We start from the raw sequence: 46,030 nt of genomic DNA, 5'->3' as shown, positions 1-46,030 counted from the left end.
GGTAGTTCGTAGAACATTTCGCCATTATCTCTAAGTGATGTCAGTTAAATATATTGAAATAACTGTTATTGCGAAAGAGGGCATGGCGTTTGATGCCCTTACGTTAAAAAAGATTAAGAATATAAAATAAAAAACTATTATTAATAAAAATAATCTAAAGTAAAAAAATAAAAAAAGGATTGGTTTATTGAGGGGAATTTTAGGAGAGAGGAACATTGAAAAGAATGAAAGACAACAAGATAAAAATTATTGGAGCAAGGGAACATAATTTGAAGAATATTGATATTGAGATTCCTAAGAATGAACTTGTGGTAATTACAGGAGTTTCAGGGAGTGGGAAATCTTCGCTTGCATTTGATACGATTTATTCAGAAGGGCAAAGAAGGTATGTGGAGAGTTTGTCGGCTTATGCGAGAATGTTTATTGGGCAAATGCAGAAGCCTGAATTGGATAGTATTGAGGGGCTTTCGCCTGCGATTTCGATTGAGCAGAAAAGTGTTTCTAAGAATCCACGTTCGACTGTTGGGACAACTACGGAAATTTATGATTATATGAGGCTTTTATGGGCACATATTGGAGAGGCACATTGTCCAATTTGTCATCAGAAGGTGGAAAAACAGTCGATTCAGGAAATTGTGGATAATCTTGTGAATGGTCGAAATGAAAAGGACAAATTGATAGTGTTATCGCCTGTTGTTATTGATAAAAAAGGGACTCATAAAAATTTATTTTTAAATTTGCAGAAAAAAGGATTTCAGAGAGTTCGGGTAAATGGAGATATTTTGGATTTAAATGACACAATTGACTTAGATAAGAATAAAAGACATAATATTGAAGTTGTTGTAGATAGACTTGTTGTAAAAAAAGATGACAAGGAATTTTTAAGTAGAATTACAGAAGCCATTGAAACAGCGAGTGAGCTTTCTAATGGAAAAATTATTGCAAATGTGAATGGAGAAGATAATAAATATAGTGAAAATTTTTCTTGTCCAAATCATCCTGATGTGATTTTTCCAGATGTTGTGCCAAGACTGTTTTCGTTTAATGCACCTTATGGGGCTTGTGAAGTTTGTAATGGGCTTGGTTCAAGATTGGAAGTGGATGAAAATAAATTAATTGTAGATGAAAATTTATCAATTAATGAAGGTGGAATTGTTTTTCCAGGAGCAACTACGAAAAAGGGTTGGAACTGGGATTTATTCACGGCAATGGCAAAAGCTCATAAAATCGACTTGGATAAAAAGGTGTCTGAATTGACTCGGAAAGAGAAAGATATAATTTTTTATGGAAGTAATAAGAAGTTTAAGTTTTCTTGGAGCGGGGATAGTTTTAGTTATAATGGAAATAGAGAATTTGAAGGAATTGTGAATAGTATTGAACGTCGATATAGAGAAACTGCTTCGGAATCGGCAAAGGAAGAAATGGAAGCAAAATATATGACGGAGAAAACTTGTAAAACTTGTAAAGGGAAAAGATTGAAAGATGTTGTTCTAGCGATAACTATAAATGATAAGAGCATTATTGATCTGACAGAAGTAAGTGTTGTTGATGCACTGAAATTTTATGAAAATATTACACTTACTGAAAAGCAGATGCAAATTGCAGCTGAAATATTGAAAGAAATAAAAGAGCGGCTAAAATTTATGATAAATGTAGGACTTGACTATTTGAGTCTTTCCAGAATGACAAAAACTCTATCTGGTGGGGAATCACAGAGAATAAGGCTGGCAACTCAGATTGGAAGTAGGCTTACAGGCGTAATTTATGTACTGGATGAGCCAAGCATTGGACTTCACCAGAGAGATAACGACAAATTGCTTGCAACTTTGAAGGATTTACGTGATATTGGAAATAGCCTGATTGTCGTTGAGCATGATGAGGATACAATGAGAGAAGCTGATTATCTGATTGATATAGGACCAGGAGCTGGAATTAATGGTGGAGAAGTCGTTGCAGAAGGGACTCCGAAGCAAGTTATGAAAAATAAAAAATCATTGACTGCACAATATTTGAATGGAAAAATAAAAATAGAAGTACCTGAAAATAGAAGAAAAGCCACTAAAGAAATTGTTTTGAAAAATGCGAAGGGAAATAATCTGAAAAATGTTACAGTACACATTCCACTAGAAGTATTTACAGTAGTTACAGGAGTTTCTGGAAGTGGAAAATCTACATTGATAAATCAGACACTTTATCCAGAACTTCACAATAGACTTAATAAAGGAAAATTATACCCGCTGGAAAATGGTGGAATAGAAGGACTTGAGCATTTAGAAAAGGTAATTGATATAAATCAATCGCCGATTGGAAGAACTCCTCGTTCAAATACTGCAACTTATACGAAAATATTCGATGATATAAGAGATTTATTCGCTCAGACAAATGATGCGAAAGTAAGAGGATACAGTAAAGGAAGATTTTCATTCAATGTAAAAGGTGGACGATGTGAAGCCTGTGGTGGTGCTGGAATTAATAAAATCGAGATGAATTTCTTGCCTGATGTTTATGTGGAATGCGAAGTTTGCAAAGGAAAACGTTATAATAGAGAAACATTGGAAGTACATTATAAAGGAAAAAGTATTTCGGATGTTTTAGATATGACGGTTGAGGAAGCATACGAATTTTTTAAGAATATTCCAACTCTTGAGAGAAAATTGCAGACATTAATTGATGTAGGAATGAATTATATTCAACTTGGACAGCCTGCAACTACCCTTTCTGGAGGAGAAGCTCAAAGAATAAAACTTGCCACAGAACTTTCTAAAATTTCACGTGGTAACACAATTTATGTACTTGATGAGCCTACAACAGGACTTCATTTTGAAGATATCAGAAAATTGCTGGAAGTATTAAATCGACTTGTAGAAAAGGGGAATACAGTACTTGTAATAGAGCATAACCTTGATGTTATAAAATATGCTGACTATATAATAGATATAGGTCCTGAAGGAGGGCATAAAGGCGGACAAATTATTGCACAAGGGACTCCAGAGGAAATAATAAAATCTCGAAAATCACATACAGCAAAATTTTTGAAAAAATATTTGAAGTAAAATTTTGTAATAAAAGATAAAACTAATTTTAAAAATATGAAATAATAAATAATATTTTGTATTATTAGGTCAAGCAAATACTTGAAAATTATTTTAAAATATACTCGAACCATTTAAAATTGAACTGCTGGAAATTATATAATTTAAGGTTTGAATAAAATAGTTGTAACTTTTGAGTTCTGTTTTAAACTAGTTTTACTATAAGTTCAAGTAAATTGTAACAAAGAAAAGGAGAAAAATATTGGTTATGAAAAGTAAAAATTCATTTTTAAAAACGGCGTTATTAATGCTAATAATGATGTTTGGAGTAATTTCCTGCGATTTTTTGGCAAATAAAACCATTCGCGTGCCAAATTCTGTAATTGAGTCAAAGGCTAAGGAAAAATTTCCAATTACAAAAAATTTTCTGGTAGGGAAAATTACTGTAAAAAATCCTAAGATTTCGTTTAAGGATAATAGAGTGTATGTTGTGACAGATTATGATGCTTCACTTTTGGCGGACAGGTCAGAAGGAGTCATTGAAGTAAATAGTGAAATTAAGTTTGACGAAAATACTAATCAGCTTTATCTGGTAGACATGCAAGTCGAAAAAATTCTGGATAAAAATGGTAAAGATATGGTCTCAACACCTGTTGCAAGATCAATGAAGGCATTAATAGCAAATTACTTGGAAACAAATCCAGTTTATAAATATGAGCCAGATGGCAAGAAAAAAGTTAAAGTAAAAAATATGTTTATAAAAAATGGAAAATTGTTTGTACAAACTTAATAAAAATAAGTTAAAATTACAGTGGAATTTAGATTTCGCTGTATTTTTTTTGAAATAAAGTTGTAATTTTAAAATTTCTTTGGTAAGATTAAATGAGGATACTTATTAGGAAGGAAAATACAAAATTGGAAAAATTATTTAAGAAATTAAGTAAATTCACAAGTTCATCTATCGTGGATAGAGGAATTAGATATTTTAATAAGAAAAAAGTAGAGTTGACTACACTTATAAAAACAGGAGATAAGATAACTGTTGAATCAAGAGTTGCAGGAAGTTATAGGAACAGTTATTATGTGGATATAATTTATTTTGCAAGTAATAGAAAACAGGATGAAAGCATAGTGTATGAATGTGACTGTCCAAATTTTTCTGATACTGGAAAACCGTGTAAACATATTATTGCGAGTGGAATAGCGGCTGACAAGGAAATTGAGGCTGGAAATATTTATTTTAAGGAAAATAGGGAATTTAAAAGGGAAGAAGAGGAAGAAAATATTGATAGCTATATAGCAATTTCAGAAGATGAAGAGTATGATGAAATTTTTAAAAAGGATAAAAAATCTTTTTGGAAAAAAGAAAAAAATATCTACAAGCAAATTGAAAAAGAAGAAATTAACGAGTTCAGGGAAAAGCTGATGGAATTAAAGGATAGGCTTGATAAGAATGAAATTCCAGATTCAGAAAAAAATGAATACAGGCTGGAACTGGAAATAAGCCAAATAGTACCGACATTATCATCCTTGAGGGTAAAGGCAGGAGAAAAAAGCTTGCATTATGTAAAGGATTTGGAATCTTTTATCAGTTCAATAGGAAAAAAAGAATCTTATGAAGTTACACCAAAAAATATTTACAATCCAGATTTGCATTATTTTAATGAAACAGATAAAAAAATAATAAAGAATCTGGATGACTATTTTAAGAATAAGCAGGGATTTGGAATGCATTTTAACAGTTATTATGGAAAAATGCAGGGTGAGCCGATGAATCCGTTGCTGGCAGAACAGGTATTTTCAGCTGTAGAAAATAGAAAAACAATAAGATCTGAAGGCAAGACACTTTATGTTACAGGAGAATATGAGCCGATATTTGCATTTCAGAAGGATAAACGTGGAAGAGAAAAAATAATTCTAAGGGATTTTATAGTCTTATCATCTACAAGCCGTTATTTTAGCTTGAGAAACGGCATATCAAACATTGAGAAATTTCATAAAATGAGTGATGTGGAATGGGAGATAATGAATACTCTTACAGATGGAACTAGGAGCGGAACAGAATATCTAAATGAAATATCAGGAAAATTAGTCAACGAAATAAAGGAAGTGCTTTCAAAATATGAAATTCCAGTTGCCCAAATTACAGAAGAATATGGAAAAGTAAATATTTTCGTAGAAGAAGGGCATAGTAAAAATAAACTTCAAGTAACGATTTCCTGCCTTGAGAAAAGCATTAAGACCGATGATGGCTATTTTATTCCGAAAAAAAATGAAAAGTTGCAAAAAGAAATTTCTGAAAATTTTCAAAAATATGCAGATGCAAAGCTTGTTGAGAATCACTGGTATTGGGAAAATGGATTTCATAATATGCCAAAACAGCTTAAATCAGCTGACATTGTACTGGAAATTGATAAAAATGAATTTCTTGCGATAGCGGATATTATTGACGAAAAATATGCTGAAAATGTGAATATTAATGTGAGTGACAAGATAAGGAAAATCCGTAGAATTGGCGTGGAAATCAATATAAAATCTGCTGAAAATGAACTTTTTAGTGTAAATTTCAATATTGAGGGAATTGATGAAAAAGATGTGGAAACAGTTTTGGACGCAGTAAGGAATGAAGAAAAATTCATTACGCTGTCAAGCGGGGAACTTGTGAAAATTGCCAACAGGAGCGCTGAAGAGATGATTGGGATTGCTGATGCGATTTCAGATTTGAAAATTGGAGAAAATAGAATTTCCAAGATAAAAGCCCTGCAGCTGGCACAAATTTCTGGAAGTATTAACGAGGAATTAAATGAAATGGAGGAATTTAAGCATCTTTTCCAAAAAATAAAAAATCGTGAAATTAAAGAGCCGTCAAATATAAAGGTAAAACTATTTCCTTATCAGAAAATCGGCTTTAATTGGCTAAAAAATATGTATGATATTGGCTTTGGCGGGATTTTGGCAGATGATATGGGACTTGGGAAAACTTTGCAGGCGATTTCGCTCATTTCGGAAATTCAGCTGGAAAATAAGGATTTATTCGGGATAATTATTGTTCCGACTTCACTTTTGCATAATTGGAAGGAGGAATTTTATAAATTTTCGGATATAAAGCCAATTCTTGTAGAAGGAGCTGCCAATACAAGAAAAGAGCTAATTGAAAAAGCTGAAAAAGGAATTTTGATAACAACTTATCAGACTTTTAGAAATGATGTAAAAAATTATAAAAATAAAAAATTCGATGTGGCAATACTGGATGAGGCACAAAATATAAAAAATGTATCTTCACTTGTAAAAAAAGCAACGGATAAGCTAAACAGCTCTGTAAATTTTGCACTTACAGGGACTCCAATTGAAAACAGCATTATGGAACTCTGGTCAATTTTTGATTTTATCTTGCCTAATTATTTAGACAACTTAACAAAATTCAGAAAAAAATATAAAAATTCATTAGATAAGCCAGATTCTAAAAAAATATTTAATTTGAAAAAAATAGTTTCTCCATTTATTTTGCGAAGAACAAAAAAGGAAGTATTAACAGAATTGCCTGAAAAAGTAGAAAACAATATGATAGTAGAATTAAGCAGTGAACAAAAAAAATTATATATGGCATACGTAAAACAGGCAAAAAAAGAGCTTAGAGAATTTGATAAGGAAGAAAACAATAATCTGAAAGTACTGGCAATTTTAACAAAATTACGCCAAATTTGTAATTCTCCGCAGCTGTTTGATGAAAATTATAAAGGTGAAGTTGCTAAAATTGAACTTTTAAAGGAACTAATGCCAGATATTTTGGGAAATAACCACAGAATGCTCATATTTTCACAATTTTTAGGAACGCTGGAAGAAATAAAGGCAGAACTGGAAAAAGAAAAAGTTAAATATTTTTTCATAGACGGAAGCGTGAAATCAAAAGAACGTATGGAAATTTCCAAAAAATTCAATTCAGGTGAAGGACAGGTTGTTTTAATTTCGTTAAAGGCTGGAGGAACAGGATTAAATCTGGTTGGAGCAGATGTTGTAATTCATTATGATCCGTGGTGGAATTTTGCTGTGGAAAATCAGGCAAGTGACAGGGCTCACAGAATCGGACAGAAAAAAAGTGTTCAAGTTATAAAACTGATAACAGAAGGTACAATTGAGGAAAAAATAATAAAACTTCAGGAAAAGAAACGAACCTTGAGTGAAAATATTTTGGAAAAAAACAATAAAAGTGATAATCAGAAATCAAAAGACATTTTTGAGATGAATGAGAAAGAATTGATGGAACTTTTGAGTTTTGAAAAATAACATATTGGTTTGAAAAATTTCAAAAATTTTAGATTGCAGTGCTTATGAAAAAGAAATTTTATAACATTGACAATATTTAAGAAAAATGATATACTGATTTAGTCATACTAGCCGGGGAGTTAGCGGTGCCCTGTATCTACAACCCGCTTTAGTAGAGGTGATGTCAAATTTGAGGAAAGTTTTAGTGTCAATGCCTTATTTCAAAAGTGTTGATAAAATAGTCCTGTATTGTAGAGAGTTAGCGAAATGTGTCAGGTCGGGAACGAAGCAGCACTAAGTTAGTTTCTCTAGGTTTACAGGGTAGCTGTTTTTGAGCTTTTGGATTAAGAAACGGATGGTAGAATGTTTTCGAGAATTTGATGTATGACTTTTTGTTTTTATTTAAGTAACTAAAATTATTATCTTAAAACTAAATTTTTTTCAAAATTAAATTTATTTAGTTTTGTTTTAAAAAGCTAAGTGTGGTTTAATAATTATTTTTTTTAGTTTAGTTTCTTTTGCTACGAATGGAGGTTTCACGATGAAAGTAGTTGAATGGGATAAAAAGGAGAATATAAGTAAAATTTTAATAGATTTACTGCAGATAGATCCAAAATTTTCTTTTGACAAAGAAAAGGAGGATATATATATTTTATATAATGATGAAGAATTATACGGGTATGCAATCTTAGATTTTAATGATATTGCAGAACTAAAAAAAATATTTATTTTACCAAAATTGAGAAATAATGGATATGGAACCTTTTTTTTAAAATATATAATTAATTGGATTACAAATAAAAATTTTGACTCACTAATCATAACTAATCATAAAAAAATGAATAATTTTCTTGAAAAACAGCGATTTATAAAAACAGAAGATGGATATATATTGAATAATCTGGCAGAAACTAAAAGACAGAAAAAAAATATGTTATCTATTTCCAAGTTTGCTATTTGTATAAATATTGTTTTGGCTTTATTAAAAATTATAGCTGGAAAAATTTTTTACAGTATGTCGTTGCTTTCTGATGGATTAAATTCACTTTCTGACTTGATTACCAATGTATTGGTTATAGTGGGATTAAAGGTTGGGAGCAATCCTGAAGATAAGGAGCATCCATTTGGGCATGGAAAGATAGAGTCTGTTTTTAGTGTAATAATTGGTACATTTATAATGATAACAGCTTTTGAGCTTATAAAAGATAATTTTTCAAAATTAATTTCCTTTAACAGCGAAAATAATGTAAATACCACATTTATTCCAATAATTATAACCGTTCTAGCAATACTGATAAAAATTTTTCAATTGGTTTTTATGCAAAAAAAAGCAAAAAAATATAATAATACTTTGATAAATTCACTTCTTGCTGATTATAAGACAGATATTGTAATATCAACTTCTGTTTTGATTGGGCTTACTCTATCAAAGATTCATCCTGCATTTGATACAATTGTAGGATTTATTGTGTCGATGTATATTATAAAGAGCGGTTATGAACTGATAAAGGAAAATTCTTTGATATTGCTGGATTCACAAGATGATGCTCTGATTGAAAAAATTCGTTCAGAAATATTACAATTTGAAGAAATTGAAAATGCGCACGATTTTCGCATGACTACTTCTGGAAAAGACATTTATATGTTTGTAGATGTACGAATGGATAAAAATAAGACAATTGAAGAAGCACACGATATTACAAATAAAATTTCAAAAAAAATTAAACACAAATATAAAAATATAAAAAGACTTTTGATTCATATTGAGCCTGTTTATTCAGAGTGATTAAAGTTTATTTTATTAAAGAAATATTTTTTTATTAAAAGTGAAATACTAGTAAAATTAATAAAATATAAAAAAATATCATCTTTTTTAGTTTGTATAATAAAATTTAATATAAATTCAAATTTTTTTATAAGTAAAATATTGTATACTAATTTTTTATAAAATATAAATCAGAGAAAGGATAACATAATAATATAATAAAATATATTTTATGTAGGAAGAAAAATTATGAAATCAATTAAAGGAATAACTTTTATTTTTGCTAGCATAGCTATAACATTATATGCTTGGATTAGTGCAGGTGCTATAAGAAATATTACAGCAGGGTTAGCTTTGACTACGTTATCACTAACATTTATGTTGGCAACAAGAGTAAAATTATTAGAAAAATGGTTTAATGGGATAGAAAAAATGTATTTTTATCATAAATTAATGGCAGTATTTTCGGTAATTTTATTAGTAATGCACCATAAGAGTAAGGGATTTGGACTTTGGAGCGAGAGAATTCCAGCAAGATTGGGGAATATAGCAATCTATTTATTTATAAGTGTGGTTATAGTTGCATATATTTCAAAAAAATTAAAATATGAAACATGGAGATGGATACATAGAATAGTATTTATAGCATATATAATTGGTCTTTGGCATGGATTTACGTATTCAAGGAAAGCTTTTACATCAGTTAATTTATTGAGCTTAGTAATAGAGGTATATGCTGTTTTAGGGCTTGTTTCAGGAATTTATATAATATTTTTATATCAAAAAATTGGATTTAAAAATAATGGAAAAATAGTATCAGTTAAGAGATTAAATCATGATACGACAGAATTAGAAATAGAATTAGATAAAAATTTTGATTATAAATATGGTCAATTTGCTTTTATTAAAATTTTTCAGGAAGGATTTGAGAAAGCGCCTCATCCGTTTTCAATTTCTGGTGGGAAAGGAAATAAAATATTTTTTACAATAAAAAATTCAGGAGATTATACTTCTGATATTTACCAAAATCTTAAAGAAGGAACAAAAGTAAAAATTGACAGGGCATATGGTCATATGTTGTTAGAAAAAGGAAAAGAAAAACAAATATGGATAGCTGGTGGAATTGGGGTTACTCCGTTTATTTCATACATCAGAGAGAACGAAAAAATAGATGGAAATATTGATTTTTATTATGCTTATACAGGAGAAGAAAACGCAGTTCATATAGATATGATGAAGCAATTCGCACAGAAAAATCCTAATTTTAAATTAAATCTCGTAGACAGTAAGGTTTCTGGATATTTAAATTTTGATAATTATAAATTAGAAAATGGTACAACTGTCTTTATGTGTGGCTCAGTAAAAATGATGGATAATTTTGCGACTGTATTTAAAAAATTAAACTCTAATGTTGAGTTAGTTTATGAAGGATTTAAATTTAAATAAATATAATTTGAAAAGTATTAATTTAATAAATTTAAGATTTATAATATGTATGGAGGTAAAATGATAGAAAAAATAAAACATGAGAAATACAAGATTTTAAAAAGAAATATTATTGAAGATTCTGATTTTACAAAGGAAACAATGTTTATTCTGATTTGTGCAATGATTATAGCTTCAATAGGATTAAATACAAATTCTGTTGCAGTAATTATTGGAGCAATGTTGATTTCTCCACTAATGTCACCAATTCAGTCGCTAGGATTGGGATTATCAAATGGAAATTTAAAAAGAGTTTATGTATCACTTTTTAGATTGGGAATTTTTATATTAATAAGTGTAGTAAGTTCCACTTTTTATTTTTTAGTAAGCCCTATAAATGATGCAACACCACAGATACTAGCAAGAACTTATCCTACTTTATGGGACGTTTTAATCGCAATTTTTGGTGGAATTGCAGGAGTAATTGGAAAAACTGAAGAAGATGGTGGAAATGTAGTTCCTGGAGTAGCTATTGCAACAGCATTAATGCCTCCTTTGTGTGTAGTAGGATTTGGGATTGCTCATGGGAATCCGAAAATTTTTCTTGGAGCAGGATATTTGTTTATAATAAATGTATTTTTTATAATGATAGCAACATTAGTTGGTTTGATAGTTTATTCTGGAAATATTTTTGAAGCAAGAAATAAAATTTCAATAAAAAAACAAATAATATTTTATATAGTAAGTTTAATCATAATTATTCCAAGTATATATACAGCAACAACTTTAGTTCAAGATACAGCGAGAGAAAATTCATTAAAAAAATTTATTTCAAAGGAATTAAAAACTCATTATGTTTTTGATAATTCTATTAATAAAAAAGATAAAACTGTTACTTTAAAAATTGTAGGAGATGCCTTTAAAAAACAGGATATTGAGAAATTAGAAAAAAAACTGGAAAAATATAAATTGAAAAACTATAAATTAAAAATACAGCAGTTATCCAATGAAAAGTATTTAACAGCACAGGACTTATCAAAATATCTGAACGAAGAAAAAATAAAAGAAAATGCTGAAGATGTTTCATTACCGATTGAAAATAAAAATCAAGAAATTTTGGAGAATGATTTAAAAACTGTTGAAAATATTTTATATAAAAATTTTTCAAATAATATTAGCGAAGTTAAAATTGGAAAATTGATAGATGCAAATAATAATGAGAACTTTGTTGTTTTAGTTGTTGGGAATGAAACAATGACAGATGAAATTTCTGAAAAAATAAAAAATCTTGAATTTGATACTGAGAAAAAATATCAAATTATTATTGAAAAAAATAAGCAAGAAAAAGTTAATACATTATCTGAAGAGAATCAAAAATAAATTTTTGAAAAATTAAAGTAACAGAAATTCAATAAAAGTTAGAAAAAAATAAAAAATCTTGTGAATAAATGGAAAAAACATATTAAAGCCTTGACAAATGGCTTTATATTTATTATAATAGTTTGTATAAATGTGAAAAAATTATGATTTTTTATAATTATTTTTACAATATTGAATAAAGAAATTAATAATATAAAAATTAGAAAGGAGTCGATAAATAATGGCAGTACCTAAGAAAAGAACTTCTAAAGCAAAAAGAAATATGAGAAGATCACATGATTCTATCAAAGCTCCAAACATTGTTGTAGAAGCTGATGGATCAATAAGAAGACCACACAGATTAAACTTAGAAACAGGAGTCTACAGAGGTAGACAAGTGTTAGCAGGTAACGAAGCAGCTGATGCTGAATAGTTTGTTGAAGCAGGATTTATGTCTTGCTTTTTTTTTGATTTTATTATTTTTCAATTTGAATGTTTTTAGTTGTATTTTTAATAGAATTATGATAGACTTTAGTAGATAATTTTTAAACTGAGAATTGGTATAAAATTATAAAGAAATAAAAAAGATAGAGAAAAAATAAAATCTGAGGTGAGATATGAAAGTTGGAATTTTAGGAACAGGATCTTATGTGCCTGAAAAGATAATGACAAATGATGATTTGGCAAAAATTGTGGATACAAATGATGAGTGGATAACAGTTAGAACTGGTATCAAAGAAAGAAGAATTATAGATGAGAATGAAGGAACATCAGATTTGGCGTTTAGGGCTGCACAAAAAGCAATTGAGGATGCAGGAATTGATAAAAATGAAATTGACTTAATTATTGTTGCAACTATGACATCTGATTATGGAACTCCATCAACTGCCGCACTTGTTCAGGATAAATTGGGAATAAATGCAGCAGCATTTGACTTGAGTGCAGCTTGTACTGGGTTTGTTTACGCTTACTCTGCTGGACATAGTTTTGTTAAAGCTGGGATTTATAAGAAAGTGTTAGTTATCGGTGCAGAAGCAATGTCAAGAGTAATTGACTGGACTGACAGGGGAACTTGTATTTTATTTGGAGATGGTGCAGGAGCTGTTGTACTTGGAGAAGTGGAAAATGGAGGATATTTAGCGAGCCATCTTGTAGCTGATGGTTCTGGAGCATGTGAATTATTAGTGCCTGCAGGAGGTACTAAAGAGCCTGTATCTAAAGAAAAAATTGATAATAAAGATATTTATCTGAAAATGAATGGAAGAGAAATATTTAAATTTGCAGTAAGGGTTTTCCCAGAAACTGTAGAAGATGTATTGGCTCAGGTTGGAATAACTGCTGATGATGTTGATTTATTTATTCCACATCAGGCAAATATCAGAATTATTGAGTCAATTGCAAAAAGATTTAATCAGCCACTTGATAAATTTTTTGTAAATTTGGACAAATATGGAAATACTTCGGCTGGATCAATTCCGATAGCACTTGATGAGGCAATAAAGGAAGGAAAACTTAAGAAGGGTGATAAGTTTGTTGCTACTGGATTTGGTGGTGGACTGACTTATGGTTCGATTTTGGTAGAAATTTCAAAATAGTTGTAAAATAATTAGAAATTGAGTTTTTTGTAGAAAAGCTAGAATAATACAAAAAGATAAATTTGAAAAATAGATTGATGTGATTTTATGAATAAAAATAAAAAATTATAGGAGGAAAATTATGAATTCAAAAATATTTTGGGGATTGGTAATAATTGTTTTAAGTTTGTTTAAATTTATACCTGAGGATATTATGAAATATATTGTAAACTATCAGGTTGTAATGATTCTTGTGGGAGGTTATTTTCTTATTAAGAAGAAAAAACATGGTTGGATTTTCTTGATTGTAGGAATATATTTATATGTTACTCAATATGTATGGGAAGACTTGCCATTATTTATAGTTCCATTAATTTTAGGGCTACTTGTCTTTGGACTTGGTGTAAAGGAAATTACTGATAAAAATAAACTAACTAAATTTAGCAGCAAAGACATTAAAGAATCAAAAAATGAAGAAATAGTAGATGCAGAAGAAGTAAAAAAATAAATACAATGAATATTTATTTAAAATCACTTGAATTTTTTCAAAATTAAAATAATAAATTAGTGAATTTTAAGATTTAAGTAAAATTAAAATGAATAATTTTATTATAAAAAATATGAAAATAAGAGGAGAACTTTATGTCAAAAATTGCTTTTGTATTCCCAGGACAAGGGACTCAGTATGCTGGGATGGGAAAAAAGTTGTATGATGAAGTGAATGATGATAATAAAAAATTAATTGATGAGATTTTTAAAAATAATGAAGATATAAAAAGAGTTATTTTTGAGGGAACAGATGAGGAGCTAAAAAATACAAAATATGCACAGCCTGCAATCGCACTATTTTCGGTTGTTTTAACAAAATTATTGAAAGAAAAAGGTATAAACGCTGATTTTGTGGCTGGACATAGTTTGGGAGAGTACAGTTCCTTATATGCGGCTGGAGTTTTAAATGAAATTGATACATTAAAATTGATTTCAAAAAGAGGGGAAATAATGAGCAGTGCCAATATTGACGGTGGAATGGCTGCAATATTGGGGCTTAGTGCAGAAGATGTGGAAAAGATATGTGGTGAAATTGATGGAATTGTGGAGGCAGTAAACTATAATGAGCCAAAACAGACAGTTATTGCTGGAGAGAAAGAAGTAATTGAAAAAAATCTTGAACTGTTTAAGGAAAAAGGAGCAAGAAGAGCATTGCCTTTAGCAGTTTCAGGACCTTTCCATTCATCATTAATGAAACCTGTTGCAGAAATTTTGAAAAAAGAATTTGAAAACTACACTTGGAATAATCCAGCAACTCCGATTATTGCAAATACCACAGCAAATGTTTTAAATTCTGCTGATGAAATCCAAAATGAATTATACAGCCAAACATTTGGACCAGTAAAATGGGTAGACACAATAAATAAACTAGCTGAAAATGGAGTTACAAAAATCTATGAAATCGGACCTGGAAAGGTATTGGCAGGACTAATTAAGAAAATTAATAAAGAAATTGAAGTTATTAATATTGAAAATGTTGAAAATTTATCAGATTTAATAGATTAATAAACATTTTTTCTTTTAGAAAAATTTTGTTTTGAAAATATAAAAAAATTAAAATTTTAAAAATAAGAAAAGGGTGAAAAAGACTGACTTGGAAGTAAATTTCTAGGTACAGTCTTTTTTTATGTAAAAAACTATAATTTATAAAAAATTAATTAATTTTTAAAATAATTTAATTTATATATTGACTTTTATTTAAAAATATAGTATAAATTATTAAATAAAAATTAATAAAAAGAGGTGGGTAATTATGGATAAGGTTTCAAAAAAAGAAAAGAGTAAAATTGAAAAAATGAAAAGAAGGGAAGAAAACAAAGGATTAAAGGAAAGGGAAAAAGGGTTTACACTCGTAGAGGTAATACTGGTAGTAGCGATTATTACGATAATATCGGCAATTGCAGTGCCACAAGTTGGTAAGTATTTGAATAAGGCGAATAGAAGCAAGATAATTGGAGCAGTTGCGGAACTTAATAATACTACAACTTCTTGGAGCATTGATCATGGTGGAGATGCACCTAAGAACTTACAGGATATTTTAACAGAGCATGGAAATCTCAATAAACTTGGAATTGGGCTGGACAGCAACGGAAAATTTAAGATTGGAAACATTGAAGGAAATGTAGTTTATCAGGATGGAGAGGTTTTTGCCAAAGTATCTGCAGGAAGTAAGGCTTTTGCGGGGGAAGAAATTAGGAAATAATGAATATTGTATTTGAAATTGTAAAATATTGTATTTTTTTTAGAATTATCTGGATTGATTTGAAAAAAAGGATTATTCCTGAAGAAAGTTTTGTTATTTTACTTGTATTAGGATTTATATTAGCAATTGAAAATACCAATTTAGAAAGTTATTATCTGGGAATTTGTGTTTATTCAATGCCAATGATAGTACTTTATATTTTAGAAGATTATTTTGGAAAAACGCTGATAGGCTTTGGGGATGTGAAGCTGATGATGGGGATTGGCGGTATTTTGGGATATTTTGGAGTGGAGAAGATTGTAAATTTTTATATGATTTTGTATATTTTTTCTGGAATAGTTGCTTTTTTATTTTTATTTCTAAAAAAGTGGAAAAAGTATGAATATATTCCATTTGCACCGTTTATAATCATAAGTTATGTAATTTTTGAGATTTTTGGAAAATAAAAGTTGGGGAAAATATGAGAAAGAATAGGGGAGAAACTTTAATTGAGAGTTTAATTTCGATGTTTTTTGTAACAGTTATCATTGTACCAGTTGCAAATTTATTTTTACAGACATTTAAAACGGATATCAAAGTCGATAATTTAAATGAAAAGAATGTAAATATTGAAAATATGGCTGAAATATTAAAGGCAAAAAAATATAATGAAATTGTAAATTTTATTGGAAAATATGAGATTTCAAAAGTAGATGATTTTTATAATAGATTTGCAATTGAGAAAAAATATCAATTTTTGAAAAAATTGGAACAAAAACTAGATAAAAAGGGAAAGTTTCAGGAAGATAAAATAAATTTGGAAATAAAAAAGGCGGATGGGTATTTTATGAATGAGTTTGGACAGAAAGAATATATTTTTGAAATAAATATTGATAAAATAAAGGATTATTATTTTCCAAATATTGATGAAAGCAGTTAAAAAATTAGTTTGCAGGAGGAAAATAAATGAAAAAAAGAGAAGGATATTTATTAGTCGAAATATTATTAAGTATGTTTATATTTTCTGTGCTTGTATTCGTAGTTTCTGCGTTCTTAAAACGTGTGGTTATTGTGGAAAAGGCAAAGAAGGATAATCAGAAAATGTATGAGAAAATGTATTTTTCGATGGATAAAATTGTTTTGGATATAAAGAATAGAGATATTCAAGGATTTTCTTATGAAGGAGAGAATAATAACATTTTTGTTAAAGAAAATCAAATAGTTTTTAAATTGAATGAACTATTTTACAAAATTGAATTTGATAAAGGAAAATTGTATATTTCTGATGCGGAAGATTTGAAAAAATTTGGAAGTAGAGCTGAAGTTGGAAAATTTCGTGAGGCAAGGTTTGAGAAAGTGGGGGAATTACTGATTATTAAGTTAAATAGTGATAAAAATGATAGTGTTAGGGCTGTGAGAATTTAAATTGAGGTTTTGGATAATGGGGAATAGATATTTTAGGTTATTGAAAAATATAAAACTTTGGGGGGAAAATAAGAATATAAAAAAAAGAAATGAGGGGGCTAGCCTTGTTTATGTTTTGGTAATTTTGTCAATAATTTCAGCATTTTCAATTAATTTTGCTTACTATGTGCGACAAAAAAAGGAAATGGTATTTTTAAAAAGCCAAAAGGAAAATAAGGTTGAGAAGAAATTTTTGGTACAGAAGGAAAATCAGAATGTAGAACGAATTTTGAATAAAGGGTTTTTATTTGATGGGAATACAGTTTTGTTAGATAGGAAAGAGCGGTATTTTGACAGTATTCTTAAAAAAAATGGGCAGGCTATTGAGATAAAAAATTTGATTTTTTTAGCAAAAGATACTGAAAGTGTTGGGAATTATAAGGTTAAGTCAATAAGAGACAGTAGTGATAATGAATATTACTTACCACTTGAAGAAAATAAGGTTTATAGTGAATTGAAAGTTGTTTTTGCAAGGAAAATTTTGAATGAAGAGATATTGTTTCAGGAAAAGGTAGAATTTAGGAGATTAAGTTCACTAGAAGTGGAAATGAGGGTTTTGGAATCAGGTTTTTTATAGAACTGTTCAAAATGGAATACTTAGAAATAAGATAAAATATTAAAGGGGGAGTGATGGGAGAAAAAATAAAAATATATATAAGAAGTAAAAATAAAATTTATATATATTTTAACGAAGAAATATATTTTTTTGAAAATCAGGAGCTGGAAATGGCTTTAGAATCGTTTTTTGAGGAAAATCAGATTGAAAAAAATACGAAAGTGACTGTAATTTTACATTTTTTATATTTTTTATTTAGTAATTTTGGAGAAAATGCGGAAAAATATGATAAAAAAGAAAATAATGTTGAAAAGTTAGAGAAAAAGTCTGTAAATTTGGAAGATATTTCGGAAATTTTTAAGAAAAAAATTAATTTTGTGAATAGAAAATTGGTTATAAATCATTTGGAAAATCAATTTTTAGATATTTATTTGGATAAAAGGGAGATTAATAAAGTAAAAAATTGTTTGAAAAAATCTTCTGTGGTGATTTCAGAGTTGAAAATAGATTTTGAGGCGGTTTATAATTATTATAAGGACGGAAATTTTGAAATAAATCAGAGTGAAAATTTTGAAAATGAAAATAATTTTTTGAAAAATGAAGAAAATTTTCAGAATGTGATAGGAAATTTTGAAAGTGTCCAGAAAACAGGAATTATTGAAAATTCAGATATTGATAGAAATTTTGGTGAAATAGAGGAAATTGATATAAATGAAGAGAGTAGCGATAATCAAGGGATTTTTAGCAATGGTGTAAAGTCAGGGAATAAAAGCGATAGAATAGAGATTTTGCAGATTGGGGAAGAAAATAGCCTTAGAATTTTAATTGTGGATGAGAAAATTGCTGAAGTGGAAAAAATTGAGCTGAAAACTGAGGATGTGGATGATGTTGAAAACTTTGATTTTGGAGATATGAAAGTTGTTGGAAGTGGAGAAAATGATGTAAAAGTTATATTTGCAGGGGCTGAACTTTCGGATAGTCCTGATTTTGTGAATAAAACGGCAATTTTTGATAAAGAGAGCGTAAAAAATATAAAATTTTCTGATGTTGTTATTGCTGGAATTTGTATCATTGCGTATTTTTGGATTTATAATTCAATTCCACTTCAGAAAAAAACTGTTGAAAATGAAATTATTCAGAAGGAGATAAAATCGCTGGAAAAGGATTATTTAAATAAGAAGGCAGAGGAAATTCCAGATTATTCAAAGGAGCTTGCCACACTTCGTGAAATTGATGAAGGGATAAAAAGGAGAGAATATTATTCGGTTATAAAATTTTTGGTTGAAAATAGTAAAAATGGTATTGGTTATACGAAAATTAATTATGAGAATACAAAGTGGACTGTACAGGGGGAGATGGAGAATTTTAATAATTTTGAGAGATTTGAAAGTAATATTTTGAGAAAATATCCGAGCTCTGAATTGGGGTATTTGAAGGATAATGACACTGCAACGGTTTTTGAGTATGTACTTGAACCATTTTAAATTGATAAGTATTAAATAGTTTAAGCCAAATGGTCAAAAATGTTTAAGTTTTACTGCGTGATTAAACTTTTTAATAGAATAAAGATATATAGGAAGAAATAGGATGATAAAATTAAATTTGAAGATATTGATACTTGTGGCTGGAGTTGTTTTTATGCTGATAAGTATTAACAAAAAGTATGGGAAATATAAAGAGGTTTTGAATAATAGAAAGATTTTGATTGAGAATAAAAGGAATCTGGAAAGTAAGATTGTAGATGTAGTGGAGGAGAAAAAGTCAGAACGTGAAAGAATTATAGGCGAATACAATCAAATATTGGCATTGACTCAAAGATTGTCGTTTTTGTCAATAAAAAATGAATCTGAATTTAAAAAGATGATTTATGTGTTTTCGCATGACAGCGGGCTTAAAATGAAGGAAATCTCAAAGTCGGAAAATGTGTGGGAACGTAATGGATACAGACTTAAATATATTCATTTTACAATGTATGGAAGCCTTAATGATTTTGGGAAGTTTATTTATTTTGTGAATAAAAGCAGAAAATATATTGATACTTCCAAAATGTTTATGGAACTCACAAGCGATGGATTTAAAATTTCGCTTGGTTTTATAGAGAAAGTTACAGAAAAAAAGAAAATTAATGCTGAAAATAAAGGGAAAATTGCATAAATCACATATTTGAAAGTGGGGATTAGAATTTTGAAAAAAAAGAGAAGTTACAGATTGTTAATTGTTTGCTTTTTGGCTTTTTTGTTTGCTTTGAGTAATATTTTTGGAGCGAAAACGGCTGATTATGTGAATAAGAGCGATGTGGAAAATGCTAAAAAAATATTTATTTATGAAGTTCCGAAGAAAGTGCAGGCTGAAAAAAAGGAAAATAGCAATAATAAGGGGAAAAACAGTAATAACCAGGATAATAAAAATAATAATCCTGTAACTAAAAAAGAGGAAAATAAGAATCAGGGACAGAATCAGAATAATGCACAGCAGACTGTAAAGGAAGTTAAAAAGAAAACTGGGGAAGTTGACCTGGAGTACAGAAATGTAAAGGATATTACCGAGGCACTTAATGGATTTTTTGGATTTGAAGTTATTGGAATTGATAATAAAGTAATTTTTAGTGGAGATGAGAATAAAGTTGAGGAGATGAAAAGGATTATAAAGTCGCTGGATAAGGAAAAGGAGCAGATTATAATAAAGGGAACTATAATTGATACAAGTTCAAATCTGTTTGAGCGGCTTGGAATCGACTGGAGCATAAATAGTAATAATTCTAATGCGACTAAGGATAATCTAGTAGCAAAATTTTTGAATGGAGAAGTTTCGATTGCGTCAATTTTTTCAAAAGGAGGACGATTTTTAGGAATAGATTTTAATTTGCTGAAGGAAAATGGAGATATACGGATTGAGGCTATGCCGACACTTATGATTATGGAAAATGAGGAAGGAGAATTAAAGGTTACAGAGGAAGTTCTTGTTGGAGAAAAAAAGACTACAAAGAAAGATACAGAATATGTAGAGCCAATTTTTTCTGAAGCAGGTATAGTCTTTAGGATAAATCCTGAAATTAGAAAAATTAATGGAATAAAGAAAATTCTGCTTAAAATTGATACAGAAATAAGCAACTTTAAGCTAACTTCAAGTTATAATGCGTCTTCTGGAGCTAAACAAAAGAATCAGACAAAAACAACAATTACGTTGAATAACGGCGGCTCAACTTTTATTGGAGGATTAAAGCAGGATGTGAGCAAAGAAACGATAAGAAGAGTGCCAGTATTATCAAAAATTCCTATAATTGGACCGCTATTTAAGTATCGACGTACTAATAGGGAAATGCGGGATATTTACATTGAAATTGAAGCAGTAATTCAAGATAAAACTTAATAAAAAAATAATCATTTTAAATTTTTTTCAGTTCAAATGAAAAACTTTACAAATTATACTGCAAATTTCCAAAATATGTAGTATAATACTAAATAAAGATTTAAAATTAAAAATATAATTGAAAATTTTAAATTAATGAATTTGAATTAAGGAAAGGAAAAAGATGATTTCAATTCAAAGGCTTGAAGAAATAATAAAAAAATTTAACAGTGTTAGGATTGCTGTAATTGGTGATATGATGCTGGATGAGTACCTAATTGGGAAAGTTAACAGGATTTCTCCAGAGGCACCTGTTCCGATTGTGAATATTGAAGAAGAAAGATTTGTATTAGGAGGAGCTTCAAATGTAGCAAATAACTTGACTTCGCTTGAAGCAAAAGTTTTTGTTTACGGAGTAATTGGTAATGATGCAAATGGAGAAAAATTTATAAAGGAACTTGAAGATAAAAACGTTAATCCTGTTGGAATTGTGAAGGATGAAACACGTCCAACAATTATTAAAAGCAGAGTTTTGTCACAAGGTCAACAGTTACTTAGATTGGATTGGGAAAAGGATACTGATATTTCAGAAGATATTCAAAATCAACTTTTGGAAAATTTTGAAAAAAATATTGAAAATATTGATGCGGTACTGATTTCTGACTACAATAAGGGGCTTCTTACAAAATATTTATCAGAAAAAGTAATAGAGATAGCAAAGAAACATAATAAAAAAGTAATGGTTGATCCAAAGCCGCAAAATTTTAAAAATTATGTTGGAGCAACTTCAATGACACCAAATAGAAAAGAAATTTTGGATTATTTTGGAATGAAAAAATTTACGAGTGAGGAAGAAATTGCTGAAAAAATGGCTCAATTAAAGGATGATTTAAAACTAGACAATGTTGTACTTACTCGGAGTGAAGAGGGAGTTTCGTTATTTAGAACAAAACATAAGAGGATACCAACTGTAGCAAGGGAAGTTTATGATGTTACAGGGGCTGGAGACACCTTTATATCGACATTTTTACTTTCAATATGTGCTGGAGCGGATTTATATGAGGCTGGGGTAATTGCGAATATGGCATCTGGAATTGTAGTAGCAAAAATAGGAACGGCTACTGCAACGCAAGATGAAATAATAGAATTTTACAAGGATAATGACAATATATTAAAAAATATATAAAAATGAAATGTTATTTGATTTAAAGATGTTATAAAATAATAAAATAAAAATACAAATAAGAATTTAAAAAGAAAAGGAAGTGAAATTATGGCAATTATTGCAGCAGTTGAAGCTGGGGGAACAAAATTTATATGTGGATTGGGAACTGAAGATGGGAAAATCATTGATAGAATAAATATTCCAACTACAACTCCTGAGGAAACAATGGCACAAGTTATTGAATATTTTAAAGACAAGGAATTTGATGTAATGGGTATTGGGAGCTTTGGACCGATTGATCCTGTAAAAGGTTCTAAAACTTACGGATATATTACAAAAACGCCAAAACCTCACTGGAGTGATTACAATTTAATTGGAGAATTGAAAAAACATTATGATGTTCCAATGGAATTTGATACAGATGTGAACGGAGCAGCACTTGCAGAAAGCTGGTGGGGTGCTGGAAAAAATCTTAAAAATGTTATGTATATTACTGTTGGAACTGGAATTGGGGCTGGAGCAGTTGTTGATGGGAAAATGCTTCAAGGTTTGACTCACCCTGAAATGGGACACATATTCTTGAAAAGACATAAAGATGATAAATTTGAAGGAAGATGCCCTTTTCATAAGGACTGTATGGAAGGAATGGCGGCAGGGCCTGCAATAGAGGACAGATGGGGTAAAAAGGGATTTGAACTTGCTGATAGAGATGAAGTTTGGGACATGGAAGCATATTACTTGGCTCAGGCTGTTGTGAATTACACTTTAATTTTATCGCCACAAAAAATAATTATGGGTGGAGGAGTTATGAAACAGCAGCAATTGTTCCCATTAATTAGAAAATATGTACTGGAATTTTTAAACGGTTATGTTCAAAAAGAGGAAATTTTAGAAAAAATTAAAGATTATGTTGTTTATCCAGGGCTTGGAGATGAAGCTGGATTTATCGGATCGATTGCATTGGGAAAAATTGCATTGGAAAACAGTAAAAAATAATGATTGATTTGTAATTAATCAAGGGGGAGGGATTAATTAAAATGATAAATATTGTAAAGAATAATAAAAGTGGAATTAATGAAAAAGAATTGTTATCATTTACTAAAAGTGTATATTATTTATTAAATGGTAAAATTTCACTAATTGATACGCTTGGAATTGTTGCACAGAATTATAGCGGAGATTTGAAAAGTAAGATAATTGTTACAAAACAGCAAATTGAAAAGGGAGTTCCTCTTCATAGGGCTTTTTCAAAGATTACTATGAATAAGGAATTTATGGAAATGATAAAAATTGGGGAAGAAACTGGAAATTTGGAAATAGTCTTTAAGAATCTGTATGAAAAATACGAGTTTAATCAGAAAATAAAAAAAGATGTGAAAAATTTGAGCATTTATCCAGTAACAGTTATAGTTACAGCATTAGTAATTGTGTTTATATTGTTAAAGTTTGTTGTACCTAAATTTGTCCTAATTTATTCTGACATTGGGCAGGAATTGCCAAAAATTACGCAAATTGTAATAAATATTAGTAAAATAACGGATAAATATGGTGTCTTTATTTTAATTGCCATAATTTTTTTAATTTTTGGATTAAAGAATTGGAAAGAAAAAAATGAAAAGAATTTTGAAAAAATTTTTTTAAAAACAAAAATGATTGGGCAAATGTATAAAAATATTTGCATATTGAATTTTACTAGAAATATGTATTCTTTGACAGATGCCAATGTTCCATTGATTCAATCCCTAAAAATGTGTACAAATTCCAAAAGTTATATTTTAAATGAGGAACTGAAAAAAATTATTTTGAAAATAGAAAAGGGTGAGAGTATTCAAAAATCCTTTAAAAATACGACTTTTTTTGATAATGAATACGTAAGTTTCCTTGCAATTGGAGAAAAGACCGGCGAAATGAAAATATCATTTTTTAATTTGAATGAAATTTATTACGAAAAAGTTAGCGAGAAAATAAAATGGTTTTTGAAAATGTTTGAGCCGCTTTCGATAATTTTTATTGGAATAATTATTGGGCTTATTGTATTTTCAGTTATGCTGCCTATTTTTAAAATGGGAGAAATGCTGTAAATATTAAATGAAAAATATGAAAGATTAAAGTTGGAAATTAGAATTTTAGATTTAACACAAATAATGATATTCTTTGTTAAAATACAGGATTTATTACGAACTATTCTAATAAAGGGGAGACAGGGCTTTTATTATAAGTAAATAAAATAAATATAACATATGTTTTTAAAAATAGGAATAAATTGTTTGGTTTATCTAAAATAATTTGGATTATAATAAAGATAGTTTAAAATAAGTATGCTGTTTAAATTTTACAGATTTAATTTTAAATGGATGTCAATATACAATAAAAGAAAAAAGGGAAATTTATGATAGAAAATTTTATAGAAGCATCGAAATATGCACAGAATTTGTTTAAAATAAAGAATGAAATTATACAGAAGATAAAGAACGAAAGTTTGGAACAAAATGTACCAATTATTACAGATGAAGTGCTAAATTATATGATTTTTACAGCTAGAAATATTAAAGCTGAAAATATTTTGGAAATTGGAACTGCAACAGGATACTCAGGACTATTTTTGGCACAAATCGCTAATGAAAATGGCGGTTTTTTGACAACAATGGAAATTGATGAAATTCGTTATGGAAAAGCTGTGGAAAATTTCAAGAAACTTGGATTATTCGAAAAGAATAAGATGATTTTTGGAGATGCTTTGGAAGAAATTCCGAAACTTGATAAGAATGTGAAATATGATTTTATTTTTATTGATGCATCGAAAGGTCAGTATTTGAAGTTTTTTGAAATGAGTTATAAACTTCTCAATGAAAATGGAATTATTTTTATTGATAATCTAATGTTTCGTGGACTGGTTGCAACAGATAAGGAAGAAATTCCGAAAAGATATAAGACAATTGTAAAAAGGCTTAAAGAATTTATAGAAAAATTGAATGAAGAGTATAATTTTGTATTGCTTCCGTTTGGAGATGGAGTTGGGATAGTAAAAAAATAAATACTTATTATTTGATAAAATTAAAATAAAAATGTGTAAAAAGTAATGGAGTATTTATAGCTACATATAACTTATTGCTTTTATTTTAAACTGGAATTGTTATAAAGTAATTTTAATATAATACAATTTTGTAAATACGGGAAAGAGAAGTGAGAGGAAATGAAATTTCTTTTGTATAATATTCGATATGGAACAGGAAAGTATCTGAATCAGCCGTTTAAACATATACGGGGGTATTTGGGACGCTCTGTAAGGCATATTTATCGGATTGGGAAATTTATTAATAAATATAAGCCTGATATTGTGGGACTTGTAGAAGTTGATCTTGGTTCATTTAGAATGTACAGTAGAAATCAGGCTACACTTCTTGGAAGAATTACTAGAAATAATAATGTCTATCAGTACAAATACGAGGAAGATTCCAACTATATGAAATTTCCGATGGTAAGAAAGCAAGGAAATGCGTTACTTTCTAAAAAACCTGTTTTACGGGAAGAATTTCATTATCTGGATATTGGAATGAAAAAATTGATTATTGAGGTGGAAACAAAAGATGTAGTAGTGTTTCTAGTTCATTTGGCACTTGGTGGAAAAACAAGACAGAAACAGATTGTGCAGCTTTATAATTTTGTGAAAAACTGTAAAAAGCCAGTAATAGTTGCTGGAGATTTTAATGTGTTCTGGGGAGAAGAGGAAATTGAGATGTTTTTACAGGCTTCTAATCTGCAAAATATAAACATAAGGAAAGAGCCAACTTTTCCGAGCTGGAATCCAAAGCGGGAACTTGATTTTATACTTTGTTCAAAGGAAATAAAAGTAAAAAGTTATGAAGTTATACAAACTCAGCTTTCAGATCATTTGCCAATATTAGTTGATTTTGAAATTGTAAAATAAAAAATTATAAAAGCTAAAGAATTAATTTTATTAATGATATTATTTAAAATTTATATATTTAATATATTGATTTTGTATTATTTTTCTGCTATAATAGATTTATCAAAAAACAAATTAAAATGATAGGAGGAAAAGATTATGAAAATGATAAGAAGGATAAGGGATAATAAATTTACACAATTAAATTATAAACCCTTGTCAGATGGTGTATAATCATTTTTATAATGGATTCCTATTTTACATAAAAATTTTACTTTTGCCAATGACTTTTGGGTTGTTGGCTCTTTGTTTTTGTATATAATTTGTATAATTTTATTTAGAGCCTGTAAAAAGGGCTTTTTTTTATAAAAAAATGCAGGGAGATGGTAATTATGATAAAAGTTGGAATTATTGGAGCGACTGGATATGCTGGGCAGCAGCTTGTATGGATATTGAATAATCATAAAGAAGTGGAGATTGAATTTATTTCTTCATATTCAAATACTGGGGAGAATATAGGCGAAGTGTATGCAAATTATAAAAAATATTTTGAGAAGAAATTAATTTCGCAGGAAGAGGCTGAGGAAAATTTTGGAAAAATTGATGTACTGTTTTTGGCATTGCCGCATGGATTGTCGGAAAAGATGGCTAAGAAGGCGCTCGAAAATAATGTAAAAGTTTTTGACTTAGGAGCAGATTTCAGGCTGGATGACTTGGAAACTTATGAAAAATGGTATGATGTTAAGCATGAGTTTCCTGAAATTAATCAGAGTGCAGTTTATGGCTTGCCTGAGCTGAATAGGGGAAGAATAAAGGAAAGTCAAGTTGTTGCCTGTCCTGGGTGTTATCCGACATCGGCGATACTGGGAGCGGCGCCGCTTTTAAAAAATAAAGTTGTAAAAACGGATAAAATAATAATTGATTCAAAATCTGGAGTTTCAGGAGCAGGGAGAAGTGCCAAAATAGATACGATTTTTACAGAAGTAAATGAAAATTTTAAGGCTTATGGAGTTTTAAAGCATAGACATACGCCTGAAATAAAGCAGGAAATGGATAAATTATCAGAAAGCGATATGAATGTAGTGTTTACTCCACATTTATTACCGATAAATAGAGGGCTTCTTTCAACAATTTATTTGGAAGTGAATGAAAAATGGAAGGAAAGCTTGACAGAAGAAAAAATTTATGAAATTTATAATGATTTTTATAAAAATGAGTATTTTATAAGAGTTACTGAAAATTTGCCTGAGATAAAAAATGTGAAAAATAGCAATATTTGTGAAATTGGTGTCCGTTATGACTCAAAAACTGGAAATATTGTTGTAATTTCTGCGATTGACAACCTCATAAAAGGTGCAGGAGGGCAAGCTGTTCAAAGTATGAATATTATGTTTGAGCTTGAAGAAAATATGGGGCTGGAATTTTTATCAATGTATATTTAATTTTTAAAAGGAGTGATTTTTATGAAAATAATAAAAGATGGGACAATTACTAATGTTAAAGGGATAAAGGCGGCAGGAATATCGGCACAGTTGAAAAAAAGCGGGAAAAAAGACTTGGCATTGATTTATAGCGAGAAAAAGGCAGTTTCAGCTGCAGTGTTTACAAAAAATCTTGTAAAAGCGGCTCCGATTATTTTAAATATGGAAAATATAAAAAATGCAAATACACAGGCGATTATTGTAAATAGCGGGAATGCTAACTCATGTACTGGAGAAACTGGACTTGAAAATGCTAAAAAAATGACGGAAATTGCAGCAAATGAGCTGGGACTCAAAAAAGAGGAGATTTTAGTGCAGTCTACTGGAATTATTGGAGTTCAGCTGGATATGAAAAAGATAGAAACTGGAATTAGTAAAATTTGCAAGGAAATATCGGAAAATGGGGGAAATGATGCGGCAACTGCGATTATGACGACGGACACTTTTACAAAACAGATTTGTGCAGAAATTGAAATAGATGGAAAAACAGTAACAGTTGCGGGAATGGCAAAAGGTTCTGGGATGATACATCCAAATATGGCTACAATGCTGGCTTTCACAGTAACAGATGTAAATATTGAAAAATCGTTGCTGCAAAAAATATTTTCCGAAATCACAGACAGCACATTTAATATGATTTCAGTTGACGGAGATACAAGCACAAATGATATGGCTTGTGTTATTGCTAATGGAGCTTCTGAAAATAAAAAAATTGTAGATGAAAATTCTGAAGGATACAGCAAATTTAAAGAGGCACTTTATTTTGTGAATCAGGAGCTAGCAAAGCTGATTGCAAAAGACGGGGAAGGGGCGACAAAATTAATTGAAGTTACTGTAACTGGGGCAAAAAGTAAAAAAGACGCACAAAAAGTTGCAAAATCAGTAATAACTTCAAGCCTTTTCAAAGCGGCTGTATTTGGGGAAGATCCAAACTGGGGAAGAATCCTTTGTGCTGTAGGTTATTCTGAAGCAGAACTTATTGTTGATAAAATAAATATTTTTCTCGGAAATGATATTAATACTTTACAAAAAAGAGTCCAAGTTGCAAAAAATGGTATGGGAATAGAATTTGACAACGAAAAGGCTGTTAAAATTTTGAAAAATGAAAAAGTTGAAATTTTGATTGAACTGAATGATGGAGAGTTTTCTTCGACTGCGTGGGGATGTGACTTGAGTTATGATTATGTGAAAATAAATGCGGAGTACCATACTTAATAATTTTTATAATTTTGAGAATTATTTGTTTGTTAGATTTTTTAAGATAGTTAATTTTTTTTAAAAATTAAAGAAATGAGAAAATTTTGATAAAAAGAAAGGGAAAATATGATTTCAAATTTAGATAAAGCAAAAATTTTGGTAAAAGCGTTGCCATTTATAAAAAAGTATCATAATAAAACGATTGTGATTAAATATGGTGGAAGTGCGATGGTCAATCCTGTTGCACGGGAGCAGTTTATTCAAGATATAGTTCTAATGAAATATGTTGGGATAAATCCTGTGATTGTGCATGGTGGCGGGCCTGAAATTAATGAAATGCTTCAAAAAATTGGAAAAGAGAGCAAATTTATTGATGGAAATCGTGTAACTGATGAAGAAACTGTGGAGATTGTGGAAATGGTGCTTTCTGGAAAAGTAAATAAAGGAATTGTTGCGGATATTAATAAATATGGTGGGAAAGCTATTGGACTTAGTGGAAAAGACGGGAATATGGTGTTTGTTGAGAAGAAGTTTGTTGAAGCTGATGGAGAGAAGATTGATATTGGGTTTGTTGGAGAAATTAAGGAAATTAATACGGAAGTAATAAAATTGTTGGAGTCGAATGATGTGATTCCTGTGATTTCGTCTATTGGAGTTGACAAGAATGGTCAGACATACAATATTAATGCCGATTATGTGGCAGGCGCGATTGCTGGAAAATTACAAGCAGATAGATTGATATTTTTGACAGATGTTGATGGAATTTTACTTGATTATAACAATAAACAGACGCTTATTGATGAAATTGATGTGGAAAAAGTGAATGATTTAATTGAACGAGGAATTATTAGTGGTGGAATGTTGCCTAAAGTGAATACTTGCCTAGATGCGATTGAAAATGGTGTGGAAAATGTAGTTATTTTAAATGGTAAGCTGGAACATTCATTATTATTGGAGTTGTTTACAGAAGAAGGAGCTGGAACTTTAATAAAAAAATAAATTAAATTTTAGAAAGGAAGGAAGAAAAATGTTATTAAATGTGTATAACCGTTATGATAAAATATTTGAAAAAGGAAAAGGAACATATATTTATGATAATGAAGGGAATGAATACTTAGATTTTGTATCAGGAATATCGGTGAACTGTCTGGGGCATGCAAGTCCAGTAATTATAAATGCTTTGACTGAACAAAGTAAAAAATTGATACATATTTCAAATCTTTATTACAGCGAGCCTCAATTAGAGTTGGCAAAAAAACTTACAGAAAATAGTGCGATGGAGAAAGTATTTTTTACGAACAGTGGAACAGAAGCAATTGAACTGGCAATAAAAATTGCTCATAAATATGGAAATAATTTATCGTATGATGAAAATGGAAATAAAATCATTGAGAAAACTGAAACAATTTATATGAAAAATTCATTTCATGGACGTTCAACAGGAGCGTTAGCAATAACAGGGCAGCCTAAGTATCAGAAGCCTTTTGAACCTTTGATTTCCAATGTTACACAATGTAATTTTAATGATGTGAAAGATTTGAAGGCAAAAGTGAGTGAGAAAACAGCAGCCATAATTTTGGAGCCGATTCAAGGGGAAAGTGGGCTGGAAAGTGCAACGCCTGAATTTATGCAGGCGATAAAGGAACTGAGTGAAAAATATAACGCACTTGTGATTTTTGATGAAATTCAATGCGGAATGGGAAGAACTGGGAAATTGTTTGCTTATGAAAATTTTGAGATTATTCCAGATGTTGTTACTGTGGCAAAGTCGCTTGGTGGCGGTGTTCCAATTGGAGCAACTCTTACAAAGGGCAAGGCAAACGATGTTTTAGAGCCTGGGGATCATGGTTCGACTTATGGGGGAAATCCGCTAGTCTGTGCTGTCGCAAATGCTGTTTTGCATGAATTGATTGACAATAAATTGATTGAGAAAGATGTTGTGGAAAAAGGGAAGTATTCTATTAAAAAATTGGAAGAATTGAAGGGGAAATATAATTTTATTGAGGAAATTCGTGGAAAAGGTCTGCTTTTGGGAATAAAATTTGATGAAAGCAGAGTCTTGGGAAAAGATGTTGTTTTAAAAGCATTGGAAAATGGTCTGTTGTTAGTTGGAGCTGGAAATAACGTTGTGAGATTTTTTCCGCCATTTAATGTGAGCAAGAAAGAAATTGACGAGGCAATTTTAATTTTGGACAAAGTTTTAAAAACAATTTAATTTTTTTTAAATTTTTTTTAAATAATATTGTAAATTAGAAGTTATTGAGGTAAAATTATATTGAATAAATGAAAAATTATAATTTAAAGGGGGATTTTATGAAAATTTTTAGAAAAATTGTGATAATAGCTGTTTTAATTAGTTTGTCTAGTTTTAGTGCTTCAAATATTGAAAATAGGGTTGCTCAAATTAGGAAAGATTTTATGAGTACAAATGCTGCAAAAAATTATGCGATTAGAGAAGCTGATGATTCTGACCGAAGTACAGAGGGTGGCATTGTAAAATATTATTCACAAAATGGAATTGTTAAAAAAATTGTAGTTGAACATTATGGAGAAAGCTGGAATGGATTGACTGAGTACTACATAAAAAACGGAAAAGTTTATTTTATTTTTGATAAAACTGAAAAATATAATGTTCCATATTATGTGAACACTGACTGGTATAAAAGAGATAATATGAAAGTTGGAGAAGTTTTTGACAGCAGAAAATCAAAAATATCTGAAAAGAGGTACTATTTTGATGAAAATATGAAATTGATTCGGTATGTTGGCGAGAATAAAAAAATTATTGAAAATGTGCAAAAATTGAAGGAAATTGAAAAAAATGTGTTAGATGAGTATTTTAGAATAAAAAATAAAAATTAAGAAAAGAGGTAAAGGCATGTTAAAAGGACGTTCGTTTTTAAAATTATTAGACTTTACAACAGAAGAATTACAATATTTATTGAAATTAGCGAAAAAATTGAAGGAAGATAAGAAAAATAAGACTGAAGAGAAAAAATTGACTGGGAAAAATATTGCATTAATTTTTGAAAAGACTTCAACACGGACTAGATGTGCATTTGAAGTTGCGGCTTATGATCAGGGGGCAAATGTTACTTATATTGGGCCTTCTACTTCTCAGATGAATGATAAGGAGTCTATTGAGGATACTGCAAAAGTTTTAGGAAGATTTTATGATGGAATTGAGTATCGTGGATATGGACAGAATTTGGTAGAAGCACTGGCAAAACATTCTGGCGTGCCTGTGTGGAATGGGCTTACGACTGAGTTTCATCCGACACAGGTTTTAGCGGATTTTTTGACTATTTTAGAAAAAAAGGGAACTTTGAAGGGAATTAAGTTTGCGTATCTTGGAGATGGAAAAAATAATATGGCAAATTCGCTTATGATTGGCGCAGCAAAATTTGGGATGGATTTTACAATTATTGCTCCGAAAGAATATTTTCCAGATAAGGAACTGGCTGAAACTGCATTGAAACTGGCTGAAGAAAATGGAGGGCGTGTTTCATTTACTGATGATCGAATTGGTGGAGTTAAAGATGTAGATGTGATTTATACGGATGTCTGGATGTCTATGGGAGAATCTTACGATGTGTGGAATGAAAGAATAAATAGACTTTCGTATTATCAGGTAAATAGCGAGCTTGTAAAACACGCAAAGGATGACTATTTATTTATGCATTGCCTTCCTGCATTTCATGATTTGAATACAAAAGTTGCACAAGAAATTGAAAAGAAATACGGAATTAAGGAAATGGAAGTTATTGATGAAGTGTTTAGAAGTAAAAATTCCGTTGTATTTGATGAGGCGGAAAATAGAATGCATACGATTAAGGCAGTTATGGTGGCAACTTTGGGGGAAGAATAAGAAAAATTGAAAAAATGTAAAAAAATAAGAATAATATATTGAAAATTTAGGAAAAATGTACTAAAATGATATTGAAGATTTAATATTCAGAAAGGAGATATTGGTGAAATCAATTATAAAAAAAATATCAGTATTAGCGATTACGGTTTTAATGGCAACTACATTAAATGCCTCTAATATTATTATGGGAAATAATCATAATGCATCAAAAATTGATAATCAAAAAGTAACAAAGAGCAAAGAATTAAGAGGAGTGTGGGTAGCCAGTGTAAGTAATATTGATTGGCCGTCAAAAAAAGGACTTAGTGTTGAGCAGCAAAAAAGAGAATTTTTAACAATTCTTGATAATGTGAAAAAATGGAATATGAATGCAGTATTTGTGCAAATTAAGCCATCAGGAGATGCTTTTTATCCATCTAAATATGCACCTTGGTCTGAGTACTTAACAGGGACTCAAGGGATAAATCCAGGATACGATCCGCTAAAATTCATGGTAGAAGAAGCACATAAGAGAGGAATTGAATTTCATGCGTGGTTTAATCCATACAGACTTTCAGTATCCAGTTCAAGAGACAAATTATCAAAAGATAACATTGGACGTAAAAAACCAGAATGGACAGTAGCTTACGGAGGACAATTGTACTTAAATCCAGGTATTCCTGAAGTTAATGATTATGTTGTGAACAGTATCGTTGAAGTTGTAAAAAATTATGATGTTGATGGTGTTCATATGGATGATTATTTTTATCCATATAAAGTTAAAAATCAAGAATATCCTGATTCTGCACAGTATCAGAAATATGGACATAAATTTTCATCAGTTGGTGACTGGAGAAGAGACAATGTAAATAAATTAGTTGAGAAATTGCATTCTTCTATAAAAAAAGAAAATGAAAATGTAGAATTTGGAATAAGTCCTTTTGGAGTATGGAGAAATGCGTCTACTGATCCATCTAGAGGTTCTGAAACAAAAGCTGGAGTTCAAAACTACGATGATTTATATGCAGATATTTTATTGTGGATGAATAAAGGTTGGATAGATTATGTAGCACCACAAATTTACTGGAATCAGGGTCATAAAGCTGCTGAGTACAATACACTTGTGAAATGGTGGAGTAAGTATGCAGGTCAGACAAAAACAAATCTATATATAGGACAAGCTGCATACAAAGTTAATGATTGGCAAAATGCAAAAGAATTAATAAATCAGGTAAATTTCAACAGAAATTATCCAGAAGTAAAAGGAAGTATATTCTTTAGCTATAAATCATTATTGACAAATCCTAAAAATGCAACAAACAGTTTAGCACAAGGTCCTTATGCTAATAGTGAGAACCAAGAATTTTAATTATGTAATTAAAAAATAAAAAAATCAGTAATACTAAAGTTTTCGTAACTTTAGGAGTGCTGATTTTTTTTGATAATTTATAAAAAATTTGAATAAAATTTGAAAAATATAAAAAATTGGATATAATATAGAGTGTAAATATAAAAATAAATTTGATTCCTTTTAATAGAGAAGACTGTAAAATTAACTAAAAATCGACTTAAAAAATTGAATTAAGTTTAGTTAAATTAATTTTTTTTCAATCTTAAATAGTTTAATATTAAAGAAATTTATATAGATTTTTAAAATATTTGAAATTACTAAAAAATAGGAGGAAACTTTTATGAAAAAGGAATATGATTCTTTTAACAGAATTAAATTGAAAAATAAAATACAGGGGATGTTAGAAGAAACATTATCAAGAGGAACTGTATCCATAATAGCATGGTTAGCAGTAACAATGATTTTAACAGTTGTTATATTTTCATTCGTATTAGTATTGATGAATTTAAGACCTGATAATGAAACTGGCAGTTTAAGTTTAATTGAAGCAATTTGGCAAAATTTTCTGCGTGTAATAGATCCAGGTGGATTGCAGAATGACAGGTTATGGGGATATAGAATAGTATCTGCTGTAGTTACATTACTTGGAGTATTGATTTTTGGTGCATTAGTTGGGGTTCTAACAACTGGACTTGATAATCTGTTTATTGAAATTCGTAAAGGAAAAACAGAAATTGTAAAAAAAGATTTTACTCTTATTTTAGGCTGGAATCCAACAATATTTAAGATAATAAGTGAGCTTGTTATTTCAAATGCAAATCATAAAAATAAAAAAATAGTGATACTTTCTAAAAATGATAAAATAAAAATGGAAGACGAAATAAATTTAAGAATAAATCAAAAAGAACTTTTGAAAAATTTTCATAATTCTCTAGATGGAAAAAGTCATAAAACTTATCAAACTAAAATATATTGCCGTTCAGGAAGTATAATAGATATAGATGACTTAAATATTGTTCATCCTGAGAACGCAGAATCAATAATTATACTTTCCTCAGAAGAAGATAGAGAAGATATAAATACTATAAAATGTATTTTAGCGTTAAGAAAAAAAGCTAAAAAGATAATTACAGAAATAAAAGATGAACATAATAAAGAACTGATGGATTTTTGTTTCCAAAATGAAAAAAATCAGAATATACTTTATATTCCAAGTGAAAAGTGGTTATCACGGATTACAGCGCAAGCAAGTAGACAGCCAGGATTTAGTGTTATTGCAACAGAAATTTTAAATTATGATAATGATGAAATTTATTTTTCTAAAGTTGGTAAGGAGCTAATAGGAAAAACATTTAAGGAAATTTCGTTAAATTGCGTTACAAGTATTGTATTAGGAATATGTAAGAAAAATTTGGATAAAAATAACTTGAAAGAAATTTATCAAAAAGAAATGGCAGAGGGCAAGTTATCAGGAATACAAAAAAATATAATTTTAAATCCTTACGAAAAATTTAATAATAATATAATAGATGGTGAAAATATAGGATGTGTAATAGAGGAAGGAGATGAGCTTATTCTTTTTCAGTCTGACGATGGTTATCCTGAATTCCATTTTGAAGAGTTAAAAATAGAAAAGTTTCAATGGAAAAGTGGTACGGAAGATGTAATTTTGCCTAAAAGCAAGACATTAATTTTAGGATATAATAAAAGAATATATAAAATAATTGATGAACTTTACGAATATGTGAGTGTAGATTCAGAAGTTCATATAATTGCAAAGATGGATAAGGAAGTGGAAAAACATTTAAAGGATGATTTGGGGTACGAAAATGTAAAAAATGAAGATATAACAGATTACAGAATTTCTGAAAAAGAGTATATTGAAGAAAAATTCAATCTTGAAAGTTACGAAAGTATTATAATTTTAGGTTATGACGATCTTGAAACACAAGAAAAGGATGCTAAATCAATGCTTACAATGTTATTAATAAAAAAAATGCTGGAAAAAAATAGTAAATCTTCATTGAAGGAAAAAAGTATTGTTATCGAAATATACGATGAAAAAAATAGAGAAATCGTAGAATTAACAGAAGTATCTGATTATATAATAAGTGACACTATAATAAGTTCAGTAATTAGTCAGCTGTCTGAAGAAAAAAGACTTTATTATGTTTTTGATGAATTATTTAGCGGAGAAGGCTGTGAAATTTATATGTTTTCAGCAGATAACTATATTGAAAATTTTGACAGAGAATATACTTTTAAAGAACTTTCTACAATTGTAGCAAATGAAGGAACTATTTTATTAGGATATAGAGATATGGATGAAAGAGTGGAAAAGAAAAATGATTATGGTGTTCATTTAAATGTAAACAAGAATAAGAAAATCAAATTAAATAAAAATGATAAATTAATTGTACTGTTTGAAGGAGGCAATGAGAAAAACAAAAAGAAAGTGATTTAATTAATTTGCTATTTGATATAGTAAAATACAGAGAAAAGCTCTTAAATAAAGGAATAAATGGAATAAGAATAAAATTTGCAAAATAAATTCAATTGGAGTATAATAATTCTAGGTAACAAAGAATATTGAATCTTTGCTCAAAGTTGGGAGAAAGGAGGGAGATAATGAAAAATAAAATTTTAAAATTTTTGGGATTTTTATTTCTTATGATGATTGTTGTGAATATAATTTTATCAATTATTTCCACATTTTTACCAGTAAAATTTGAATCACCAAGTTCAATTGTTGAAGCACCGCATTATTTTAATTTTGTTTTTTGGAACTTTAAATTTTCGCTTAGCCAGACAGTACTTAATACTTGGGCAGTTATGCTGATAATTATATTTATCGTAAGAGCAGGGACAAAGAATATAAGTGTAGAAAAGCCTAGTAAAATGCAAATTGTTATGGAAGAATACTATCATTTTATTGAAAATACCTTTTTGACTACCTTTGGAAAACATAAAAAAACTTATATACCATTTTTTGCAGCATTGTTTGCATCTATAATGTTTTCAAATTTAAGTACTTTCCTATTTCCATTCATTATGATGTCAGTTAAGGAAAATGGAATTAGAACAGTAAAACCATTTTTTAGAACGCCAACAGCAGATCCAAATACGACAATTGGGCTATCTCTTGTGGTAATTGTTGTTTTCTTGGCAGTTTCTATAAAGCAAAAAGGTCTAAAAGGATATATAAAATCATTGTTTGAGCCAATGTGGTTTATGTTTCCGTTAAATATTGTGGATATTTTTTCAAAAGTACTGAACACTTCAATGCGGTTATTTGGAAATATGCTGGCAGGACTTGTAATTGTAGGACTATTATATAGCCTTGTTGGACGTGGGTTGCTTCAGTCCATGACAAATAATATGCTGAAAGGAAGTTTTTCGTTTTCAGTTGGATGGCCGATGCTTATACAGCTATATTTAGATTTATTTATCGGTATAGTACAGGCTTTTGTATTTACAATACTTTCTTCAGTTTATATAAGTGAAGCATTAGGTGAGGAAGAATAGAATTAAAAATTACAGATTTGTAATTCTTTTATATGTTCAAAGTCTTTAATTTTAGGGATTTTGTATAAATAAGAGCATTATGATATAAAAATTATGTTTAATAAAAAATAAATTAATAAAAATTAGGAGGATTAGAGAATGGAAGGAATAGTTCAAGCAGCAGCTTTATTAGGAGCAGGAATTGCAGCGATAGGAGGAATTGGAGCAGGATTAGGTCAAGGAATTGCAACTGGTTATGCAGTAGAGGCAGTATCAAGACAGCCTGAAGCAAAACAGGATATTATGCAAACATTAATCACAGGGCTTGCAATTACAGAGTCATCAGCAATTTATGCGTTAGTAATAGCTTTCTTGTTAATTTTCTTGAAAGGGTAAGAAAATAATAAATTTTAGAGAAACAAAAATAGGATTAATAATGTAAATTAAGGAGTAAATATGAATGAAGGAGCAAGATTAGTAAACATTGATTTTACGATGGCTATTCAGATAATAAACTTTATAGTATTAGTCTATTTTTTTTCACGAACTTTTGCAAAAAAGATTGATAAAGTGCTAGAAGATAGAAAAAAACTGGCTTTATCTGAAATGGAAATTGTTGAAAACGAAAAGGAAAAATTGGAAGAACAGAAAAAAACAATGGAAAAATTGAAAAAGGAATCCAAAAGACGTGCCAATGATATTCTAATAAAAGCCGAAAGACAGGCAGATGACAGAAAAGATCAGATTATATCACAAGCTATGAGTAATCGTGAAAGAATGATGATGAAAGCGGAAGCTGACATTGAAAAAATGCGGCAAAATGCTAAATTTGAACTTCAGAAGGAAGTTGGGGAAATGGCAGTTGAACTTGCAGAAAAAATCATTAAGGAAAATATTGATGAAAAGCAGGATGAAACTATAAATAAGTTTATTGATGAGATAGGAGATTAAAATGGCTAGGGATGAGATTGCAAAAAGATACGCATCAGCAATTTACAATATAGCAAAATCTTCTGACAGTATAAATGAAGTTAGGGAAGTACTAAATATTTTTATGGAAAATTATGAGGAGGAAGAGGAATTCAGAAAGATTTTAGAAGATCCTCTAAAAGAATTTTCAGAAAAAGAAAAATTTTTAGAAAAATCATTTGACAACTTTACAAAAGAGTCATTAGGGATAGTTAAATATATTGTAAGAAAACAGAGACTTTCGTTAATTGGAGATATAAAGGAATATTTTTTGAAACTCTATTACGAAGAAAATAACAGACTTCCAATAACTGCTATATTTGCAAAGGAGCTATCAGAAAAACAAAGAGAACTGCTAATAGAAAAACTTGAAAAAAAATACGGCAAAAAAATTGTTTTAAATCTTGAAGTTGATAAAGAAATAATCGGTGGAGGGATTTTAAAAATTGGAAATGAAGTTATTAACGGTTCAATAAAAAATCAGATTGAAGAAATAAAGAAAAATTTTTAGAAACGGAGGTGCTTTTCTTTGAGAATCAAGCCAGAAGAAATAAGTAAAATAATCCGAAGCGAAATCGAAAATTACAAAAGTTCACTGGATATTTCCAACACTGGAACGGTCTTGGAAGTGGGAGATGGAATTGCCAGAATCTACGGATTAAGTGACGCTATGGCAGGAGAGCTTTTGGAGTTTGAAAATGGAACTGTCGGAATGGCACTAAACTTGGAAGAAAGTAACATTGGAGCAGTAATTTTTGGAAAGACACAAGGAATAAAAGAAGGAAGTATAGTAAAAGGATTGGGAAAAGTAGCTGAAGTTCCAGCTGGAAATGAGCTGCTCGGAAGAGTAGTCGATGCGCTTGGAAATCCTATTGATGGAAAAGGGACGATAGCAGCTGATAAATATATGCCAATTGAGAGACAGGCGTCAGGAATTATTGCAAGAAAACCTGTTACACAGCCTATGCAGACTGGAATAAAGGCAATAGATGGAATGTTTCCGATTGGAAAAGGGCAAAGGGAATTGATAATTGGAGATAGACAGACTGGAAAAACAGCGATTGCGATTGATTCAATTATAAATCAAAAAAATAATGATGTTATATGTGTTTATGTTGCAATTGGACAAAAAAGGTCTACAGTTGCACAAATTTATAAAAAACTTGAAGAGGCAGGTGCATTGGAATATACGATTATTGTTGCAGCTACTGCTTCAGAATCAGCACCACTTCAATATTTAGCACCATATTCAGGGGTTGCTATGGGTGAATATTTTATGGATCAAGGAAAAGATGTGCTAATAGTTTATGATGATTTGTCAAAACATGCGGTAGCTTACCGTGAAATGTCATTACTGTTGAAAAGACCGCCAGGAAGGGAAGCGTATCCAGGAGACGTTTTCTATCTTCACTCAAGACTTCTTGAAAGAGCAGCAAAATTAAGCGACAAACTGGGTGGAGGTTCAATTACAGCACTTCCAATTGTAGAAACACAGGCTGGAGATATTTCGGCATATATTCCGACAAATGTTATTTCAATAACAGATGGACAAATATTCTTGGAAACAGATTTATTTAATTCAGGATTCAGACCAGCGATAAATGCAGGAGTTTCTGTATCAAGGGTTGGAGGAGCAGCACAAATTAAGGCTATGAAACAAGTTGCTTCAAAAGTGAAACTAGAACTTGCTCAATACAATGAATTATTAGCATTTACACAGTTTGGATCAGATTTGGATAAAGCAACTAGAGATCAACTTAATCGTGGATCTAAAATTATGGAAGTATTAAAGCAGCCACAATATACTCCATTTAAAGTTCAGGAACAAGTAATTTCATTTTATTGTGTTACAAATGGATATTTTGATAATGTTCCAACTGAAAAAGTCAGAACATTTGAAAAAGATCTGATAGAAGCACTTAAAAATAATTCAGAAATTTTAACTGAAATTCGTGAGAAGAAAGAATTAGACGATGAAATGAAAAGCAGACTAGATGAATTTATAACAAACTTTAAAAAAGAATATGTGTGGTAAAGCAGGTGAAATAATATGTCAGCAAATATGAAAGAAATAAAGGAACGTATTGACAGTGTAAAAAATACAAGTCAAATAACAAACGCAATGAATATTGTTTCTTCTACAAAATTTAAAAAATTTCAGGTTTTAACTCTAAAATCTAGAAACTATGCCTATGCTGTAAATGAGGCTTTTGATAATTTAGTTGCAAGTCTTAAGGGAAATAAATTTGTAATTTTTGATGGAAAGCCAGAAGTTAGAAGAGTTGGAATTATAGTGATGACATCAGATCGTGGGTTATGTGGAAGTTTTAACTCAAATACTTTTAGAAGGCTTGAGAGCATGAGGAAGCAGTTTGAGAAAGAAGGAAAAGATGTTTCAGTTGTAACAATTGGAAGAAAAGCAAAAGAATATTGTAAAAATCGGGATATCAATGTGGATAGTGAGTATACGCAGATGATTCCGGAAACAATGTTTGAAACTGGTAAAAAAATCAGTGAAGATGTAGTGCAATTTTATTTAAACGATTTTTATGATGAAGTTTATATGATTTATTCAAAATTTGTATCAGCAGTTGAGTATAATATTCAGGTGGAAAAACTACTTCCAGTAGAAAAAAAGGAAGGATTGCCAACAAAGGAATATGTGTTTGATCCGTCAGAGGAAGAAGTGTTAAACTCATTTGTGCCACAAGTTTTGAATATAAAGCTATATCAGTCGTTACTTGAAAATTCGGCAAGTGAGCATTCAGCTAGAATGTCAGCGATGAAACAGGCTAACGATAATGCTTCTGAAATGATAAGAAATTTGGAAGTACAGTATAACCGTGAAAGACAAGGAAAAATAACACAGGAATTGACAGAAATTATAAGTGGTTCTTTAGGAGTACAGTAATTTTTTTACAAATTAAAAAAATCTGAGTATAAATTAAGAAGGAGGTTAAAGGTAACCGATGAATAAAGGTAAATTAGTGCAAGTTATTGGGCCAGTTATAGATGTAAAATTTGAAAAAAAATTGCCCGATATTTATAATGCACTTGAAGTGTATAAGGAAAATGGAGAAAAATTAGTAGCTGAAGTTCACGCCCACAACGGAAACAATGTTGTAAGAGCAGTTGCAATGTCTGGAACTGAAGGATTAAGACGTGGACTGGAAGTTATCGATACTGGTAAACCAATTCAAGTTCCCGTTGGAAGAGCTACATTGGGAAGAATTTTCAATGTTCTTGGGGAAGCGGTTGATGATGGTGAAAAATTGGATGCAGATGTGTTAAGGGAGTCTATCCATAAGGATGCACCATCATTTGAACAACAAGGAACAGATTCTGAAATACTAGAAACAGGAATAAAAGTAGTAGATTTACTTGCTCCATACTTAAAAGGTGGAAAAATTGGACTGTTTGGAGGAGCAGGAGTTGGAAAGACAGTATTAATTCAGGAATTAATTAACAATATTGCTAAAGGGCATGGAGGACTTTCTGTATTTGCAGGAGTTGGAGAGCGTACACGTGAGGGACGTGATTTATATAACGAAATGACAGAAAGTGGAGTTATTGACAAGACAGCATTAGTGTATGGACAAATGAATGAACCACCTGGTGCAAGACTAAGAGTAGGGCTTACAGCACTTACAATGGCGGAATATTTTAGAGATAAGGAAGGACAAAACGTACTTTTATTTATTGATAACATATTTAGATTTACTCAGGCAGGATCTGAAGTATCAGCTTTACTTGGAAGAATGCCGTCAGCTGTAGGATACCAACCAAACTTGGCAACTGAAATGGGAGCCTTGCAGGAAAGAATAACATCGACAAGCACAGGTTCAATTACATCAGTACAAGCTGTATATGTGCCAGCAGATGACTTGACAGATCCGGCACCAGCGACAACATTTGCCCATTTGGATGCAACAACAGTATTGTCAAGACAAATTGCATCACTTGGAATTTATCCAGCAGTAGATCCGCTTGATTCAACTTCAAGAATACTTGAGCCTGAAATTGTTGGAAATGAGCATTATAAAATTGCAAGGGAAACTCAGAAAGTATTACAAAGATACAAGGAATTACAAGATATTATAGCAATTCTAGGAATGGATGAGCTGGATGAAAATGATAAATTAACAGTAAATCGTGCTAGAAAAATCCAAAGATTCTTTTCACAGCCTTTCTCAGTAGCAGAACAATTTACAGGAATGAAAGGTAAATATGTGCCTTTAAGAGAAACAATACGTGGATTTAAGGAAATCTTAGACGGTCTTCACGATGATTTACCAGAACAAGCATTTTTATATGTTGGAACTATTGACGATGCAGTTGCAAAAGCACGAGAACTGATGAGTGAATAATTTTTAAAATAATATTTAATAGAAACAGGGATAATGCACTCCCTGTTTTCCAATACTTAAAGTTAAAAGTAAGCATACTTTGGAACGGAAGGAGGCTTTATGGCAGCAGAATTTATTTTGGAAGCAGTAACTCCAGAAAGATTAGTTTTTGAAAAGCCTGTTGAATTTGTAAAATTACGTACAGAAAATGGAGATATCGGAATACTTGCAAAGCATATTAATTATATTACACCAATTGGTGCAGGAGAAATGCTTGTTCGTGAAAAAGATAAGGAAGATGTCACATACTATCTGGAAGGTGGATTTTTGGAAGTAAGACAAGATAAAGTTGTCATTCTAGGAGTAAATATTGTTGAGGCAACTAAAGCAGAAGCTGAAAGAATGGCAAGGGAAGTAGCAATTGAAAGAGCAAAAAGACAAAAAATACAGGAAGACCAGGATATTTTGGGAACAAAAAAACGTATTAAGAGCAATTTGAGCAGAAAATAAATTTTGAAATTCTAAAAAATGTGGTATAATAAATATAAAATATAGTTAATTTAGTAATAATTTTAAATAAATAATGTAAAGGTGGTATGGGAATGGAGCAATTGAAAAAAAATAGAACGAGAACATTTTATAGAAATTATGTTAATGAAAAATTAGTTGGGAATAGAAATAAAAAAGAATTGAAAAAATTAGAAAGATTTATTTCAATGGAAGTTATCGAAAGGGAAACTATTGAGAAAATTTTGATAAAATACTTTTTTATTAAAAGAAGCAGAACGTTTTACAGAAACTTTGCTGATAGAAAATTAGTAGGAAATCTAGGTAGAAAATATAGAAGAATTTTTACAGCTTTAGATTTTAATTATGAAAAAATTTCGCCAGAACAAATAAGACGTAGATACGTAGAAACTGAAATTAACCGTTCAAAATTTGCAAAAGGTGTGGAATTTGACGGTAAATCAAATCACGAAGATATTTACTTTGACAAGGCTCCATTACCAGCATCGTATTTTACAGATGAACTTGTCCTAATGCCAAAAAATCCTACAACATTATACATTTATTGGGAAATTCGTGATGATACCTATGAAAGATTAGCTATAAATAACGGAGTTATTGATAATGTAGTTATAAAAATATTTAGAGACGGACACGAATATAGAAAAATTATAAGACACGAAAGAATTGGTTCGCATTATATTACTGAAATTGATGTAAATCAAAATTATGAAGCATCTATCGGATATGAAGATCAATATGGAAACTTTTCTGAAGTAGCACACTCAGTAGAAGCCATCGCACCAAATGATAAAGTTTCTGATAATGTTGACTTAGTATGGGGAACTGTAAAACTTGATAAAAATACAAATCAGCTTATAAAATATATAAATACGCCAGTTTCAACACCAGAAGGAAGACACCTTTTAGGAATACCTGCGGATTACGATGTAGATGAAAATAATGAATTTATAATTGAAGTTATAGAAAGATTGACAAAAGTAGGAGCTTCAGAATCATTAATCGAAAGAAAAGTGATAAAAGGAAAACTTCCAAATCTTAGACTAGATATGGGTGGATCAAGAAGTAGTTAGAATATTTTTGATAATTTTTATATACGAATTAAAATTAAAGGAGATTTAAAATGGCAATGTTAAATATGTTACACGCCTGTTTACGTGTAGAAAATTTAGAAAAATCTATTGAATTTTATGAAAAGGCATTTGGATTTAAGGAAGATCGACGTAAAGATTTTTCAGAACATAAATTTACTATTGTTTACTTGACTCTTCCAGGAGAAAGTTTTGAAATTGAGCTGACTTATAATTACGGTCACGGTCCATATACAATTGGTGACGGTTTTTCACATCTGGCAATTGCTTCGGACGACTTGGAAGGAGATAATGAAAAACATAAGGCAATGGGATACAAGACAACAGATCTTATGGGCTTGCCTGGTAAACCTGGACATTATTATTTCGTAACAGATCCAGATGGTTACCGTATGGAAGTAATTCGTGCAGAATAAAAAATTAATAATAAAAATATATTTAAAACAAATAATAGAAATATAATAAGAAAAGACCGAGATTTTCGGTCTTTTATAGTAAAACTATTTATACAAAATTTTAATAGCTGCAAGGAGAAAATATGAAGATAATAGTATATGGTGCTGGAGTTATGGCACAGTATGTAAAAGAATCAGTAATAAATTCTGGAAATGAATTTGCTGGGCTGGTTGACCCGCTTGGAAATGGGGATTTTGAAAATCTGAAGAAAAAAGATGTGGATTTTGATGCAATTATTGATTTTTCACATTTTAGTTTGCTGGAGGATGTACTTGAAGCGGGAATTGATAAAAAAGTTCCAGTTCTAATTGCTACAACTGGACATTCAGAAGAACAGCTTGCAAAAATCCAGGAAACATCAAAGCAAATACCAATAATTAAAGCGACAAATACTTCAGTTGGAGTAAATATCGTAAATGAAATTGTAGCCTTTGCGACAAAATTATTAAAGGATTTTGATATTGAAATAATTGAAAAGCATCACAACAGAAAAATTGATGCACCAAGCGGTACAGCGAATACTTTACTTGAAGTTGTCAAGGAAAATCTGGATAATGATGGAAAAGATTATAGAACAATTTACGGAAGAGAAGGACACAGTAAACGTGCTGAAAAGGAAATAGGAGTTCACGCTATACGTGGCGGAAATATAGTCGGAGAACATACCGTAATTTATGCAAAAAATGACGAAATTATCGAAATAAAGCACGAAGCACTATCAAGAAAGATGTTTTCAGACGGAGCAGTTAAAGCTGTAGAATTTCTTGCCGGAAAAAAAGCAGGACTGTACACAATGAAAGATGTACTTGGTTTATAAAAAAAAACTCTAGTTTATTAGACTGGAGTTTTTCTTTTTTCAATTATTTTGTATCTTCACAATAAACATTTCCACTAGGGTATTTATAACATTCTCTTCCTCTTTCTTTTCGGCTCTGATTATATTCTTGTGAAGGACTAAAAAGTTCGCAACTAGCCATACTTACCCCAACTAAAATTAAAATTAGAATTTTAAAAATGTTTTTCATAGAATATCACTCCTTATATTATTTTTTATTATTTTGTATCTTTACATTTAATATTATTTCGTATTTTAATAGTAGAAATTATAACGTAAGGGCATCAGTCGCCATGCCCTTATAACCCCGCTTTACGCAAAACTTTCTTATAAAGAA

43 protein-coding genes and 1 other RNA gene are annotated in these 46,030 nt (G+C 29.9%); 43 read left to right on the top strand and 1 reads right to left on the bottom strand.

The genetic code is table 11. The features are described from left to right. Positions 1–224 precede the first annotated feature (224 nt). From uvrA to dapB, 43 genes are all read left to right on the top strand, one after another. Positions 225–3,053, top strand: coding sequence for an excinuclease ABC subunit UvrA (gene uvrA, locus HMPREF1552_RS10300; protein ID WP_021745131.1), 2,829 nt, complete (start codon positions 225–227; stop codon positions 3,051–3,053). A 247-nt stretch (positions 3,054–3,300) separates the two neighbouring features. Then, the gene (locus tag HMPREF1552_RS10295) at positions 3,301–3,822 is read left to right on the top strand and encodes a DUF1439 domain-containing protein (protein ID WP_021745130.1); all 522 of its coding nucleotides are present in this window, start codon (positions 3,301–3,303) and stop codon (positions 3,820–3,822) included. 125 nt (positions 3,823–3,947) lie between these two features. Then, the gene (locus HMPREF1552_RS10290; protein WP_039901615.1) at positions 3,948–7,316 is read left to right on the top strand and encodes a DEAD/DEAH box helicase; all 3,369 of its coding nucleotides are present in this window, start codon (positions 3,948–3,950) and stop codon (positions 7,314–7,316) included. Between the two features lie 102 nt (positions 7,317–7,418). Then, an RNA gene (ffs, locus tag HMPREF1552_RS11915) (signal recognition particle sRNA large type) lies at positions 7,419–7,683 on the top strand. Positions 7,684–7,836: 153 nt separating this feature from the next. Next, positions 7,837–9,081 carry a GNAT family N-acetyltransferase gene (locus HMPREF1552_RS10285; protein WP_021745128.1) on the top strand — a complete coding sequence of 415 codons (1,245 nt, stop codon included), beginning with the start codon at positions 7,837–7,839 and terminating at the stop codon, positions 9,079–9,081. Between the two features lie 228 nt (positions 9,082–9,309). After that, positions 9,310–10,506, top strand: a complete 1,197-nt coding sequence (locus tag HMPREF1552_RS10280; RefSeq protein WP_021745127.1) for a ferric reductase-like transmembrane domain-containing protein — start codon at positions 9,310–9,312, stop codon at positions 10,504–10,506. A gap of 60 nt (positions 10,507–10,566) precedes the next feature. Beyond that, positions 10,567–11,865, top strand: coding sequence for a TIGR00341 family protein (locus tag HMPREF1552_RS10275; protein WP_039901611.1), 1,299 nt, complete (start codon positions 10,567–10,569; stop codon positions 11,863–11,865). Positions 11,866–12,085: 220 nt separating this feature from the next. Beyond that, entirely contained in the window at positions 12,086–12,277 is a 192-nt protein-coding gene (gene rpmF / locus HMPREF1552_RS10270) for a 50S ribosomal protein L32 (protein WP_021745125.1), read from the top strand. 184 nt (positions 12,278–12,461) lie between these two features. Continuing rightward, complete coding sequence (locus HMPREF1552_RS10265; RefSeq protein WP_021745124.1) at positions 12,462–13,439, top strand: beta-ketoacyl-ACP synthase III; 978 nt, start codon at positions 12,462–12,464, stop codon at positions 13,437–13,439. 121 nt (positions 13,440–13,560) lie between these two features. After that, positions 13,561–13,926 carry a hypothetical protein gene (locus HMPREF1552_RS10260; RefSeq protein ID WP_021745123.1) on the top strand — a complete coding sequence of 122 codons (366 nt, stop codon included), beginning with the start codon at positions 13,561–13,563 and terminating at the stop codon, positions 13,924–13,926. A gap of 134 nt (positions 13,927–14,060) precedes the next feature. Then, positions 14,061–14,972 (top strand): ACP S-malonyltransferase, encoded by a 912-nt coding sequence (fabD, locus tag HMPREF1552_RS10255; protein ID WP_021745122.1) that lies wholly within the window; start codon positions 14,061–14,063, stop codon positions 14,970–14,972. 247 nt (positions 14,973–15,219) lie between these two features. Continuing rightward, on the top strand, positions 15,220–15,669 hold the full coding sequence (locus HMPREF1552_RS10250) for a prepilin-type N-terminal cleavage/methylation domain-containing protein (protein WP_021745121.1): 450 nt from the start codon (positions 15,220–15,222) through the stop codon (positions 15,667–15,669). Continuing rightward, the gene (locus HMPREF1552_RS10245; RefSeq protein WP_021745120.1) at positions 15,669–16,115 is read left to right on the top strand and encodes an A24 family peptidase; all 447 of its coding nucleotides are present in this window, start codon (positions 15,669–15,671) and stop codon (positions 16,113–16,115) included. The genes HMPREF1552_RS10250 and HMPREF1552_RS10245 overlap by 1 nt, the downstream gene beginning before the upstream one ends. 14 nt (positions 16,116–16,129) lie before the next feature. Next, a complete protein-coding gene (locus HMPREF1552_RS10240; protein WP_021745119.1) occupies positions 16,130–16,588 on the top strand; it encodes a prepilin-type N-terminal cleavage/methylation domain-containing protein in 459 nt (152 codons plus the stop codon). Between the two features lie 26 nt (positions 16,589–16,614). Continuing rightward, positions 16,615–17,073, top strand: a complete 459-nt coding sequence (locus HMPREF1552_RS10235) for a hypothetical protein (protein ID WP_021745118.1) — start codon at positions 16,615–16,617, stop codon at positions 17,071–17,073. Between the two features lie 16 nt (positions 17,074–17,089). Continuing rightward, positions 17,090–17,689: a hypothetical protein gene (locus HMPREF1552_RS10230; RefSeq protein WP_021745117.1), complete on the top strand. Its 600-nt coding sequence runs from the start codon at positions 17,090–17,092 to the stop codon at positions 17,687–17,689. A gap of 53 nt (positions 17,690–17,742) precedes the next feature. Further along, on the top strand, positions 17,743–19,152 hold the full coding sequence (locus HMPREF1552_RS10225) for a hypothetical protein (protein ID WP_021745116.1): 1,410 nt from the start codon (positions 17,743–17,745) through the stop codon (positions 19,150–19,152). 103 nt (positions 19,153–19,255) lie between these two features. After that, the gene (locus HMPREF1552_RS10220; RefSeq protein WP_021745115.1) at positions 19,256–19,822 is read left to right on the top strand and encodes a hypothetical protein; all 567 of its coding nucleotides are present in this window, start codon (positions 19,256–19,258) and stop codon (positions 19,820–19,822) included. Between the two features lie 30 nt (positions 19,823–19,852). Beyond that, on the top strand, positions 19,853–21,037 hold the full coding sequence (locus HMPREF1552_RS10215) for a type II secretion system protein GspD (protein WP_039901610.1): 1,185 nt from the start codon (positions 19,853–19,855) through the stop codon (positions 21,035–21,037). A 163-nt stretch (positions 21,038–21,200) separates the two neighbouring features. Then, positions 21,201–22,202, top strand: a complete 1,002-nt coding sequence (rfaE1, locus tag HMPREF1552_RS10210) for a D-glycero-beta-D-manno-heptose-7-phosphate kinase (RefSeq protein ID WP_021745113.1) — start codon at positions 21,201–21,203, stop codon at positions 22,200–22,202. An 87-nt stretch (positions 22,203–22,289) separates the two neighbouring features. Then, a complete protein-coding gene (locus tag HMPREF1552_RS10205) occupies positions 22,290–23,177 on the top strand; it encodes an ROK family protein (RefSeq protein WP_021745112.1) in 888 nt (295 codons plus the stop codon). A gap of 41 nt (positions 23,178–23,218) precedes the next feature. Further along, positions 23,219–24,262 (top strand): type II secretion system F family protein, encoded by a 1,044-nt coding sequence (locus HMPREF1552_RS10200; RefSeq protein WP_021745111.1) that lies wholly within the window; start codon positions 23,219–23,221, stop codon positions 24,260–24,262. A 308-nt stretch (positions 24,263–24,570) separates the two neighbouring features. Further along, positions 24,571–25,215, top strand: coding sequence for an O-methyltransferase (locus tag HMPREF1552_RS10195; RefSeq protein WP_021745110.1), 645 nt, complete (start codon positions 24,571–24,573; stop codon positions 25,213–25,215). A gap of 159 nt (positions 25,216–25,374) precedes the next feature. Continuing rightward, positions 25,375–26,109, top strand: coding sequence for an endonuclease/exonuclease/phosphatase family protein (locus HMPREF1552_RS10190; RefSeq protein WP_021745109.1), 735 nt, complete (start codon positions 25,375–25,377; stop codon positions 26,107–26,109). Positions 26,110–26,480: 371 nt separating this feature from the next. Next, positions 26,481–27,530, top strand: coding sequence for an N-acetyl-gamma-glutamyl-phosphate reductase (argC, locus tag HMPREF1552_RS10185; protein WP_039901609.1), 1,050 nt, complete (start codon positions 26,481–26,483; stop codon positions 27,528–27,530). Between the two features lie 21 nt (positions 27,531–27,551). After that, positions 27,552–28,784, top strand: a complete 1,233-nt coding sequence (gene argJ, locus HMPREF1552_RS10180; RefSeq protein WP_021745107.1) for a bifunctional glutamate N-acetyltransferase/amino-acid acetyltransferase ArgJ — start codon at positions 27,552–27,554, stop codon at positions 28,782–28,784. A gap of 108 nt (positions 28,785–28,892) precedes the next feature. Next, positions 28,893–29,765 carry an acetylglutamate kinase gene (gene argB / locus HMPREF1552_RS10175; protein ID WP_021745106.1) on the top strand — a complete coding sequence of 291 codons (873 nt, stop codon included), beginning with the start codon at positions 28,893–28,895 and terminating at the stop codon, positions 29,763–29,765. 28 nt (positions 29,766–29,793) lie between these two features. Further along, positions 29,794–30,981 carry an aspartate aminotransferase family protein gene (locus HMPREF1552_RS10170; protein WP_021745105.1) on the top strand — a complete coding sequence of 396 codons (1,188 nt, stop codon included), beginning with the start codon at positions 29,794–29,796 and terminating at the stop codon, positions 30,979–30,981. A gap of 98 nt (positions 30,982–31,079) precedes the next feature. Further along, positions 31,080–31,628 carry a hypothetical protein gene (locus HMPREF1552_RS10165; protein WP_039901608.1) on the top strand — a complete coding sequence of 183 codons (549 nt, stop codon included), beginning with the start codon at positions 31,080–31,082 and terminating at the stop codon, positions 31,626–31,628. Positions 31,629–31,644: 16 nt separating this feature from the next. Further along, positions 31,645–32,634, top strand: a complete 990-nt coding sequence (gene argF, locus HMPREF1552_RS10160; protein ID WP_021745103.1) for an ornithine carbamoyltransferase — start codon at positions 31,645–31,647, stop codon at positions 32,632–32,634. 103 nt (positions 32,635–32,737) lie between these two features. Further along, entirely contained in the window at positions 32,738–33,982 is a 1,245-nt protein-coding gene (locus tag HMPREF1552_RS10155) for a glycoside hydrolase family 10 protein (protein ID WP_021745102.1), read from the top strand. 322 nt (positions 33,983–34,304) lie between these two features. Then, the gene (locus tag HMPREF1552_RS10150; RefSeq protein ID WP_021745101.1) at positions 34,305–36,428 is read left to right on the top strand and encodes a hypothetical protein; all 2,124 of its coding nucleotides are present in this window, start codon (positions 34,305–34,307) and stop codon (positions 36,426–36,428) included. Positions 36,429–36,592: 164 nt separating this feature from the next. Further along, entirely contained in the window at positions 36,593–37,489 is an 897-nt protein-coding gene (gene atpB / locus HMPREF1552_RS10145) for a F0F1 ATP synthase subunit A (RefSeq protein WP_021745100.1), read from the top strand. 138 nt (positions 37,490–37,627) lie between these two features. Continuing rightward, positions 37,628–37,864, top strand: a complete 237-nt coding sequence (gene atpE / locus HMPREF1552_RS10140; RefSeq protein WP_021745099.1) for an ATP synthase F0 subunit C — start codon at positions 37,628–37,630, stop codon at positions 37,862–37,864. A 60-nt stretch (positions 37,865–37,924) separates the two neighbouring features. Beyond that, a complete protein-coding gene (gene atpF / locus HMPREF1552_RS10135; RefSeq protein ID WP_021745098.1) occupies positions 37,925–38,419 on the top strand; it encodes a F0F1 ATP synthase subunit B in 495 nt (164 codons plus the stop codon). A 1-nt stretch (position 38,420) separates the two neighbouring features. Further along, on the top strand, positions 38,421–38,948 hold the full coding sequence (gene atpH / locus HMPREF1552_RS10130; protein ID WP_021745097.1) for an ATP synthase F1 subunit delta: 528 nt from the start codon (positions 38,421–38,423) through the stop codon (positions 38,946–38,948). 18 nt (positions 38,949–38,966) lie between these two features. Further along, positions 38,967–40,472: a F0F1 ATP synthase subunit alpha gene (gene atpA / locus HMPREF1552_RS10125; RefSeq protein WP_039901607.1), complete on the top strand. Its 1,506-nt coding sequence runs from the start codon at positions 38,967–38,969 to the stop codon at positions 40,470–40,472. Between the two features lie 15 nt (positions 40,473–40,487). Further along, a complete protein-coding gene (atpG, locus tag HMPREF1552_RS10120; protein WP_021745095.1) occupies positions 40,488–41,348 on the top strand; it encodes an ATP synthase F1 subunit gamma in 861 nt (286 codons plus the stop codon). 58 nt (positions 41,349–41,406) lie between these two features. Beyond that, a complete protein-coding gene (gene atpD / locus HMPREF1552_RS10115; protein ID WP_021745094.1) occupies positions 41,407–42,804 on the top strand; it encodes a F0F1 ATP synthase subunit beta in 1,398 nt (465 codons plus the stop codon). Positions 42,805–42,903: 99 nt separating this feature from the next. Further along, entirely contained in the window at positions 42,904–43,293 is a 390-nt protein-coding gene (gene atpC / locus HMPREF1552_RS10110; protein ID WP_021745093.1) for an ATP synthase F1 subunit epsilon, read from the top strand. A gap of 92 nt (positions 43,294–43,385) precedes the next feature. Next, complete coding sequence (locus HMPREF1552_RS10105) at positions 43,386–44,384, top strand: DUF4912 domain-containing protein (RefSeq protein WP_039901606.1); 999 nt, start codon at positions 43,386–43,388, stop codon at positions 44,382–44,384. A gap of 50 nt (positions 44,385–44,434) precedes the next feature. Beyond that, complete coding sequence (locus HMPREF1552_RS10100) at positions 44,435–44,818, top strand: VOC family protein (protein WP_021745091.1); 384 nt, start codon at positions 44,435–44,437, stop codon at positions 44,816–44,818. A gap of 122 nt (positions 44,819–44,940) precedes the next feature. Continuing rightward, entirely contained in the window at positions 44,941–45,675 is a 735-nt protein-coding gene (gene dapB, locus HMPREF1552_RS10095) for a 4-hydroxy-tetrahydrodipicolinate reductase (RefSeq protein ID WP_021745090.1), read from the top strand. A 43-nt stretch (positions 45,676–45,718) separates the two neighbouring features. Here the strand turns inward: dapB and HMPREF1552_RS12625 are convergent, their stop codons facing one another. Beyond that, entirely contained in the window at positions 45,719–45,883 is a 165-nt protein-coding gene (locus tag HMPREF1552_RS12625) for a hypothetical protein (RefSeq protein WP_021745089.1), read from the bottom strand. Positions 45,884–46,030 lie beyond the last annotated feature (147 nt).

Source organism: Leptotrichia sp. oral taxon 879 str. F0557 (assembly GCF_000469385.1).
Taxonomy (GTDB): Bacteria; Fusobacteriota; Fusobacteriia; order Fusobacteriales; family Leptotrichiaceae; genus Leptotrichia; species Leptotrichia mesophila.
Note: the sequence above shows the minus strand (reverse complement) of the source record. Positions and strands in the feature narration are given on the sequence as shown.

Excerpts from the sequence above, each read along its gene's own strand:
- HMPREF1552_RS10105 (WP_039901606.1), top strand. The coding sequence starts at position 43,386 with ATGGAGCAATTGAAAAAAAATAGAACGAGAACATTTTATAGAAATTAT.
- HMPREF1552_RS10195 (WP_021745110.1), top strand. The coding sequence starts at position 24,571 with ATGATAGAAAATTTTATAGAAGCATCGAAATATGCACAGAATTTGTTT.
- atpD (WP_021745094.1), top strand. The coding sequence starts at position 41,407 with ATGAATAAAGGTAAATTAGTGCAAGTTATTGGGCCAGTTATAGATGTA.
- HMPREF1552_RS10190 (WP_021745109.1), top strand. The coding sequence starts at position 25,375 with ATGAAATTTCTTTTGTATAATATTCGATATGGAACAGGAAAGTATCTG.
- HMPREF1552_RS10265 (WP_021745124.1), top strand. The coding sequence starts at position 12,462 with ATGAAAGTTGGAATTTTAGGAACAGGATCTTATGTGCCTGAAAAGATA.
- HMPREF1552_RS10170 (WP_021745105.1), top strand. The coding sequence starts at position 29,794 with ATGTTATTAAATGTGTATAACCGTTATGATAAAATATTTGAAAAAGGA.
- atpG (WP_021745095.1), top strand. The coding sequence starts at position 40,488 with ATGTCAGCAAATATGAAAGAAATAAAGGAACGTATTGACAGTGTAAAA.
- HMPREF1552_RS10275 (WP_039901611.1), top strand. The coding sequence starts at position 10,567 with ATGATAGAAAAAATAAAACATGAGAAATACAAGATTTTAAAAAGAAAT.
- fabD (WP_021745122.1), top strand. The coding sequence starts at position 14,061 with ATGTCAAAAATTGCTTTTGTATTCCCAGGACAAGGGACTCAGTATGCT.
- argC (WP_039901609.1), top strand. The coding sequence starts at position 26,481 with ATGATAAAAGTTGGAATTATTGGAGCGACTGGATATGCTGGGCAGCAG.
- HMPREF1552_RS10150 (WP_021745101.1), top strand. The coding sequence starts at position 34,305 with ATGAAAAAGGAATATGATTCTTTTAACAGAATTAAATTGAAAAATAAA.
- HMPREF1552_RS10205 (WP_021745112.1), top strand. The coding sequence starts at position 22,290 with ATGGCAATTATTGCAGCAGTTGAAGCTGGGGGAACAAAATTTATATGT.
- HMPREF1552_RS10280 (WP_021745127.1), top strand. The coding sequence starts at position 9,310 with ATGAAATCAATTAAAGGAATAACTTTTATTTTTGCTAGCATAGCTATA.
- atpB (WP_021745100.1), top strand. The coding sequence starts at position 36,593 with ATGAAAAATAAAATTTTAAAATTTTTGGGATTTTTATTTCTTATGATG.
- rpmF (WP_021745125.1), top strand. The coding sequence starts at position 12,086 with ATGGCAGTACCTAAGAAAAGAACTTCTAAAGCAAAAAGAAATATGAGA.
- HMPREF1552_RS10245 (WP_021745120.1), top strand. The coding sequence starts at position 15,669 with ATGAATATTGTATTTGAAATTGTAAAATATTGTATTTTTTTTAGAATT.
- HMPREF1552_RS10200 (WP_021745111.1), top strand. The coding sequence starts at position 23,219 with ATGATAAATATTGTAAAGAATAATAAAAGTGGAATTAATGAAAAAGAA.
- argF (WP_021745103.1), top strand. The coding sequence starts at position 31,645 with ATGTTAAAAGGACGTTCGTTTTTAAAATTATTAGACTTTACAACAGAA.
- HMPREF1552_RS10250 (WP_021745121.1), top strand. The coding sequence starts at position 15,220 with ATGGATAAGGTTTCAAAAAAAGAAAAGAGTAAAATTGAAAAAATGAAA.
- HMPREF1552_RS10165 (WP_039901608.1), top strand. The coding sequence starts at position 31,080 with ATGAAAATTTTTAGAAAAATTGTGATAATAGCTGTTTTAATTAGTTTG.
- HMPREF1552_RS10230 (WP_021745117.1), top strand. The coding sequence starts at position 17,090 with ATGGGGAATAGATATTTTAGGTTATTGAAAAATATAAAACTTTGGGGG.
- HMPREF1552_RS12625 (WP_021745089.1), bottom strand. The coding sequence starts at position 45,883 with ATGAAAAACATTTTTAAAATTCTAATTTTAATTTTAGTTGGGGTAAGT.
- uvrA (WP_021745131.1), top strand. The coding sequence starts at position 225 with ATGAAAGACAACAAGATAAAAATTATTGGAGCAAGGGAACATAATTTG.
- HMPREF1552_RS10220 (WP_021745115.1), top strand. The coding sequence starts at position 19,256 with ATGATAAAATTAAATTTGAAGATATTGATACTTGTGGCTGGAGTTGTT.
- argJ (WP_021745107.1), top strand. The coding sequence starts at position 27,552 with ATGAAAATAATAAAAGATGGGACAATTACTAATGTTAAAGGGATAAAG.
- rfaE1 (WP_021745113.1), top strand. The coding sequence starts at position 21,201 with ATGATTTCAATTCAAAGGCTTGAAGAAATAATAAAAAAATTTAACAGT.
- atpH (WP_021745097.1), top strand. The coding sequence starts at position 38,421 with ATGGCTAGGGATGAGATTGCAAAAAGATACGCATCAGCAATTTACAAT.
- atpC (WP_021745093.1), top strand. The coding sequence starts at position 42,904 with ATGGCAGCAGAATTTATTTTGGAAGCAGTAACTCCAGAAAGATTAGTT.
- HMPREF1552_RS10285 (WP_021745128.1), top strand. The coding sequence starts at position 7,837 with ATGAAAGTAGTTGAATGGGATAAAAAGGAGAATATAAGTAAAATTTTA.
- dapB (WP_021745090.1), top strand. The coding sequence starts at position 44,941 with ATGAAGATAATAGTATATGGTGCTGGAGTTATGGCACAGTATGTAAAA.
- HMPREF1552_RS10225 (WP_021745116.1), top strand. The coding sequence starts at position 17,743 with ATGGGAGAAAAAATAAAAATATATATAAGAAGTAAAAATAAAATTTAT.
- HMPREF1552_RS10100 (WP_021745091.1), top strand. The coding sequence starts at position 44,435 with ATGGCAATGTTAAATATGTTACACGCCTGTTTACGTGTAGAAAATTTA.
- HMPREF1552_RS10240 (WP_021745119.1), top strand. The coding sequence starts at position 16,130 with ATGAGAAAGAATAGGGGAGAAACTTTAATTGAGAGTTTAATTTCGATG.
- HMPREF1552_RS10295 (WP_021745130.1), top strand. The coding sequence starts at position 3,301 with ATGAAAAGTAAAAATTCATTTTTAAAAACGGCGTTATTAATGCTAATA.
- HMPREF1552_RS10260 (WP_021745123.1), top strand. The coding sequence starts at position 13,561 with ATGAATTCAAAAATATTTTGGGGATTGGTAATAATTGTTTTAAGTTTG.
- argB (WP_021745106.1), top strand. The coding sequence starts at position 28,893 with ATGATTTCAAATTTAGATAAAGCAAAAATTTTGGTAAAAGCGTTGCCA.
- atpE (WP_021745099.1), top strand. The coding sequence starts at position 37,628 with ATGGAAGGAATAGTTCAAGCAGCAGCTTTATTAGGAGCAGGAATTGCA.
- atpF (WP_021745098.1), top strand. The coding sequence starts at position 37,925 with ATGAATGAAGGAGCAAGATTAGTAAACATTGATTTTACGATGGCTATT.
- HMPREF1552_RS10235 (WP_021745118.1), top strand. The coding sequence starts at position 16,615 with ATGAAAAAAAGAGAAGGATATTTATTAGTCGAAATATTATTAAGTATG.